At 67.5% G+C, this 57,671-nt stretch carries 47 protein-coding genes and 1 pseudogene (1 of these 48 running past the window's edge); 33 read left to right on the top strand and 15 right to left on the bottom strand.

The window, feature by feature from the left end; translation table 11 throughout:
• The 6 genes from CV103_RS21855 to CV103_RS21830 all read left to right on the top strand — a co-directional run.
• Positions 1-6,856, top strand: partial view of an autotransporter-associated beta strand repeat-containing protein gene (locus CV103_RS21855; protein ID WP_170112698.1) — the 3' portion only. 4,694 nt of this gene lie to the left of the window's left edge; the window shows 6,856 of its 11,550 coding nt (coding positions 4,695-11,550); its start codon lies beyond the left edge, outside the window; the stop codon is at positions 6,854-6,856.
• A 148-nt stretch (positions 6,857-7,004) separates the two neighbouring features.
• Entirely contained in the window at positions 7,005-7,352 is a 348-nt protein-coding gene (locus CV103_RS21850; RefSeq protein ID WP_245897012.1) for an ArsR/SmtB family transcription factor, read from the top strand.
• Complete coding sequence (locus CV103_RS21845) at positions 7,336-7,821, top strand: SRPBCC family protein (RefSeq protein WP_107396223.1); 486 nt, start codon at positions 7,336-7,338, stop codon at positions 7,819-7,821. The genes CV103_RS21850 and CV103_RS21845 overlap by 17 nt, the downstream gene beginning before the upstream one ends.
• Before the next feature lie 38 nt (positions 7,822-7,859).
• Positions 7,860-8,270, top strand: coding sequence for a VOC family protein (locus tag CV103_RS21840; RefSeq protein WP_070933931.1), 411 nt, complete (start codon positions 7,860-7,862; stop codon positions 8,268-8,270).
• A gap of 135 nt (positions 8,271-8,405) precedes the next feature.
• Positions 8,406-8,876, top strand: coding sequence for a carboxymuconolactone decarboxylase family protein (locus tag CV103_RS21835; protein ID WP_107396222.1), 471 nt, complete (start codon positions 8,406-8,408; stop codon positions 8,874-8,876).
• Positions 8,876-9,736, top strand: coding sequence for a sigma-70 family RNA polymerase sigma factor (locus tag CV103_RS21830; protein ID WP_107396229.1), 861 nt, complete (start codon positions 8,876-8,878; stop codon positions 9,734-9,736). Before CV103_RS21835 ends, CV103_RS21830 begins: the two co-directional genes overlap by 1 nt.
• A gap of 69 nt (positions 9,737-9,805) precedes the next feature.
• Here the strand turns inward: CV103_RS21830 and CV103_RS21825 are convergent, their stop codons facing one another.
• From CV103_RS21825 to CV103_RS21815, 3 genes are read right to left on the bottom strand one after another with little or no spacing between them, the layout of a single operon-like run.
• The gene (locus CV103_RS21825; RefSeq protein WP_107396221.1) at positions 9,806-11,596 is read right to left on the bottom strand and encodes an acyl-CoA dehydrogenase C-terminal domain-containing protein; all 1,791 of its coding nucleotides are present in this window, start codon (positions 11,594-11,596) and stop codon (positions 9,806-9,808) included.
• A 58-nt stretch (positions 11,597-11,654) separates the two neighbouring features.
• The gene (locus CV103_RS21820; protein ID WP_107396220.1) at positions 11,655-13,979 is read right to left on the bottom strand and encodes a 3-hydroxyacyl-CoA dehydrogenase/enoyl-CoA hydratase family protein; all 2,325 of its coding nucleotides are present in this window, start codon (positions 13,977-13,979) and stop codon (positions 11,655-11,657) included.
• Positions 13,976-15,112 (bottom strand): thiolase family protein, encoded by a 1,137-nt coding sequence (locus CV103_RS21815; RefSeq protein ID WP_015456950.1) that lies wholly within the window; start codon positions 15,110-15,112, stop codon positions 13,976-13,978. Before CV103_RS21815 ends, CV103_RS21820 begins: the two co-directional genes overlap by 4 nt.
• A gap of 181 nt (positions 15,113-15,293) precedes the next feature.
• On the opposite strand from CV103_RS21815, the gene CV103_RS21810 reads away from it, so the two are divergent.
• From CV103_RS21810 to CV103_RS21760, 12 genes are all read left to right on the top strand, one after another.
• The gene (locus CV103_RS21810) at positions 15,294-15,698 is read left to right on the top strand and encodes a DUF2147 domain-containing protein (protein WP_015456951.1); all 405 of its coding nucleotides are present in this window, start codon (positions 15,294-15,296) and stop codon (positions 15,696-15,698) included.
• Positions 15,699-15,746: 48 nt separating this feature from the next.
• Positions 15,747-17,045 carry an OmpP1/FadL family transporter gene (locus tag CV103_RS21805; protein ID WP_015456952.1) on the top strand — a complete coding sequence of 433 codons (1,299 nt, stop codon included), beginning with the start codon at positions 15,747-15,749 and terminating at the stop codon, positions 17,043-17,045.
• Positions 17,045-18,730 carry a long-chain-fatty-acid--CoA ligase gene (locus tag CV103_RS21800; RefSeq protein WP_425443930.1) on the top strand — a complete coding sequence of 562 codons (1,686 nt, stop codon included), beginning with the start codon at positions 17,045-17,047 and terminating at the stop codon, positions 18,728-18,730. The genes CV103_RS21805 and CV103_RS21800 overlap by 1 nt, the downstream gene beginning before the upstream one ends.
• 69 nt (positions 18,731-18,799) lie before the next feature.
• Positions 18,800-19,213, top strand: a complete 414-nt coding sequence (locus tag CV103_RS21795) for a MerR family transcriptional regulator (RefSeq protein WP_015456954.1) — start codon at positions 18,800-18,802, stop codon at positions 19,211-19,213.
• Positions 19,214-19,349: 136 nt separating this feature from the next.
• Positions 19,350-20,198, top strand: a complete 849-nt coding sequence (locus CV103_RS21790; RefSeq protein ID WP_107396217.1) for an SDR family NAD(P)-dependent oxidoreductase — start codon at positions 19,350-19,352, stop codon at positions 20,196-20,198.
• Entirely contained in the window at positions 20,195-21,043 is an 849-nt protein-coding gene (locus CV103_RS21785; protein WP_107396216.1) for an SDR family NAD(P)-dependent oxidoreductase, read from the top strand. The genes CV103_RS21790 and CV103_RS21785 overlap by 4 nt, the downstream gene beginning before the upstream one ends.
• 208 nt (positions 21,044-21,251) lie before the next feature.
• The gene (locus CV103_RS21780; protein WP_107396215.1) at positions 21,252-24,605 is read left to right on the top strand and encodes a glycosyltransferase; all 3,354 of its coding nucleotides are present in this window, start codon (positions 21,252-21,254) and stop codon (positions 24,603-24,605) included.
• A 105-nt stretch (positions 24,606-24,710) separates the two neighbouring features.
• Positions 24,711-25,460 (top strand): AcvB/VirJ family lysyl-phosphatidylglycerol hydrolase, encoded by a 750-nt coding sequence (locus CV103_RS21775; RefSeq protein WP_107396228.1) that lies wholly within the window; start codon positions 24,711-24,713, stop codon positions 25,458-25,460.
• Positions 25,457-25,879, top strand: a complete 423-nt coding sequence (locus tag CV103_RS21770; protein WP_107396214.1) for a DUF2147 domain-containing protein — start codon at positions 25,457-25,459, stop codon at positions 25,877-25,879. Before CV103_RS21775 ends, CV103_RS21770 begins: the two co-directional genes overlap by 4 nt.
• Complete coding sequence (locus tag CV103_RS23015) at positions 25,849-26,487, top strand: lysylphosphatidylglycerol synthase transmembrane domain-containing protein (protein WP_245897011.1); 639 nt, start codon at positions 25,849-25,851, stop codon at positions 26,485-26,487. The genes CV103_RS21770 and CV103_RS23015 overlap by 31 nt, the downstream gene beginning before the upstream one ends.
• 11 nt (positions 26,488-26,498) lie before the next feature.
• Positions 26,499-28,541, top strand: coding sequence for a bifunctional lysylphosphatidylglycerol flippase/synthetase MprF (gene mprF / locus CV103_RS21765; protein WP_245897010.1), 2,043 nt, complete (start codon positions 26,499-26,501; stop codon positions 28,539-28,541).
• Between the two features lie 107 nt (positions 28,542-28,648).
• Positions 28,649-28,867, top strand: a complete 219-nt coding sequence (locus CV103_RS21760) for a hypothetical protein (protein ID WP_107396213.1) — start codon at positions 28,649-28,651, stop codon at positions 28,865-28,867.
• A 108-nt stretch (positions 28,868-28,975) separates the two neighbouring features.
• Here the strand turns inward: CV103_RS21760 and CV103_RS21755 are convergent, their stop codons facing one another.
• Together CV103_RS21755 and CV103_RS21750 are read right to left on the bottom strand one after the other, a co-directional pair.
• Positions 28,976-29,215 (bottom strand): hypothetical protein, encoded by a 240-nt coding sequence (locus CV103_RS21755; RefSeq protein WP_107396212.1) that lies wholly within the window; start codon positions 29,213-29,215, stop codon positions 28,976-28,978.
• Between the two features lie 162 nt (positions 29,216-29,377).
• On the bottom strand, positions 29,378-29,905 hold the full coding sequence (locus tag CV103_RS21750; RefSeq protein ID WP_015456963.1) for a hypothetical protein: 528 nt from the start codon (positions 29,903-29,905) through the stop codon (positions 29,378-29,380).
• 152 nt (positions 29,906-30,057) lie between these two features.
• Between CV103_RS21750 and CV103_RS21745 the strand changes: the two genes are divergently transcribed.
• Entirely contained in the window at positions 30,058-30,984 is a 927-nt protein-coding gene (locus tag CV103_RS21745) for a cation diffusion facilitator family transporter (protein ID WP_070933945.1), read from the top strand.
• Between the two features lie 111 nt (positions 30,985-31,095).
• On the opposite strand, the gene CV103_RS21740 is transcribed toward CV103_RS21745, so the two are convergent.
• Positions 31,096-31,335 carry a hypothetical protein gene (locus CV103_RS21740; RefSeq protein WP_015456965.1) on the bottom strand — a complete coding sequence of 80 codons (240 nt, stop codon included), beginning with the start codon at positions 31,333-31,335 and terminating at the stop codon, positions 31,096-31,098.
• 154 nt (positions 31,336-31,489) lie between these two features.
• On the bottom strand, positions 31,490-32,863 hold the full coding sequence (locus CV103_RS21735; protein ID WP_015456966.1) for a M28 family peptidase: 1,374 nt from the start codon (positions 32,861-32,863) through the stop codon (positions 31,490-31,492).
• A 375-nt stretch (positions 32,864-33,238) separates the two neighbouring features.
• Here CV103_RS21735 and ettA point away from each other — a divergent pair, with 375 nt between their 5' ends.
• Positions 33,239-34,918 carry an energy-dependent translational throttle protein EttA gene (ettA, locus tag CV103_RS21730; RefSeq protein ID WP_015456967.1) on the top strand — a complete coding sequence of 560 codons (1,680 nt, stop codon included), beginning with the start codon at positions 33,239-33,241 and terminating at the stop codon, positions 34,916-34,918.
• A gap of 91 nt (positions 34,919-35,009) precedes the next feature.
• Here ettA and CV103_RS21725 read toward each other — a convergent pair whose 3' ends face one another.
• A complete protein-coding gene (locus CV103_RS21725; RefSeq protein WP_107396211.1) occupies positions 35,010-35,408 on the bottom strand; it encodes a hypothetical protein in 399 nt (132 codons plus the stop codon).
• Between the two features lie 79 nt (positions 35,409-35,487).
• Positions 35,488-36,123 carry a carbonic anhydrase gene (locus CV103_RS21720; RefSeq protein ID WP_015456969.1) on the bottom strand — a complete coding sequence of 212 codons (636 nt, stop codon included), beginning with the start codon at positions 36,121-36,123 and terminating at the stop codon, positions 35,488-35,490.
• 66 nt (positions 36,124-36,189) lie between these two features.
• On the opposite strand from CV103_RS21720, the gene lipA reads away from it, so the two are divergent.
• Both lipA and CV103_RS21710 read left to right on the top strand, forming a co-directional pair.
• Positions 36,190-37,110 (top strand): lipoyl synthase, encoded by a 921-nt coding sequence (gene lipA / locus CV103_RS21715; protein WP_015456970.1) that lies wholly within the window; start codon positions 36,190-36,192, stop codon positions 37,108-37,110.
• Positions 37,097-37,573 (top strand): type II toxin-antitoxin system RatA family toxin, encoded by a 477-nt coding sequence (locus CV103_RS21710; RefSeq protein WP_015456971.1) that lies wholly within the window; start codon positions 37,097-37,099, stop codon positions 37,571-37,573. Before lipA ends, CV103_RS21710 begins: the two co-directional genes overlap by 14 nt.
• Here the strand turns inward: CV103_RS21710 and CV103_RS21705 are convergent.
• Genes CV103_RS21705 through CV103_RS21695 form a run of 3 tightly spaced genes read right to left on the bottom strand, consistent with a single transcriptional unit; the run spans position 37,519 to position 39,780 of the window.
• A complete protein-coding gene (locus CV103_RS21705) occupies positions 37,519-38,037 on the bottom strand; it encodes a CinA family protein (protein WP_015456972.1) in 519 nt (172 codons plus the stop codon). The genes CV103_RS21710 and CV103_RS21705 overlap by 55 nt on opposite strands.
• Position 38,038: 1 nt before the next feature.
• A complete protein-coding gene (locus tag CV103_RS21700; protein WP_245897009.1) occupies positions 38,039-38,581 on the bottom strand; it encodes a hypothetical protein in 543 nt (180 codons plus the stop codon).
• A gap of 23 nt (positions 38,582-38,604) precedes the next feature.
• Positions 38,605-39,780 (bottom strand): bifunctional 2-C-methyl-D-erythritol 4-phosphate cytidylyltransferase/2-C-methyl-D-erythritol 2,4-cyclodiphosphate synthase, encoded by a 1,176-nt coding sequence (locus CV103_RS21695; RefSeq protein ID WP_107396209.1) that lies wholly within the window; start codon positions 39,778-39,780, stop codon positions 38,605-38,607.
• A gap of 84 nt (positions 39,781-39,864) precedes the next feature.
• Here CV103_RS21695 and dusB point away from each other — a divergent pair, with 84 nt between their 5' ends.
• The 7 genes and pseudogenes from dusB to hflX all read left to right on the top strand — a co-directional run bounded on the left by dusB (position 39,865) and on the right by hflX (position 49,038).
• Positions 39,865-40,863 (top strand): tRNA dihydrouridine synthase DusB, encoded by a 999-nt coding sequence (gene dusB / locus CV103_RS21690; protein WP_107396208.1) that lies wholly within the window; start codon positions 39,865-39,867, stop codon positions 40,861-40,863.
• On the top strand, positions 40,839-41,963 hold the full coding sequence (locus CV103_RS21685) for a two-component system sensor histidine kinase NtrB (protein ID WP_107396207.1): 1,125 nt from the start codon (positions 40,839-40,841) through the stop codon (positions 41,961-41,963). The genes dusB and CV103_RS21685 overlap by 25 nt, the downstream gene beginning before the upstream one ends.
• Positions 41,960-43,414 carry a nitrogen regulation protein NR(I) gene (ntrC, locus tag CV103_RS21680; protein WP_015456977.1) on the top strand — a complete coding sequence of 485 codons (1,455 nt, stop codon included), beginning with the start codon at positions 41,960-41,962 and terminating at the stop codon, positions 43,412-43,414. Before CV103_RS21685 ends, ntrC begins: the two co-directional genes overlap by 4 nt.
• A gap of 73 nt (positions 43,415-43,487) precedes the next feature.
• Positions 43,488-45,743 carry a sensor histidine kinase gene (locus CV103_RS21675; RefSeq protein WP_107396206.1) on the top strand — a complete coding sequence of 752 codons (2,256 nt, stop codon included), beginning with the start codon at positions 43,488-43,490 and terminating at the stop codon, positions 45,741-45,743.
• Positions 45,744-47,129 (top strand): nitrogen assimilation response regulator NtrX, encoded by a 1,386-nt coding sequence (gene ntrX, locus CV103_RS21670; protein WP_015456979.1) that lies wholly within the window; start codon positions 45,744-45,746, stop codon positions 47,127-47,129.
• 62 nt (positions 47,130-47,191) lie between these two features.
• Positions 47,192-47,743: pseudogene (hfq, locus tag CV103_RS21665) on the top strand (RNA chaperone Hfq); the annotation flags it as partial.
• The gene (hflX, locus tag CV103_RS21660) at positions 47,740-49,038 is read left to right on the top strand and encodes a GTPase HflX (RefSeq protein WP_107396205.1); all 1,299 of its coding nucleotides are present in this window, start codon (positions 47,740-47,742) and stop codon (positions 49,036-49,038) included. The pseudogene hfq and the gene hflX, both read left to right, overlap by 4 nt.
• Here the strand turns inward: hflX and mazG are convergent.
• Positions 49,001-49,777 carry a nucleoside triphosphate pyrophosphohydrolase gene (gene mazG, locus CV103_RS21655; RefSeq protein WP_107396204.1) on the bottom strand — a complete coding sequence of 259 codons (777 nt, stop codon included), beginning with the start codon at positions 49,775-49,777 and terminating at the stop codon, positions 49,001-49,003. The two genes, hflX and mazG, sit on opposite strands and share 38 nt — an antisense overlap.
• Before the next feature lie 234 nt (positions 49,778-50,011).
• On the opposite strand from mazG, the gene CV103_RS21650 reads away from it, so the two are divergent.
• Entirely contained in the window at positions 50,012-51,073 is a 1,062-nt protein-coding gene (locus CV103_RS21650; RefSeq protein ID WP_015456983.1) for an NAD(P)-dependent alcohol dehydrogenase, read from the top strand.
• A gap of 95 nt (positions 51,074-51,168) precedes the next feature.
• Complete coding sequence (purB, locus tag CV103_RS21645) at positions 51,169-52,470, top strand: adenylosuccinate lyase (RefSeq protein ID WP_015456984.1); 1,302 nt, start codon at positions 51,169-51,171, stop codon at positions 52,468-52,470.
• Between the two features lie 49 nt (positions 52,471-52,519).
• Here the strand turns inward: purB and CV103_RS21640 are convergent, their stop codons facing one another.
• On the bottom strand, positions 52,520-54,235 hold the full coding sequence (locus CV103_RS21640; protein ID WP_107396203.1) for an acyl-CoA dehydrogenase family protein: 1,716 nt from the start codon (positions 54,233-54,235) through the stop codon (positions 52,520-52,522).
• A 50-nt stretch (positions 54,236-54,285) separates the two neighbouring features.
• Between CV103_RS21640 and CV103_RS21635 the strand changes: the two genes are divergently transcribed.
• A complete protein-coding gene (locus CV103_RS21635) occupies positions 54,286-55,251 on the top strand; it encodes an L-threonylcarbamoyladenylate synthase (RefSeq protein ID WP_015456986.1) in 966 nt (321 codons plus the stop codon).
• A 10-nt stretch (positions 55,252-55,261) separates the two neighbouring features.
• Here CV103_RS21635 and msrA read toward each other — a convergent pair whose 3' ends face one another.
• Positions 55,262-55,804: a peptide-methionine (S)-S-oxide reductase MsrA gene (msrA, locus tag CV103_RS21630; RefSeq protein WP_015456987.1), complete on the bottom strand. Its 543-nt coding sequence runs from the start codon at positions 55,802-55,804 to the stop codon at positions 55,262-55,264.
• 147 nt (positions 55,805-55,951) lie between these two features.
• Between msrA and CV103_RS21625 the strand changes: the two genes are divergently transcribed.
• A complete protein-coding gene (locus CV103_RS21625) occupies positions 55,952-57,652 on the top strand; it encodes a PAS domain-containing protein (RefSeq protein ID WP_245897008.1) in 1,701 nt (566 codons plus the stop codon).
• The last annotated feature ends 19 nt before the right edge of the window (positions 57,653-57,671 follow it).

Here is a 57,671-nt window from a genome sequence, read left to right as displayed (position 1 = left end):
CGCGGGCGACACCACCGACCGGCTGTTCACCCTGTCGGCCGGCACCACCTTCCTCGAATCCTCCGGCACCGGGGCGATCGTCTTCACCGATACCGGGCCGGTGACGCTGGCGGGCAACAACCAGGCGCGGACCATCGCGCTGGGCGGCACCAACGCCGACACCAACATCCTGGCGGGGTCGATCGGCGACGCCGGCAGTGGCGTGACGACGCTCGCCAAGAACGATGCCGGCACCTGGGCGCTGACCGGCAGCAACAGCTATAGCGGCCTTACCAACATCAATGCCGGCATGCTGTTCATCGGCGCGGGCGGCACCACCGGGTCGATCGCCAGCGCGACGGTCAACAATTCCGGCACGCTGGGCTTCAACCGCAGCGACAGCCTGACCTATGCGGGCCTGATCCAGGGGACGGGCCGGCTGGTGCAGGCGGGCGGCGGCACCACGACCCTGTCCGGCGCGAACGCCTATACCGGGGCCACCGACGTGATGGCCGGCCGGCTGCTCATCAACGGCAACCAGATGGCGGCCACCGGCCTCACCACCGTCCATTCGGGCGGCACGTTGGGCGGATCGGGCATCATCGGCGGCAATGTGTTCGTGGCCGATGGCGGCCATCTCGCCCCCGGCAACAGCCCCGGCACGCTCACCATCGCCGGCGATCTGGTGCTCGACAGCGGCGCCTTCCTCGATTTCGAGCTGGGGCAGGCCAATGTCGTGGGCGGGCCGCTCAACGATCTGGTCGAGGTGCAGGGCAACCTCACCCTCGACGGCACGCTCACCGTCTCGGCCCCGGCGGGCGGCAGCTTCGGCCTCGGCCTCTATCGCCTGTTCAACTATTCCGGCACGCTGACCGACAACGGCCTGGACGTGGGCAGCGGCCTCACCGTCCAGACGGCGGTGGCGGGGCAGGTGAACCTCCTCAACACCGGCGGGCTGGAGCTGCGCTTCTGGGATGGTGCCGCGGGCGGGCGCTTCGACGAGGTGGTCAGCGGCGGCAGCGGCATCTGGCAGAACAATGACGGCAACGACAACTGGACCGTGGAGAACGGGCTGGTCAATGCCGCCTATAGCGACGGCGCCTTCGCGGTGTTCGGCGGCGCGGCCGGCACGGTGGCGGTGGACGCGAGCCTGGGCGCGGTGCGCGCTTCTGGCATGCAGTTCCTGACCGACGGCTATCGGATCGAGGGCGATGCCGTGGCGCTGGCCGGCCCGCAGGCGGTGATCCGCGTGGGCGACGGCACGTCGGCCGGCGCCGGCATGACGGCGACCATCGCCTCCGGGCTTACCGGTGCGGCCCAATTGCTCAAGACCGACGCGGGCACGCTCGTGCTGACCGGGGCCAACAGCTATGCGGGCGGCACCGCCATCCAGGGCGGCATCCTCCAGATCGCGAGCGATGCCAATCTGGGCGATGCGGCGGGCGGCATCAGCTTCACGGGCGGCGCGCTCCAGACCACGGCCAACATGGTCACGGCCCGCGCGATCACGCTGGACGGCGCGGGCACGCTGCTGGTCGATCCGGCCACCAGCCTCACCGTCAACGGCGCGATCGGTGGCGTGGGCGGGCTGACCAAGGCCGGCGCCGGCACGCTGATCCTCGTTGGCGCCAATGATTATGCCGGCGGAACCACCATCGCGGCCGGCACGCTCCAGATCGGCAATGGCGGCACGAGCGGCAGCATCATCGGCGATGTGGCGAACGGCGGCGCGCTGGTCTTCAACCGCAGCGACAACGCCGCTTTTGCGGGCGCGATCTCCGGCAGCGGGACGCTGACCAAACAGGGCGCGGGCACGCTGACGCTGACCGGCGCCAGCAGCTATGCCGGCGCCACCGCCATCAATGCCGGCACGCTCCTGTCGCAGGCCGGCGGCGAGATCGAGGGCACGGCGAGCCTGACCGTCAATGGCGGCGGCGAGATGATCGTCGATGCGGGCGGGCGGCTCGTGGCGGGGCCAGCCAACTCCGTCATCGCCGCCGGCAACGCCAATACCGGCACGCTCACCGTGCGCAACGGGGGGACCGCGGCCTTTGCCGGGCTGGATCTGGCGAACGGCAATAACAGCAGTGCCACCCTGACCATCACCGGCGCGGGTTCGGAAGTCACCCAGTCGGGGATCGTCAACCTGGGGAGGATCGGCACCGCCGCCGTCCATATCCTTGGCGGCGGCAGCATGGTCTCGTCCGGCCTCGTCTATGTCGGCGGCCAGCTGCCCACGAACAGCCGGGGCGAGGTGACGGTTGCCGGTGCCGGCTCCGAATGGACGGTCGGGGGGACGCTCACCGTCCGCCGGGGTGCGATCACCATTGCCGATGGCGGCGTGGTGACGGCGGGATCGTCCGTGATCGGTTTCCATGGCGGCGTCGGCGTCAACAACCCGACGGCGGACATGATCGTCACCGGGGCGGGCTCCCGCTTCGAGACGATCGGCGCGCTGGCCCTCACCAACTCCGCCGCCAATGGCAGCCGGGCGACCCTCACCATCGCCGATGGCGGCACGGTGAAGGCCGGCGGCGGCACGCTGGCGATGGGGCCGGGGCAGTCCGTGCTCAACATCGGCGGCGTGGAGGGCGGCCCCGCGACCCATGCGGGCACGCTCGACGCGGCCGATGTGACGACCACGGCGGCGAGCCGGATCGCCTTCAACCATGACGACGCGGATTATCTGTTCGCGGCGCGGATCAGCGGGGCGGGCGCGGTCAGCCACAATGGTCCGGGCACGACGATCCTGACGGCGGACAACGGCTATTCGGGCCAGACGAGCATCAACGCCGGCGGCCTGTTCGTGAACGGCGACCAGTCGGCCGCGACCGGCCTGACGCAGGTGAATGCCGGCGGCACGCTGGGCGGCACCGGCCGGATCGGCGGCGATGTCGCCGTGGCGGCGGGCGGCGGGATCAGCCCCGGCGGTGCCGGCGGCGCGCCGGGCACGCTCACCATCGCCGGCGGGCTGGATCTCGCAGCGGGCGCCGGCCTGGAATATAGCTTCGGCCAGGCCAATATGGCGGGCGGCGCGCTCAACGACCTGATCGTGGTGGAAGGCGACCTCGTCCTCGACGGCACGCTGAACGTGCGGACGGCGGCGGGCGGCAGCTTCGATCCCGGCGCCTATCGCGTCATCAGCTATGGCGGCGGGCTGACCGACAACGGGCTGGCCATCGGCACCATCCCCTCGCCCGATTTCTATGTGCAGACGTCGATCGCGGGGCAGGTGAACCTCGTCAACAAGGCGGGCCTGCAATTCCGCTACTGGGACGGCAACGGCGCCAAGAATGACGGCATCCTCGATGGCGGCGACGGGGTGTGGCAGCGTTCCACCGGCAACGACAATTGGGTGGACGACGGCAGCATTCCCAACGCCAATTTCGCCGACGGGGCCTTCGCCGTGTTCGCGGGCGCCACGGGCACGGTGACGGTGGACGCCGGCCTGGGGCCGGTGAATGCGGCGGGCATGCAGTTCATGACCGACGGCTACCGGATCGAGGGCGATGCGCTGACGCTGGTGGGCGCATCCGGCGCGGTGATCCGGGTGGGCGACGGCACGGCGGCCGGCGCGGACCTGACGGCGACCATCGCCTCCGAACTGACCGGCGCGGCCGGGCTGGTGAAGAGCGACCTCGGCACGCTGATCCTGACCGGCGCCAACAGCTATACAGGCGGCACCACGATCAACGGCGGCACGCTGCGGATCGCGGCCGACGCCAATCTCGGCGCGGCGGCGGGCGGTCTGTCGTTCGATGGCGGCACGCTGAACACCACCGCCGATATCGCCATCAGCCGCGACGTGACGCTGGCCGGAAGCGGCACCTTTCGCACGGACGCGGGCACGCTGCTGACGCTGGACGGCGCGATCGCGGGCGCGGGCGGGCTCGTCAAGGATGGCGCGGGCACGTTGCTGCTGCTGAGCGACGCGGGCCATGCCGGCGGCACGGTGATCGCAGGCGGCACGCTGCGGATCGGCGATGGCGGGACGAGCGGATCGATCCTCGGCGATGTCGCCAATGACGGCGCGCTCGTCTTCGACCGCGCCGACCGGCTGGTCTTTGCCGGCGCCATCACCGGCGCGGGCAGCGTGGAACAGGCCGGGGCGGACACGCTCGTCCTGACCGGGGCCAACGCTTATGGCGGGGCGAGCCATGTCACGGCCGGCACCCTGCTGGTCAATGGCGACCAGTCGGGCGCGGTGGGCCTCACCTCGGTCGCGAACGGGGCCGCGCTGGGCGGGCAGGGCGTGATCGGCGGCGACGTGGCGATCGCCGACGGCGCGACGCTGGCGCCGGGCGACGGCGTCGGCACGCTGACCATCAAAGGCGGGCTGGCGCTCGGCGCCGGATCGCGCCTCTCGGTCGAGCTGGGCCAGGCCAATGCGGTGGGCGGATCGCTCAACGACCTGCTGGTCGTGGACGGCGATCTGGTGCTGGACGGCACGCTCGACGTGGCCGTGCCGGCGGGCGGCAGCTTCGGCGGCGGCATCTATCGCGTCATCAGCTATGGCGGCGCGCTGACCGACAACGGGCTGGCGCTGGGCGTCCTGCCGGGCGGCAGCGCGGGCTTCCTCCAGACCTCGGTGGCGGGGCAGGTCAATCTGGTCAACAGTGCCGGCCTCACCCTCAATTTCTGGGATGGCGGCGCGGGACCGGGCTTCGACGGCCTGATCCAGGGCGGCGACGGCGTGTGGCAGAACGGCCGGGGCAACCATAATTGGACCGAGGCGGGCGGCGATCTGAACGCGGCCTTCGCCGACGACGCCTTCGCCATCTTCTCCGGCGCGACCGGCACGGTGACGGTGGACGCCAGCCTCGGCGCGGTCGGCGTCACCGGCATGCAGTTCCTGACCGACGGCTACCGGATCGAGGGCGACGCGGTGACGCTGAACGGCCCGCAGGCGGCGGTCCGCGTCGGCGACGGCACGGCGGCGGGGGCCGATATCAGCGTGACCATCGCGTCCGAGCTGACCGGCGCGGCCGGGCTGCTGAAGAGCGACCTCGGCACGCTGATCCTGACCGGCGCCAACAGCTATGCCGGCGGCACGACGATCAACGGCGGCACGCTGCGGATCGCGGCCGACGCCAATCTCGGCGCGGCGGCGGGCGGGGTTCGCCTCGACGGCGGCACGCTCCACACCACCGCCGATATCGTCAGCAGCCGTGCTTTCGATATCGCGGCCACGGGCGGGCTGATCGTCGATGACGGGACGACCCTGGCGCTGGACGGGGCGATCACCGGCGCGGGCACGCTCACCAAGCAGGGCACGGGCACGCTGCGGCTCGACGGCGACGGCGCGGCCTTTGCGGGCGGCATGCGCATCGCCGCCGGCAGCCTGCGGGTGGACGGCCGGATCGGCGGCGCGTTGGAGGTGCTGGACGGGGCGCGGCTGGAAGGCATCGGCACGGTGGGCGCCACCACCAACCGGGCGGGCGGCGTGATCGCCCCCGGCGGAGACGGCATCGGCCGGCTGACGATCGCGGGCGACTATGCCGGCGACGGCGGCCGGCTGGAGATCGACGCCGTGCTGGGCGACGACGGATCGGCCGCCGACCGGCTGGTGGTGACGGGGGCGACCTCCGGCACGACCATCGTGACCGTCGCCAACCGGGGCGGGCCGGGCGCGCAGACCGCGAACGGCATCAAGATCGTCGAGGTGGGCGGCGCGTCCGACGGCCGGTTCCAGTTGCAGGGCGATTATCTGTTCCAGGGCCAGCAGGCGGTGGTGATCGGGGCCTATGGCTACCGGCTCTACCAGAACGGCATCACCGATCCGGCCGATGGCGACTGGTATCTGCGCTCGGCGCTGACCAACCCGGTCGATCCCGTCGACCCCGTCGATCCGGTGGACCCCGTCGATCCGGTGGACCCTGTCGATCCGGTGGACCCGGTCGATCCGGGCGTGCCGACCCAGCCGATCTACCAGCCCGGCGTGCCGGTCTATGAAGGCTATGCCCAGACCTTGCAGGCGCTGAACGGCCTGCCGACCTTGCAGCAGCGCGTCGGCAATCGCAGCTGGTCCGGCGCGTCGATCGCGGGCCATGCCATCTGGGGCCGGATGGAAAGCGCGCGGCACCGGCCGGACGCGGCCTCCTCGACCAGCGCCACCGACCTCGATGTCGATAGCTGGAAGATGCAGATGGGCGTGGACGCCACGCTGGCCGAGCGGGCGGATGGCGCGGCGCTGGTCGCCGGGCTGACCGTGCATTATGGCGAGGCGAAGGGCCATGCCGCGTCCCTCTTCGGCCGTGGCACGATCGACACCGATGCGCGCGGCCTGGGCGCGACGTTGAGCTGGTATGGTCCGCGCGGCTTTTATGTCGATGGCCAGGCGCAGTGGAACTGGTTCGACAGCGACCTGAAGTCGGACACGCTCGGCCGCCTCGTCAGCGGCAATGACGGCCGGGGCCAGGCGTTCAGCCTCGAAATCGGCAAGCGTTCGATCGTGGGCGGCGGGTTCACTCTCACCCCGCAGGCGCAGATGGTCTACGCCCATGTCGGCTTCGATCGCTTCACCGATCCGGTGGGCGCGGAGATCGCCGACGGCAAGGGCGCCAGCCTCAAGACGCGCTGGGGCCTGTCGATCGACCATCAGGCAAGCCGGGACGCCGGTGGCACCGCGCGGCGCAGCCATGTCTACGGGCTGCTCAACCTCTCCTATGAGTGGCTGGACGGCACGGACGTCGCCGTTTCGGGCACGCGCATCGGCCGCCGCGACGATCGGCTGTGGAGCGAGATCGGGCTGGGTGGCAGCTATGGCTGGAACGATCGCGTGACGATCTTCGGCGAGGTCACCGGCAATACGCCGCTGGCGAATTTCGGCGACGGCTACACGCTGAAGGCCAATGCCGGCGTGCGCCTGCGGTTCTGAGGGAGAAGGGAGGCGGCCCTTCGATAGGTCGCCGGGCATGGCGGCTGTTTCGGCCGGAATGCCCATGCGGGGAGGGACATTCCGGTCCCTCGCCTTGACAAGGCGCGGTCCTTATTTAATCATCTTGTTAAATAAGGACCGCGCCTCCGTGACAGACGACATGCTCTCCGCCCAGTTCGCCGCGCTTGCGGACCCCACGCGCCGGGCCATCCTGGCGCGGCTCAGCCAGGGCGAGGCGTCCGTGAACGATCTCGCCGCCCCCTTTGCCGTGAGCCTTCCTGCGATTTCCCGCCACCTCAAGGTTCTGGAAAATGCGGGGCTCATCTGCCGCAGCCGCACCGCGCAGCGCCGTCCCGCCTGCCTGGACCCCCATGCGTTGAGGGGGATCGCCGACTGGATCGAGCAGTATCGTCCTTTCTGGGAAGCAGGCTTCGACCGGCTCGACGGCTATCTCGAGCAGCTTCAGGCAGGCGACGGCGATGGCCCGCGCCACTGAGGGCGAAGGTGCAGGCTCGCCGGGCCGGCTTTGCATTACGCGGATCTTCGATGCGCCCCGCGAACTGGTGTGGCGGGCATGGACGCGCCCGGAGATGCTGATCGCCTGGTACGGGCCGCCCGACTGGCCCGCCGTTCATATCGAGCAGGATTTGAGCCCCGGCGGCCGCTGGCGGGCCTGCTTGAGGTCGCCCGCCGACGGCCGCGTCCTGTGGCAGGGCGGACGCTATTGCGAGGTCGTTCCGCCCGAGAAACTGGTGTTCACGTTCAAATGGGAAAGCGACGATCACGAAGACGGCGCGCCCGTGGATACCCTCGTCACCGTTCTGCTGCGTGAGCTTCCCGGCGGGCGCACGCGGATGGATTTCCTGCAGACGGGACTGAAATCGGAAACCAGCGTCGGCGGACATCACCATGGCTGGACGACGAGCTTCGACCGCCTCGAACATTGGCTGCACGCGGACGGATAAACGCAAGGCAAATTCCACGTCACTGGGAAGGAGAGGCCATGACCAGGATGATCTTCATCAACCTGCCGGTCAGCGATCTGGCGCGGTCCACCCGCTTCTACGAGGCGATCGGCTGCACGAGGAACGCGCAGTTCAGCAATGACGAGGCGTCCTCGATGGTCTGGTCCGATCAGATTTTCTTCCACCTGCTGACGCGCGATTATTTCGCGACATTCACCTCCAAGCAAATCCCGGATGCACAGGCCACATGCCAGGTGCTGCTCTGCATTTCCCAGGACAGCCGCGAGGCTGTCGACGGCATGGTGGCCGCCGCTGTCGCCGCCGGTGGCAAAGCCGATCCCCGCGAGCCGATGGACCTGGATTTCATGTATAATCGCGCGCTCGAAGACCCGGATGGACATGTTTTCGAACTGGTATGGATGAACCCGGACGCCGCCCCGGCTGAATGAACGGGCCCCGCATATCGTCTGACCAAGGGGCTCGGCTCGAAAAGCGAGGGGCCGCCAGCGGATTTTTTTCGCGTCTATGTCACACGCATCGACGCTCGCTCGTCATGCACCGGAACCAATGAAAGGAACCGGAACATGACTGCCAAGCTCAATCCCTATGCCGTGGCGCCTCAGCTGATGAAGAACTGGATGGGCACGTCGATGGCGGTGGCCGCCAGCCTCGAATCCAGCCTGATCGAGCTGGTGAAGATCCGCGCCTCGCAGATCAACGGCTGCGCCAACTGCATCAACATGCACACGGCAGAAGCGCGCGCAAAGGGCGAGACCGAACAGCGCATCTATCTCCTCTCGGCCTGGCGGGAGGCGCCCTGCTATACCGACCGGGAACGGGCGGCGCTCGGCTGGACGGATGCGCTGACCCGGCTTTCCGAAGGGCACGCGCACGAGGGCGCCTATGAAGCGCTGCGGGCGCAGTTCACGGAGGAGGAGCAGGTGAACCTTACCCTGATGATCAATGTCATCAACGGCTGGAACCGCCTGGCCGTGGGCTTCGGCCTGTGGATCGAGCCGGAAGCCGCCAAGGCGCTGCAGAAGGCGGCCGCCTGATGGCCGATGCGGCCGTATATGGGGATGCGGCGGCGAGCTTCGATCCGCTGCGCCCCCGGCTGCTGCGTGTTGCCTACCGCATGCTCGGCTCGGTCGCCGATGCCGAGGATGCGGTGCAGGAGGCGTTCATCCGCTGGATGGGGGCCGACCGCGCCGAGGTGCGCGAGCCCGAAGCCTTCCTCCGCCGCACGGTGACGCGCCTCTGCCTCGATCAGCTCAAGTCCGCGCGGCATAACCGCGAAACCTATGTCGGCCCCTGGCTTCCCGATCCGATCGTGGAGGAGGAGGAAGGGGAGGATGTTACCCTGCCGCTGATGCTGGCGCTCGAGCGGCTCTCCCCGTTGGAGCGCGCGGCCTTCCTGCTCCACGACGTGTTCGGGCAGGGCTTCGATGAGGTGGCGGCGACGATCGGCCGCGATCCCGCCGCCTGCCGCCAGCTTGCCGCCCGCGCCCGCGTCCATGTGCGGGAAGCGCGGCCCCGCTTCCATGTGGAGAAGGAGCGCGGGCTGGAGATCGCCACCGCCTTCTTCGCGGCATCGCGCAGCGGCGACATGGCAGGGCTGGGGGCGATGCTGGCGGCGGACGTCAGCCTCCACGCGGATGGCGGCGGCAAGCGGCCGGCGGCGGCGGCACCGATCTTCGGCTTCGACCTGGTGATGAAGGTGCAGAAATCGCTGGCGGTGCTGTTCGGGAAACATGGATCGGAACTGATCCGCACCTGCTTCGTCAACGGCCTTCCCGGTTTCGTCACGCGCGAGGCCGACGGCGAATTGCAGACCACGGCGCTGGAGATCGAGGACGGCAAGATCGTCGCCATCTATGTGATGCGGAACCCGGACAAGCTCCGCCATCTGCATTGAGGTGGCCGCCATTTCCCTGCCGTTGCGGCGGCCTTAGCGGGATTGCCCGCCACGGCCGCCGCAACGCGATCAGAAGGCGGCTTCGTCCAGCCCCATCATCGATTTCTTGCCGGCCTTGATCGCCAGGAAGCAGGCGGAGGTCTGCGGCAGGATGCGATCGAAGAAGAAGGCCGCCGTCGCGATCTTCGCCTGGTAGAAGGCGGCGTCGTTACCGCCCTCGGCAAGCTTCGCGGCGGCGATCTTGGCTGCCTTGGCGAAGCAGTAGCCCATGGCCACGAGGCCCAGCAGGCGGAGATAGTCGGTCGCCGCGGCGGCCGCTTCCTCCGGGTCCTTCATGCCCTTTTCCGCGATCTTGGCGGTCGAAAGCTGCAGCGCGCCGAACGCCTGCTGCAGGCCTTCCACCATCCGCTTCAGCGGGCCTTCGCCGCCATTCTCCTCGATGAAGGCCGAAACGGGGTGGAAGAAGGTGCGCAGCAGCCGGCCCATATTGGCGGGCAGCTTGCGGCCGACGAGGTCCAGCGCCTGGATGCCGTTGGTGCCTTCGTAGATCATGGTGATCCGCGCATCGCGGGCATATTGCTCCACGCCGCTCTCGCGGATGTAGCCATGGCCGCCATAGGTCTGCACGGCGAGGTTCGCGGTTTCGAAGCCGTAATCGGTGAACAGCGCCTTCACCACCGGGGTCATCAGCGCCACGAAGTCCGCGGCATGCTGGCGCACCTCGGCGTCCTCGGAATGGCGCTCCGCATCGATCGCGCGGGAAACCCAGTTGCCCACGGCGCGGCAGCCCTCGTTATAGGCCCGCATCGTCATCAGCATCCGGCGCACGTCCGGGTGCACGATGATCGGATCGGCCGCCAGGTCCGGGCGCTTCGGGCCGGAAAGCGAACGGCCCTGGATGCGCTCCCGGGCATACCATACCGCCGCCTGATAGGCCGCTTCGCCCACGCCAAGGCCCTGCACGCCCACGGAGACGCGCTCCGTGTTCATCATCGTGAACATCGCTTCCATGCCCTTGTTGGGCGCGCCCACCAGCCAGCCGGTCGAATCCTCGAAGTTCATCTGGCAGGTCGCCGATGCCTTCAGGCCCATCTTGTGCTCGATATTGGCGCAGGAAACGCCGTTGGCCTGGCCCGGCGTGCCATCCGCCCTGGGCAGATATTTCGGCACCAGGAACAGGCTGATCCCCTTAACGCCCCTGGGCGCATCGGGCAGGCGGGCCAGCACGAGGTGGATGATGTTCTCGGTCAGGTCATGGTCGCCCGCCGAAATGAAGATCTTGGAACCCGTTATCCTGTAGCTGCCGTCCGCCTGCGGCACCGCCTTGGTGCGCAGCAGGCCCAGATCGGTGCCGCAATGCGCCTCCGTCAGGCACATGGTGCCGGTCCATTCGCCGCTCACCATCTTCGGTAGATAGGCCTGCTTCAGCTCGTCGGCGGCGTGGCTTTCGATCGCGGTGGTCGCGCCGTGGGTCAGGCCCGGATAGAGGCCGAAGGAGATGTTGGCCCCGCAGATCATCTCCTCGACCAGCTTGTTCACCGTTTCCGGCAGGCCCTGGCCGCCCCATTCCGGGTCGGCGGCCAGCGCCGTCCAGCCGCCTTCGCGGAAGGCACTATAGGCTTCGCGGAAACCGGCCGGCGTGCGGACGACGCCATTGTCGATATGGCAGCCTTCCTCGTCGCCCGAACGGTTGATCGGCAGCAGCACCTCGCGGGCGAAGCGGGCGGCTTCCTCCAGCACCGCATCGGTCAGGTCCGGCGTGAATTCGGCCAGCGCCGGCAGATCGCCGAAGCCGTCATCCTGGTGCAGTTCGTTGAGGACGAAGCGCATGTCGCGCAGCGGAGCGTCATAGACTTGCATCTGTATCTTCCCAGTGGCCGGGGCGGCCGGCTTCGGCCTCCGCCCCGGCAGGCATCCATCAGTTACGCAGCGGCTTTCCGGTCGAAAGCATGTGATCGACGCGGGCCTGCGTGCGCTTGTCGCGGACGCGGGCCATGAAGGCCTTGCGCTCCAGCGCCAGCAGGTCGCCTTCGGTAACGGTATCGACCAGATCGGCGTCGCCGCCGGTAAGCACCTCTGCCAGCGTGTCGGAAACCACCATGTCGTAATCGGTGGCCATGCCCCGCTTGTGGAAGCTTTCCACCGCCAGCTTCATCCCCGCCCGGCCCGCGGCACCCGGCAGGCGGAAGGTCGGCTGTTCCGGCGCGCGATAGCCATCGACCAGCGAAAGCGCCTTGGCCTTGGCATCGGCCAGCAGGCGATCGCGGTTCATGGTGATGCCGTCCTCGGCCCGCAGGAAGCCATATTCCCTGGCCTCGGCCGCCGATTTGGAAACGGTGGCGGTCGATACGATCTCGAACACCTTGGCCGCCGCCGGCATCGGCCCCTTCGGGAACTTGGGGTTGCTCTGCCAGCGGTGCAGCATCTCGCCGCAGCCGCCCCAGCCGGGGATGAGGCCGACGCCGCATTCGACCAGGCCGATATAGCTTTCGGCATGGGCCTGCACCGCATCGCTGTGGAGCAGGATCTCGCAACCGCCGCCCAGCGCCATGCCGGCCGGCGCGCTCACCACGGGGAAGGGGGCGTATTTCAACGTCTTATAGGCAAGCTGCCCACCGGCGACGAGCTTCTCGATCTCGCCCCAGGCCGCGATGTTCACCGCGAACATGGCGAGGCCCAGATTGGCGCCGGCCGAAAAATTGCTGCCTTCGTTATAGACGACCAGCGCCTTGAAGCGTTGCTGCACCAGCAGCACCGCCTGGCCGATCAGCTTCATGATCTCGCCGTCCAGCGCGTTCATCTTGCTGGTGAATTCCAGGCAGGCCACGCCATCGCCAATATCCCACAAGGCGGCGGAGGCATTGCGCAGCACCGGTTCGGAATTGCGCTTCACATCCTCCAGCAGCAGCACGCCTTCGGCCTGCGGCACGTCATGATAGGCGCCGTCCAGCCCCAGATACTGGCGCCGGCCGCCTTCCACGCGGTAGAAGCTGCGGTCGCCGGCCAAGGTCAGGATCGCGGGCACGGGCCGGCCCTCGGCGGCCAGCCGCTCGGCAAGCTTCGCCGCGCCGATCCGGTCGATCAGCTCGAACGGGCCGTATTTCCAGTTGTAGCCCAGCTTCATCGCCACATCGACGGCAACGATGTCGTCGGCAGCCTCGGGCACCAGGCTCGCGGCATAGGCCAGCGTCTCGCCCAGGATCGCCCAGGCATATTCGCCCGCCTTGCCCGGCGTGGCGATCAGGGCGGCCAGATCGCCCCTGGCGGCGGGGCCGCGCAGCTCGGGCGCCTTCGCCTGCGGGCGATATTCGCCGGTCGCAAGGTCGATCGCTTCCTTGCGCTTATTCTCCGCGCGGTTGATGCGGTAGAAACCGCCCTTGCCCTTGCGGCCGGTATAGCCGTCCGCGATCATCGTCTCGATCAGCGGGAAGGAACGGGCGATCTGCTGGTAACGGTCGTCGGCCGGCAGGGTGGAGGTCAGGCTCTTCTGCAGGTGCGGCATCAGATCGATGCCGACCAGATCGACCAGGCCGAAGATGCCGGTCTTGGGCACGCCCATCGGCTTGCCGGCGATCGCGTCCGCTTCCTCCACGGTCATGCCCAGGTCGAAGGCGGCGTTCAGGCCCACCTGGATCCAGAAGGTGCCGACGCGGTTGGCGATGAAGCCCGGCGTGTCCTTGGCGCGCACGATCGTCTTGCCCATCCGCCGATCGGCGAAGTCGGCGATGCGGTCCACCAGCGCGGCGTCGCTCGCCGGGCCGGCCACGATTTCCAGCAGGCGCATGTAGCGCGGCGGGTTGAAGAAGTGGGTGATCAGGAAGTCGCGCTTGAACGCGTCCGATCGCCCTTCGACCAGATGGTCGAGCGGGATGGTGGAGGTGTTGGAGGACACCGCCGTGCCGGGCGTGCGCACTTCTTCCAGCTTCGCGTAAAGCTGCTGCTTCAGGTCCAGCCGTTCGATGATCGCTTCCACGATCCAGTCGCACTCGGCCACCCTGGCGAGGTGATCCTCGATATTGCCGGTTTCGACCAGCTTTGCCGCCGCCTTCGACATGAAGGGGGCGGGATCGGTCTTCAGCATCTTCGCCACCGCGCCTTCGGCCACCGCGTTGCGGTTGGCGGGATCGCGAACGATGTCGAGCAGCAGCACCGGCACGCCGGCATTGGCGACCTGGGCGGCGATGCCGGCGCCCATGGTGCCGGCGCCGATCACGCAGACCTTGCGAATCGTCGCTTCGCTCATTCCGCGGCCTCCAGCAGGGTGGCGATGCCCTGGCCGCCGCCGATGCACTGGGTGGCGAGCGCGAACTTGCCGCCCTCGCGCTTCAGCAGCGATGCCGCCTTGCCGACGATGCGCGCGCCGGTCGCGCCCAGCGGGTGGCCGATGGCGATCGCGCCGCCGTCGATGTTCACCTTGTCCTTGTCGAGGCCGAGATCGCGGATGCAGGCCAGCGCCTGGCTGGCGAAAGCCTCGTTCAGCTCGACCACGTCGAGCTGGCCGGCCTCGACGCCGCCGCGGGCCAGCGCCTTGCGGCTCGCCTCGACCGGGCCGATGCCCATGATCTCCGGCGCGCAGCCCGACACCGCGACCGAACGGATGCGGGCGAGGATCGGCAGGTTGTGCGCGCGGGCATATTCCTCGCTCGCCACCAGCACGGCGCTGGCGCCGTCGGTGAGCGGGGAGGAGGTGCCGGCGGTGACGGTGCCGTTCTGGTCGAAGGCGGGCTTCAGCGCGGCAAGGCCCTCGGCCGAGGTATCGGGGCGCAGCGTGCCGTCCTTGTCGACGGTGCCGGCCTTGGTCACGATCGGCACGATCTCGGCTTCCAGCTTGCCGGCCGACTGGGCGGCGGCGGCCTTCTGCTGGCTGGAGACCGCGAAGGCTTCCTGCTCGGCGCGGGTGATCTGGTACTTGCCGGCGACGTTCTCGGCCGTGTCGCCCATGCCCATATAGGCGGCGCTGCGGGCGGCGAGGGCGGGGTTGGGCAGGGGGTTGAAGCCCTGCATCGGCACGCGGCTCATCGATTCGACGCCGGCGCAGATGAACACCTCGCCCGCGCCGAGCTGGATCTGGCCGGCGGCGATGTGGACGGAGCTCATCGAGGATCCGCAGAAGCGGTTGACGGTCATGCCCCCCACCGAAAGCGGCAGATCGGCGAGCAGGCCGATCAGGCGCGCCACGTTCAGGCCCTGCTCGCCCTCGGGGAAGGCGCAGCCGAGGACGATGTCCTCGATATCCTGCGGCGCGACGCCGGTCCGCTCGATCAGGCCGCGCACCACGTCGGCGGCCAGATCGTCGGGGCGGACACGCGCCAGCGCGCCCTTGCCTGCGAGGTGGAAGGGCGAACGGGCGTAGCCCGCGATAACCACGTTACGCATGAATCGAGTCTCTCCGTAGTCGCAACATATGCGGAAATTTCTCTCCTAAGGGTGCGTAGATTTCCCTATACGTCAATCAAATTTTGTTGCAGAAGACGATTCTCGAACCGCCGGGGCCAGACGGCGTTGAGCAAGTGAGACCCGTGAAACGGGCAAAACGTTCCGGTGAGAGGTGCCGATAATGCTGTTTACCCTTGTGGCGCTGGCGGCCACGGCCAATGTCCAGCCCGATGTCGTCGTCGGACGATGGCAGACCGAAGTTCGACATGGCGTGGTGGAGATCACCCGCTGCGGCCAATCCATCTGCGGCCGGCTGGCCGATTCCGATGGCCTCAAAGCCAATCCCGCCCTGCTCGATGCGAACAACAAGGATGCGTCGCTCCGCGGCCGTCGCCTGCTGGGCGCGCAGATCCTGCAGGGGTTCAAATGGGGTGGCGGCGCCTGGGAAGGCGGCACCATCTACAATGCCGAGGATGGCGGCACCTACAAGGCCACGGTCACGCCCGTGGGGGCGGATCAGCTCCGCCTGAAAGGCTGCATCGTCTGGCCGCTGTGCAAGACACAGACCTGGACGCGCATCCGCTGAGCCGAGGCTCGGCATTCATTCCAGCTAAGATTACCAGGAGATTTGATGATGAAGGCTGTGTCTAAGGCAGCTCTGCTTTCCTCCCTTGCTGCCTTGGCGGTCATCGCCCCGGGAAGCGCTCAGGCGGGCGGCTTCTATCTGCAGGAACAGTCGGTGAAGGGCGCTGGCCGTGCCTTCTCGGGCGAAGTCGCCGATCAGGGCGCGGCCTCGCTGTGGTGGAACCCCGCCTCGATCGGCGGCCTCCAGGGCGGCAGCGCGCATATCGGGTTCAGCGCGATCCTGCCGAAGGGCGATCTCGACAATGTCGGCACCGCGATCGTGCGCCCCGGCCAGGCGCCGGCGCCGGTGGGCGGCGATCAGCGGTCGGAAGATCCGATCAACAAGGGCTATCTGCCGACGGGCGCCATCGCCTATGGCATCACCCCGGAAATCGCCGTGGGCCTGACGATCGCCTCGCCCTACAGCTTCACCACCAATTATGACGAGACGAGCTGGGCGCGCTACACCGCGGACAAGACGCGGCTGCGCACCTACGACATCCAGCCCTCGATCGCGGTGATGCCGCTGCCGGGCCTCAGCCTTGGCGCCGGCCTCAACATCGAATATGCCAAGGCCAACCTGGGCAATTACCTGCCGAACCTTTCGGCCGCGCTGCCCGATGGCCACCAGAACCTGAAGGGCGACGGCTGGGATCTCGGCTGGACGCTGGGCGCGCAATATGCCTACGGCCCGGCGACCTTCGGCGTCAGCTACAAGTCCAGCGTGAAGCACAAGCTGTCGGGCGAGATGATCACCAGCGGCCTGCTCGGCCCGCTTGCCGGCCAGAACGGCACGATCGCCACCCACGCCACCTTCCGCACCCCCTGGCAGCTCAACTTCGGCACGCGGGTGAAGGTGACGGAGGCGCTGACGCTGAACGGCCAGGTCTCGCGCTTCGGCTGGGGCAAGTTCGACGCCATCCGGCTCGGCGATCCCGTGAACGTCGCGATCCCCGAACATTATCGCGATACCTGGAGCTTCGCCGGCGGCGTGGATTACGATCTCTCGCCGAAGTGGACGATCCGCGGCGGCATCCAGCATGACCAGACGCCGACCCGCAATGGCGAGCGCGACGCCCGCGTGCCGGACAGCAACCGCTGGAACTTCGCGCTGGGCACCTCTTATGCGGTGACGCAGGCCTTCACGCTCGATGCCGCGGCCAACTACATCCACTTCAAGGATGCGAAGATCGATCGCACCACGGCCGCCTATGCCGGCAGCCCGGTGCAGACCCCGATCCTCGTGGATGGCGAGATCAACAACGCCCGCGCGATCGTGCTGTCGATCGGCGGCCGGTTGACCTTCTGATGACCGGGGCGGCAACCGTTGAGAGCCGCCCGGGCGCGGGGGCGGATGCAGGCGTGGGGCCTGTCATCCGTCCCCGGCTCCTTACCCAGTTGCTCGACGATGCCGTGGCGGCCTGGCCCGAACGGCGCGCGATCGACTTCCTCGGGCGCACCTGGCGCTATGACGAGATCGGCGCGCTGGTCAGTCGCGCCGCGCGGGGATTGCAGGATCTCGGGCTGAAGCCGGGCGACCGCTTCGGCCTCTGCCTGCCCAATACGCCTTATTACGTCATCCTCTATTTCGCGGCGCTGCGCGTCGGCGCGATCGTCGTCAACTTCAACCCGCTCTATGTGGAGCGCGAGCTGGATCACCAGATCCGCGATTCCGGCACGCGGATGATGGCCGTGCCGGACGTGAAGGTGGTGCACGAAAAGGTCGCCGCCGTCGCCGAGGGCACGGGGCTGGAAAAGATCATCGTCTGCCCGATGGCGGATATCCTGCCGCCGCTCCAGTCCTGGGGTTTCCGGCTGTTCAAGCGGCGCGACCATGCCGTCATCCCGGCGGACGGCCGCCATGTCGGCTTCCGCGCCCTCGTCGTGCGCGATGCCGCGCCCGATCCCGTGGCGCAGAGCCCCGATGACGTCGCCGTGCTGCAATATACCGGCGGCACCACCGGCGTGCCCAAGGGGGCGATGCTCACCCACGCCAACCTCACCGCCAACAGCGCGCAGATGCTGGCCCATGTCGGCGGCGTGCGGGCGGTGCAGGAACGCACGCTGGGCGTGCTGCCGATGTTCCACGTCTTCGCGCTCACCACCGTGCTCAACTTCTCGGTCGAGATCGCGGCCGAGATGATTCTGCTGCCCCGGTTCGAGATGGACCAGGTGCTCGCCACGATGAAGCGCACCAGGCCCACCCAGTTCTTCGGCGTGCCGACCATCTATGTCGCCATGAACGGCGTTCCAGACGGCAAGCTGCCGGACATGTCGGCGATCCGCGCCTGCATCTCGGGCGGGGCGCCGCTGCCGCTCGATGTGCGGGAAGCCTTCGAAAAGCGCACCGGCGTGCGCGTGGTTGAAGGCTATGGCCTGTCCGAAGCCTCGCCGATCATCGCCTGCAACCCGATCGAAGGGCTGGTGAAGGACAATAGCTGCGGCCCGCGCTTCCCTGGCACGGTGCTGGAGATCCGCGATCCGGCCGAGCCCTCGCGCCTCATGCCGCTCGGCGAACGGGGCGAGGTCTGCGCCCGCGGTCCGCAGGTGATGAAGGGCTATTGGCAGCGGCCCGACGAGACCGAGGCCTGCTTCGCGGACGGGGCGCTGCGCACCGGCGACATCGGCTATCTCGACGAGGACGGCTATCTCTTCCTGGTCGATCGCATCAAGGACGTGATCCTCGCCGGCGGCTATAACGTCTATCCGCGCGTGATCGAGGATGCGGCCTATCACCATCCCGCGATCAAGGAAGCGGTCGCGATCGGCGTCTTCGATAAATATCGCGGCCAATCGCCCAAGCTGTTCGTCGCCCTGCGCGAGGACATGACGGCGACGGAGGAGGAAATCCGGACATTCCTCGCCGATCGGATCAGCAAGATCGAAATGCCCAAATATATTGAGATACGCGATGCCTTGCCGAAGACGCTGATCGGCAAGCTTTCGAAAAAGGAACTCGTGGAGGAGGAAAAGGCGCGGCGATCCGTTTCATGACGGATCGCCGATGGCGGGTGGCGAATGCCCTGTGCAATCGCTAAGGGGCCTGCCGTTGGGGGAGGATGGATGAAAAACGGCGTAACCGTCCCGGATCGGGCCGATACCGGTCTGTGCGGCATACAGGCGGTGGCGGCCGAACTGGGCGTCACCCAGCGCACCTTGCGCTTTTATGAGGATAAGGGGCTGATCGCGCCGCAGCGCGTGGGCACCATGCGCATCTATACCCGCCGGGAAGTGGGGCGGATGCAGCTGATCCTGCGGGGCAAGCGGCTCGGCTTTTCCATCCGGGAGATCAAGGAGTTCCTCGATCTCTACGATGTCGATCCCGAACATGCCGAACAGATGCGGCGGCTGGCCGAGCGGGTGCGCGAGCGTCTGGCCGACCTGGAAAAGCAGCGCGTGGCGCTGGACGAGACGATCGTCGAGCTGCGGGAGATCGAGCGCGCGGCCATGGATCGCCTGGCCCGCCATCACGATTGAAGAACGGGTCGCTTTTCGCGAACTAGGGCGTTTTCACGGAAATGTCCCCAACCTCCCGGCGTTGCCATGGTGAATGTGATTCATCATGCTCGCGCCACATGATCGGCGGGCAGCCGGCATCCTTCGGGGAGGGGATATGGCTGGATTGCTTTCCGGGCGGGTTGCGCTGGTCACGGGGGGACGGCGCGGGATCGGCCGGGCGATAGCCCGCCGGCTGTCCGCCGCCGGCGCCGCGGTCCTCATCGCGGCCGAGCGCCTCGATGAGGATGGGGTGGGCGAAACCGTCGCCCTGCTCCGCGCCGGCGGCGGCAAGGCCGATGCGATCGCCTTCGACCTGGCCGATGCGGCAGACCGCGCGGATGCCGTAAGCCGCGCCGCCGCACCGTTCGGGCCGATCGATATCCTGGTCAACAACGCCGCCGCCAATAATTATGCGCCGGCCAGCAGGATGGACCTTGCCTATCGGCGGCGGATGTTCGACATCAACGTCCATGGCCCGATGGACCTGATCCAGCAGGCGCTGCCGCACATGAAGGCGCAGGGCTGGGGACGTGTCGTCAACATATCCAGCGCGTCCACCCGGCCGCCGGCCATTCCCTATCCCGGCCCTGCGCAGCATACGCACGGCATCGCCGTCTACGGCGCGTCAAAGCTCGCGCTCGAACGTTTCACCGTGGGCCTCGCGGCGGAACTGCACGGCACGGGCGTCACGATGAACGCGACCTATCCGGCCAGTGTCTGCGTTACCGAAGCCAATTCCGAAGTCGCGCTGGCCGCGCTGCGTGCCCATCCCGACTGGGGGGAGAGCACAGATATGATGGCGGAGGCCGCCCTGCTGCTGATCCAGGGGCCGATCACCGGTCTCGTGCTGCCCAGCCGGGAGATATTGTTTCTGCTGCAATCCCCGCTGCATGGGCCGGACGGCATGTCCGTGATCGGCGATGCGCACAGCCTGCCCGACCTGGAATTGGGGGCCGGGGCATGAGCGCGCATATGGACCGCCTCGACGGCCGCGTCGCCCTCGTCACCGGCGCGACGCAGGGCATCGGCCGCGCCATCGCCCGCCGGCTCGCCTCGCTCGGCGCGGACATCGTCGTCACCGCATCGGGCCGCGATCCGGATGGCCTCGCCGAAACCTGCCGGCTGGTCGCGGCCGCAGGCCGGCGCGCCCATGCCATCCAGGTCGACCTTACCGATGAGGACGCGCGCTCCACCCTGGTCGCCCGTGCGGCCGAGGCGCTGGGCGCGGTCGACATTCTCGTCAACAACGCCGCCGGCATCGCCGCCTACGCGCCGCCCGGCAAGATCGACCTGCCGGCGCGGCTGCGCACGTTCGAGCTCAACTTCCACGCCCCCCTCGATCTCATCCAGGCGGCACTGCCGGCGATGCGGGAAAAGGGGTGGGGGCGCATCCTCAACATCACCTCGGAAACCGCGCACCAGCCCCGCATTCCCTATATCGGGTCGACCAAGTTCATCCACGGCCTCGTCACCTATGGTGCATCGAAGGCGGCGCTCGATCGCGTCACGCTCGGCCTCGCGGCCGAGCTGCACGGCACCGGCATCCATGTGAACGCGGTGAAGCCCTACAAGATCTGCGCGTCCGAAAATGCGCTCCAGCTCGCGCGGATGACGGCGCCGCACAACCCGGACTGGATCGAAGGCGTCGAGATGATGGCCGAAGCGGCCGCCATCCTGGTCGCCTCGTCCTTGAGCGGGGTGGTTTCCAACAGCCGCGAGGTGCTGGCCATGACCCAGTCGCCGCTCCGATCGCTGGACGGCGCGGCCGTGATCGGCGACGCCCACACCATCCCCGATATCGGCGACTGAAAGGCCCGCGCCGATCCGCCGCCGCCGCACGGCCCATCTTACCGCGATTTAATCCGGCGCACATCTTGCTCCCACCCCGCCGCGCCTAGAACGAGCGGGTCGATCGGGATTCCCCCTCCCGTCATCGCGAAATTGGCGGCGTCCGGTCTTTCCCCCTGTGACCGGGCGCCGTCCGCTTCCTGGTGGGGAGAGGTTTCGGGGATCAGCGTTGGAAAAGCCCGTCTTCTACGATGCCAGCGGCCGCCGCGACCGGTGGACCAAGCGCGCCTTCCTGGCGCTGATCCTCACGATCGTTCTCGCCTCCATCGCCTTCGCCATGACGGTGGTGGCCGTTCCCGTGCCCGAGCCGCTGGCGCTGGCCATGGAGCACCCGCTGCCCCGTCCGCTGCGCCAGCAGGTCAACCATCTTCGCCACAGCGCCGCGCGCGGCATCGCCACCCTGCGTCATGACGTCGGCTCCTGGTTGCCGCGCAAGGCGCTGCCGGTGCGGGCCGATCCGATCGCCGTCGGCTTCTACGTGCCCTGGGACGATGCCAGCCGGGCCTCGCTGCGTGCCCATATCGGCCAGCTCGACTGGCTGGTTCCCGGCACGATGAGCGTGGTCGGCCCCGCCCATCGTCTCCAGATCACGCCCGACCCGCGCCTGGATACGCTGATCGCCGCGACACCCCATCGGCTGAAGATATTGCCGATGGTGCAGAATGCCGTGGACGGCCGCTGGGACGGCGCCGGCACCGCCGCGCTGCTCGCCAGGCCCGCGCTCCGCCGTGCGCTGCTGGAGCAGATCGACGGCGCGCTGCAGGCCCGCAAGGCGGACGGCCTGATGCTCGATTTCGAGGACCTGCCCGCCAGCGCCCAGCACGACTATCTCGCCTTTCTGAAGGAAGCGCGCGCCAGGCTCGCGGCCGAGGGGCGGCTGCTGGCCGTGGCGGTGCCGGTGGGCAATGCCGATTGGCAGCTCAAGGCCTATGCCGCCGCCGCCGACCGGCTGGTGCTGATGGCCTATGACGAACATTCGCCGGAAGGCGAGGCCGGGCCGATCGCCAGCCAGCGCTGGTTCGTGCGGCAGCTGGACGAGGCGCTCGCCATCGTTCCCGCCGGCAAGGCGATCGTCGCGGTGGGCAGCTATGCCTATGACTGGACGGCGCCGGGCCGGGCCGAACCCCGATCGGTGGAGGAGGCGTGGCTCACCGCGCATGACAGCGAGGCGCCGATCCAGTTCGACCGGCAGAGCGGCAACGCCACCTTCAGCTACGAGGAAAACGGCGTTCCCCATAATGTGTGGCTGCTGGACGCCGCCAGCGCCTGGAACCAGCTTCGCGCCGCCCGCGCCAAGGCGGTGGCCGGCGTGGCGCTCTGGCGGCTCGGCACCGAGGACCCCGGCTTCTGGCAGGCGCTCGGCGGCTTCCACGGCGCCACCGTCCCGGACATGCGCGCGCTCCACACCGTCGGCAATGTCGATGTCGAAGGCAATGGGGAGATCCTGCGGATCGAGCATGTGCCGGTGGCCGGCCGCCGGGCGATGGTGCCCGACGCGCGCGGCCTGATCGTCGACGAACATTATCAGGCGCTGCCCACGCCCTATGTCGTCCGCCGCACCGGCTATCGGCCCGGCCTCGTCGCGCTCAGCTTCGATGACGGTCCCGACGCGGAATGGACGCCCAAGATCCTCGACATCCTCCGCCGGGAGCATGTTCCCGCCACCTTCTTCCTGATCGGCGAGAATGCGATGGATCATCCGCTGCTGGTGAAGCGGATCATCGACCAGGGCAGCGAAGTCGGCAGCCACACCTTCACGCATCCCAACCTTGCCCAGGAATCCGCGCGCGGCACCCGGCTGGAGCTGAACGCCACGCAGCGCGTGGTCGAAGCCTATACCGGCCGATCGATCCGGCTGTTCCGCGCCCCTTATTTCGGCGACGCCGAGCCCACCACGGCGGACGAGCTCATTCCCGCCTTCGCCGCCCAGCAGGCCGGCTATACCAATGTCGGGCTGCACGTCGATCCCGACGACTGGAAGCGCCCCGGCGTCGACTGGATCGTCCGGTCGACGCTCGCGCAGGTGCAGCGCGGCAATGCCGAACGCTCGGGGCAGATCGTGCTGCTGCACGACGGCGGCGGCGATCGATCGCAGACGGTGGCGGCCCTGCCGCGGATCATCGATGCCCTGCAGGCACAGGGTTACAGCTTCGTCCCGGTATCCCGTCTGGCCGGCCTCACCCCCGATCAGGTGATGCCCCCGGTCACGGGCAGCGATCTGCTGTCGGTGCGGATGGATGTCGGCCTGTTCCTGTTCCTCGCGGGCTTCAACTACGCGCTGAAATGGCTGTTCTTCCTGGCGATCGCGCTCGGCATGGCGCGGGCCGTGCTGCTCGCCGTCCTGGCCGTCGACGGCAATCGCCGCCGCAAGCGGCCGGTTGCGCCCGCCATCGATCCCGCGCGCTTCGTATCGGTGCTGATCCCGGCCTTCAACGAGGCCCGCGTGATCGAAAATTCGATCCGCCGCGTGCTCGCCAGCCGCGACGTGCAGGTCGAGGTGATCGTGATCGACGACGGCTCGTCCGACGGAACGAGCGCGGTGGTGCGGGCGGCCTTCGCCGATGAGCCCCGCGTCCGGCTGCTCACGCTCGGCAATGGCGGCAAGGCGCGCGCGCTCAACCGCGGGCTGCAACTGGCGTGCGGCGAGATCATCATCGCGCTCGACGCCGATACCCAGTTCGAACCGGATACGATCGCGCTGCTGGCCCGCTGGTTCCGCGATCCCGCCATCGGCGCCGTCGCCGGCAATGCCAAGGTCGGCAACCGCATCAACCTCGTCACCCGCTGGCAGGCGGTGGAATATGTGACGGCGCAGAATCTGGAACGCCGGGCGCTGGCGCGCTTCGATGCGATCATGGTCGTGCCCGGCGCCGTCGGCGCGTGGCGCAGGGCGGCGCTGGAGGATGTCGGCGGCTACCCCGTCGATACGCTGGCCGAGGACCAGGATCTCACCATCGCCATCCAGCGGCATGGCTGGCGCGTCGGTTATGACGCCGATGCCGTGGCCTGGACGGAAGCGCCGGAAAGCTTCGCGGCATTGGTGAAGCAGCGCTTCCGCTGGGCTTTCGGGACCTTGCAATGCCTGTGGAAGCATCGGGCGGTGATGCGCGATCGCCGGCCCGCGGGGCTTGCCTTCGTCGGCATTCCGCAGGCGTGGATATTCCAGATCGGCTTCGCGATCATCTCCCCGCTGATCGACCTCGCCCTCCTGGCCAGCCTGGTTTCCACCGCGATCCGCATCCACCAGCATGGCTGGGCGCAGACGCAGAGCGACGTGCTGCGCATGGCGATCTACTGGATCGTCTTCGTCGCGATCGACGTGGCGTGCGGGTGGATCGCCTATCGGCTGGAACGCCGCGAAAGCCGCTATCCGGCGCTGCTGCTGGTGGCGCAGCGCTTCGTCTACCGGCAGCTCATGTATTCGGTGGTGATCCGGGCGGTGGCCAATGCGCTGCGCGGCCCATGGATCGGCTGGGGCAAGCTGGAACGGAGCGGGCGGGTCGAGATGAAGGCCGCCGGCTGACCGATGCCGGTTTCCCGCATGGACGCATTGTCATGGTGGGGCCACCTCGCGGGCAGGGCGGCTTCCCTAGCATCGGCGGGCGATGGGACGAGCATGGAGGCCCGCATGCGTGGAAGGAAGGCAGGAATCGCGGTGGGCGCGCTGCTCGCGGCGCTGGCGGCCTTCGCCATATGGCTGGGCTATATCGGCTATTTCGGCGGTCCCGTCTTTTTCGAGCTGCCGGCGGAAAAGCCGTCGCCCCCCGAGCTTCGGGGAACGGTGGCGGTGATCCTGTCCGGCGACATGGGCTTCCGCATCGGCATGGGGCCTCGCATTGCGAAGCGCCTTGCCGCGGATGGCATTCCGGTGCTGGGGGTCAGCTCGCTCACCTATTTCCGCCACGAACGTTCGCCGGTGGAGGTCGCCGCGCTGCTGGACGCGGCCGCCGGACGCGCTTTGGCGTTCGGCCATGCCGATCGGCTGATCCTGATCGGCCAGTCCTTCGGCGCGGACATGCTGCACGTCGGGCTGGTCGACATGCCGCCCGCGCTGCGCGCGAAGGTCGCCATGGTGGGGCTGGTCGTGCCCACCGACAGCCTGATCTTCCGCGCTTCCCCGTCCGAGCTGTTCAACTGGACGCCGCCCGATGCGCCCGCATTGCCGACGGCCCGTGCGCTCGATTGGGTTCCGGCCGTCTGCATCCAGGGCCGGGAGGAGGAAGACAGCCTTTGCCCGCATCTCGACCAGCCGAACATGCGCAGGCTGGTCCTGCCGGGCGGGCATCCGCTCCATCGCGACGTCGACGCGCTCCACGCGGCCCTCTGGCGGGAAATCATGGCAACGGCACGGGCGCCCCGTGCGGGAGCGGTTTCGTGATCCGCCGGGCCTGGCTGCGGGCCGGGCTGGCGATCGCCGCCGCCCTGGCGCCGCTTTCGACCGGCGCGCATGCCGCATCCGGAATTGGCGACATCGCCGGCACCTGGATCAACCCGCATGGCAGCGTGAAGGTCGTTACCGGCGATTGCGGCGGCAGGCTGTGCGGCTGGATAAGCTGGGTGAATGCCGAGGCCATGGCCGATGCGCAGTCCAGCGGGGTCACGCGGCTGATCGGCACCGAGCTGCTGCGCAATTACCACGCCACCGATGCGGGGCGCTGGCAGGGCGAGGTCTATGTGCCCGATATGGGGCGCACTTTCTATTCCACCATCGATCTGCGCGGTCACGATCGCCTGCGGATAAGCGGCTGCATCCTCGGCGGCTTCATGTGCAAGTCGCAGATCTGGCAGCGGGCCTGAACCGGATGCTCGCCACAGCCCGCCGGTTCGCCCAGCGATACGGGCTGGCCCTGAAGATCGCGGCCATCGTCCTGCTCGCGGCGGCCGGGCTGGCGGCGTTGCACGGATTGCTGGCCGAGGTCCGCCCCCATCAGGTGATCGTCGCCTTCCGCGCGCTCGGGGCCGGGCAGATCGCGGCCTCCGTCCTGCTGACGGCGGCCAGCTATTTCATGCTGACGCTCTATGACGTGCTGGCGCTCAGGATCATCGGCCGGCCGCTTCCCTATCGCACCGCCGCGCTCGCCTCGCTCGCCAGCTATACGCTCAGCCACAATTTCGGCTTCGCGCTGCTCACCGGCGGATCGGCGCGATACCGGGTCTATCGCAGCGCGGGATTGGACGCGGGCGAGATCGTCCGCGTCATCGCAACCGCCAGCATCACCTTCTGGATGGGCGTGGTGGCGATGGCGGCGGTGGCGCTGGTCGCGCATCCGATGGCGCTCGACCTGGGGATATTCACCTTGTCCCCCTTCGCGCAGCGCTGCGCCGGCGCGACGATCATCGCCGCGGGGCTGGTTGTAGCGCGACGATTACGGAGTCCGGTCGGCGTCAATTTTGATGGCCGATAGGTGGCCNGCTGGTGCTGATCTGGAAGCTGCGCGGCGAAAGCCGGTCCGTCCGCCTGTTCCGCTGGAGCTTCCCCCATCCGAGCCCCGGCCAGGCGATCGCGCAGATCGCCATCGCCGCCCTCGATCTTGCGGCGGCGAGCGGGGCGCTGCTGGTCCTGGTCCCCGGCGCCGGCCTCCACCAGTTTCCGCTCTTCTTCCTCGCTTATACGGTGGCGATCATTGCCAGCCTGCTCAGCCACGTGCCGGGCGGGGTAGGGGTGTTCGAAGCCGTCATCCTCGCCGCGTTGCCCGAAATCGCGCCGCCGTCGCTGCTGGCGGCGCTCATCATGTATCGGATCATCTATTATCTGGCGCCGCTGATGGTCGCCGCCGCATTGCTGGTCGTCCACGAACGGCGCCAGATCGGCCGCCCCGTCGCCGCCGCGATGGGCGCGGTGCAGTTCGTCCTGCACGGCATCGCGCCCTCGCTTCTCGCCGCGATAACCTTCATCGGCGGCGTGGTGCTGCTGATCTCGGGAGCGCTGCCGGCGGTTCCGGCCCGCCTTCACGAGCTTCGGGCATTATTGCCGCTGCCCTTCGTCGAAGCCTCGCATATCGCCGCCAGCCTTGCCGGCACCGGCCTGCTGCTGATCGCGCCCGGCCTCTATCGCCAGCTGGACGGCGCCTTCCACCTTTGCCGCGCGCTGCTGCTGGCGGGGGCGGCCTTTTCCCTGGCGAAGGGGGTGGATTATGAGGAGGCCGTGATCCTCCTCGCGATCGCCGCGCTGCTCCAGCTATCGCGCAAGGCCTTCTACCGGCGCACCGCGCTCACGACCGCGATCGCCTCGCCCCGCGCGATCATCGCCATCCTGCTGGCGGTCGGGCTTTCCACCTGGATCGGATTCTTTTCCTACAAGCATGTCGCCTATCAGAGCGATCTCTGGTGGCAGTTCGCCTGGAACGGGGATGCCTCGCGCTTCCTCCGGGCGAGCTTCGCCGTCGCCGTCGTGCTGGCGGCGGCGGCGGTGCTCCAGCTCTTCCAATATGTCCATCCGCCGGCCGATCGGCGGTCCGACGGCGCCGATGCCGCGCTCGCCATTTCCGCCAGCGCCCGCACCGAGGCGATGCTGGCCTTCACCGGGGACAAGCGCTTCCTGTTTTCCGCCACGGGACAGGCGCTGCTGATGTATCAGGTGCAGGGGCAGAGCTGGATCGTCATGGGCGATCCCGTCGGCCCGCAAGGCGAATGGCCCGAGCTGGTGTGGCGGATCCGCGAGATGGCGGACGCCGCGCAGGGGCGCCTCATGCTCTATCAGATATCGATGGATTGCGTGCCGCTCGCCATCGATCTCGGCCTCCAGCTCGTCAAATATGGCGAGGAGGCGCGCGTGTTCCTGCCGGATTTCGCGCTGGACGGGCCCGACATGAAGGGCCTGCGCCATGCCGAGCGCCGGGCCGCGCGGGAAGGCGCCGAATTCGCCATCCTCCCGGCGGCCGAAGTGCCCGCCGCGATGGCGGAGCTGCGCGCGGTTTCCGATGCCTGGCTTGCCGAGAAGGGGAATATGGAGAAAGCCTTCTCGGTCGGCCGCTTCGATCCGGCCTATCTCGCCCGCTTCGATTGCGCCGTCGTCCGCCATGCCGGCCGCATCGTCGCCTTCGCCAATATCTGGGCCACATCCAACCGGGAGGAGCTTTCCGTTGATCTGATGCGGCATGTGGCGACGATGCCCTACGGGACGATGGATTTCCTGTTCGTCCAGCTGATGAAATGGGGGCGGGATCGGGGTTATCGCTGGTTCAGCCTGGGCCTTGCCCCCCTTGCCGGGATAGAGGCGCGGCGGCTGGCCCCGATGTGGGCCCGCGCCGGCACCTTCCTCTACCGCCATGGCGATGCCTTCTACGGGTTCGAAGGGCTGCGATCCTACAAGGACAAGTTCGCCCCGCGCTGGGAGCCGCGCTATATCGCGAGCGCCCATGGCGTGGGGCTGGCCCGCGCCCTGATCGACCTGCAGACCCTTGTCGGCGGCAGCTCGAGAAGCGCCGCGCGCCGTGCCAGCCTCGCCTTGGTCGCCTGACCGGGCGTGCCGCGACGCATTACCAAAGCTTCATTCCGGCGCCATCGGCCGGTCCGGCACCGGAGCGCATCCTCTGCGATGGGGGGATGTAACCGAGGGAGTATCCGATGAAGGCATATCATCTTCTCGCGGCGGGCCTCGTGCTCGGCCTTTCGGGCGCGGCCGCGGATGCGGCTTCCTGCCGGGATGCGCACGGCAAGTTCATAACCTGCCCCAAGCCCGCGGCGGCGGCCAAGCAAAGCTGCCATGATGCCAGGGGCAAGTTCGTCAAATGCCCGGCCTCCGCCGCGCACGGCGCTGCCGGATCGGCCACGAAAGGCCGATAATCTCATAAGGGAAAGCGCATTTTGGCCCGAGGGCCATCCGCTCGACCGCTGAACATGACCGGGGGGCCATCGCCATGGGCGACGGCCCCCCGGTCACGAGTTCCGTCCTTACTTCTTCTTGGCCGCCGTTTTCTTCGCCTTGCCATGCGTGGCCTTGTGGTGCCGGGCCTCCGAAGGGTTCATGCACTTGTCCCGCACGGTTCGGGAACATAGCGGCACATTGGCGTCCGCCGTGGCGGCCGGTGCGGCGGCGGCATCCGCCGGGGGGGCATCCGTGGTCTGCGGGGCCGCATAGGCCGCGCCGGCGCCGAATAGAGACAAGGTCGCGACAAACAGAAGCGTCTTCATGATGTCATCCCTTCTCGATCGAAATGAATGAACCGGTGCCTCGCACCCATGGCTTCTAGCGTTTCATTTCCATCACGACGGCGGATCACAGCCGAGTCGTGCGGCAGTCGAACGCCTTAGCTGGCGGAAATATCCATCATCCTTTTCGCGACCTTGCTGCGATCAGGGGAGGGCCGGCTTGCAGTTGCGCGCCGTATAGAGGCCGCGAAGGAAACCGCGCCGCGCCAGCCCGGCATCGACCGCGACCGCATAGCGCCGCTCGGCCGGCGCCGCCCCCGATATCTCCCGCACCAGGCCCCGGAAGGGGATGAAGGCGTTCACCACCGTCTTGCCGCCGGCTTCGGCCAGCTTGCCGGCCTTGTTCTCGCGCTTGGGCTCGCCGCCCTTGAAATCGGGGCCGAGATGCTCGGTAAGCGCGCCGATCGCGGTGGATATCTGCTTGCAGGTCTTGAGGCCGCCCATCGCATAAGGGGCCAGCACCGCATCGGCGAGCGCGGGCGGAATATCCTTCTTGTCCACGCCCACGTCGCGCACCGGCTGGGTGGCGATCTGCCCGGCCTTCTTGGCGGTTTCCTCCACATCGTTGCCGCCATCCTGCTGGGCCGGCCGCGCATCGGCCTGCCAGGCGGATGCCAGGGCGGCCAGAAGGATCGGATAGCCGACAGGCCTGACGATATCTGCGATCTTCATTCCAAGCTCCTCGCCGCGCCGATCGGGCCGATACTATCCGACATCAAAATGTCGGCAATAGGGCCGGGGTTCCACCCGCCGGGGAACATGCGGCCCGCCGCGAGGGTTGGGCCTTCCGGGAACGGACCGGCAGGCAGCGATCGGGTGGGCGGATGGCGAGCGGCGGCAAAAAGGTCATCTACGCGGCTCTTGCCGGCAATCTCGGCATCGCGATCGCCAAATTCATCGCCGCCACCTTTACCGGCAGCTCCTCCATGTTGACGGAAGGCGTGCACTCGCTGGTCGATACCGGCAACCAGTGGCTGCTGCTCTACGGGATCAGGCAATCGAAGCGCGAGCCCGATATCATCCACCCCTTCGGCTATGGGCGGGAGCTTTATTTCTGGAGCTTCATCGTCGCGCTGCTGATCTTCGCGGGCGGCGCGGGGGTATCGATCTATGAAGGGCTGATCCACATCCGCCGGCCGGAAACCATGTCCTCCCCGGTGATCAACTATATCGTGCTGGCGATCGCATTCGTCTTCGAAGCGTCGTCCTGGACGGTCGCGATGCGCGAATTTTCCCGGACCAAGGGCGGCGACGGCTGGTGGGCGGCGATCCGCCGCAGCAAGGACCCTTCCACCTTCGCGGTCCTGTTCGAGGACAGCGCGGCGATGATCGGCATCGTGATCGCCGCCATCTTCATCACGCTCGCCCTGGTGACGGGCGATCCCCGGCTGGACGGCGTTGGATCCATCCTGATCGGCGGCGTGCTGGCGGTGGTGGCGCTGCTCCTGGCGCGCGAGAGCAAGGGGCTGCTGATCGGCGAGCGGGCAAGCCCGGCGCTCAGCGGATCGATCGCCGCCCTGGCCAAGGCCCAGCCCGGCGTCTGCGCGGTCAATGAAGTGCTGACGCTGCACATGGCGCCCGATCAGGTGACGGCCGCGATCAGCCTCGATTTCGACGACGACCTCACCACGCGGGAGATCGAGCGCGCCGTGGCGGAGATCGAGGCGCGAACCGCCGCCGCGCATCCCGAAGTCACCCACGTCTTCATCCGGCCGCAAGCCCGCCGGGAAAGCGGATCGCCCGCCAGCTGAAGGGAGAGGGAGGCAATGGCGCCGGAGGCCGGGCGCCGAATGCAAAACGGGCGCCCCCGGAAGGAGGCGCCCGCTCTTGCCACACGCCCGGCGAGCCGGGCGCGGCGCGAATTACATCGCGTTCGTGGCGTTCTCGACAACAGCCGAAGCGTTGTCGGCAGCGTTCTCGACAGCCGCCGCAGCGTTGTCGCTGGTGTTCTCGATCGCCGCGGTCGCGTTGTCGGCGGTCGCCTCGATGGCTTCGACAGCGTTATCCGCGACATTCTCGACCGCCGTTTCAGTCGGCGACTTGTTGCACGCGGCCAGGGCAATCAGGCCGGTGGCAGCGAGAACAAAGCTAAGCTTCTTCATTCGAGCAGCTCCCATAGTTCTTTATCAGAGGCCGGCCCGAACGCCGTCCCGGCGGCCCCCATAGCGTCGCCCCCGTCGTCGTCAACGCCAAATTCAGCGAGGGTCGCGTGTTTTCTGCCGTCTTGCGCCGCATCGCACAAGTCATTTTGATGATTTACTCTCCTTCGGTGGGCGCCACCGGCCCCAGTTCCGTGGGGTCATTCGCCACCGTCGCGATCATCGCGGTCCATGCCGCCACGTTCTGCGAAAGCTGGATTCGGTCGATCTTGTCGAGCGTATCGTCGGGCGTGTGGTGCAGGTCGAAATAGCGGCTGCCGTCCTGGCTCAGCGAGATCACGGGCACGCCCGTGGCCGCCAGCGGGGCGATATCCGATCCGCCGCGCGCCGTGTTGCTTCCCTTGGCCACGCCGATCGGCTCCAGCGCCTGCGCCAGCCTGGCGACCACCGGCATGGCCGCCTGGTTCACGTAGGTCTGGAAGCGGTAGATGCGATCGGCGCCGAAATCGGATTCGGCCAGAACCGCATGCTTTTCATTGATATGCGCGTTCCGATAGGCGGTCCCGCCCAGCAGCCCGACCTCCTCGGCGCCGAACCATACCACCCGAATCGTCCGCAGCGGCGTGCCGGCATCCATCACGCGCTTGGCGGCGGCGGTCACGATGCCGCAGCCGGAGGCGTCGTCGATGGCGCCGGTGCCGAGATCCCAGCTATCGAGATGGCATCCGACCAGCACGATCCCGGCCTTGGGATCGCGGCCGGGCACTTCGGCCATCACATTGCCGGATTCGCGCGGGCCGATATTCTTCGGGGTCAGCACCAGTTTCATCGTCACCGGCTTGCCGCGCGCAAGGATGCGCTTGAGCTGTTCGGCATCGGGCAGCGTGAGGGCGGCGGCCGGGATCGGCTTGACGCCATCCGTCCAGCTCTGGACGCCGGTATGCGGATTGCGGTGGAAATCGGTGCCGATCGACCGGATGATGATCGCGGCCGCCCCCTTCCTGCTGGCGATCGAGGGGCCCTTGCGCCGGGTGACGCCGAACGCGCCATAGCTCGATCCGTCCTGCGTCGCGCCCATGGCGTGATCGACGAACACGATCTTGCCGCGGACCTGGGCCTCCGGCGCGGCTTCGAGCGCGGCGAGGGTAGGGAAGGCCGCGATTTCGGCGGTGATACCGCCGGCGGGCGTGGCGCCGCTATTGCCCAGCGCGGCCAGCACCAGCTTCTGGGGGAAGGGGGAGACGATCTCCGCGCTTTCCTCGCCGCGCACCCAGACCGGCATCTGGAACGGCTCGATCCGCGGATTGCTGAAGCCCAGGGCGTTGAGACGGACGACCGCCCAATTCCGCGCGCGCGCTTCCGCCTCGGTGCCGGCAAGCCGCTGGCCGACCTCGGTGGTAAGGCCCTCGGTGATCGACCAGGCGATATCGTCCTTGAGGGCGGCGTCGCGGAGGGCCGCGACATCCATGGTCTGCGCAAGGGCTGGGGTGGCAAGGAAGGTTGCGGCAAGGATCGCTGCTGGCAGGCGCATGAAGGTGGATGCTCCCCTGGAGATGCTGATCCTGCCCAAGTGGCGGAACATCCGCCGCAAAACAATAGGGGCCTCGGCTCGCCCCCCGATGCCGAGGCCCCTACCGGGCCTTGCTGCGATCCTGCGTGAAGCAGCCGCGCCATGCCTTCGCGTCCCCAAAGGACCGGCCAACCGGAAAGCAACTCTCATGCCACTGGCTCTGCGGCTTGATACCGGCCACCCCGCCTCCCATATCCTGTAAAATATCCCGACATGCCGAGGGATTGCCCCAAGGGTGACGCCGGGCTGTCGCACCGGTTTGCCAAGTGCCCGGCGCTGGGCTAGGTGCGGCGGGATTTTTTCAGCCTCGACCGTTTTTTCCGGAGATCACAGCCGATGGCCGTGCAGTACAGCTACGTCATGAAGGGTCTCACCAAGACCTTCCCCGGCGCGAACAAGCCGATTTTCAATAACATCCACCTGCAGTTCCTCCCCGGCACGAAGATCGCGATCATCGGCGTCAACGGCGCCGGCAAATCGACGCTGATGAAGGTGATGGCCGGCATCGACACCGATTTCTCGGGCGAGGCCTGGGCGGCCGAAGGCATCCGCGTCGGCTATCTGCCGCAGGAGCCGCAGCTCGACCCGGCCAAGACGGTCAAGGAAAACGTCATGGACGGCGTGCGCCCCGTCGCCGACATGATCGACCGGTTCAACGAAATCTCGAACCTGATGGGCGATCCGCCCGAGGATGCCGATTTCGATGCCCTGCTCGCCGAGATGGGCGAGTTGCAGGAGAAGATCGACGCGGTGGACGGCTGGACGCTCGACAACCAGCTCGAAATCGCGATGGAAGCGCTGCGTTGCCCGCCGGGCGACTGGGCGGTGGACAGCCTTTCCGGTGGCGAGAAGCGCCGCATCGCGCTTTGCCGCCTGCTGCTCGAAAAGCCCGATATCCTGCTGCTCGACGAACCGACCAACCACCTGGACGCGGAAAGCGTGCAGTGGCTGGAACAGCATCTGATCGAATATCCGGGCAACGTCATCCTCGTCACCCACGATCGCTACTTCCTCGACAATGTCGTGGGCTGGGTGCTGGAGCTCGATCGCGGCCGGGGCCTCCCGTTCGAGGGCAATTATTCCGCCTGGCTGGAAGCCAAGGCCAAGCGGATGGAGCAGGAAGAGCGCGAGGAAGCCGGCCGCCAGAAGGCGATCAAGGAAGAGCTGGAGTGGATCCGGCAGACGCCCAAGGCGCGCCAGTCCAAGTCCAAGGCCCGTATCCGCGCGTTCGACGAGCTCGTCGAGAAGCAGAATGCCCGCGCGCCGGGCAAGGCCCAGATCGTCATCCAGACGCCGGAACGCCTCGGCGGCAAGGTGATCGAGGCGAAGAACCTCACCAAGGCCTATGGCGACAAGCTGCTGTTCGAGGATCTCAGCTTCACGCTGCCGCCGGGCGGCATCGTCGGCGTGATCGGCCCCAACGGCGCCGGCAAATCCACCCTGTTCCGCCTCATCACCGGGCAGGAAAAGCCCGATTCGGGCGAGATCGACGTCGGCCCCACCGTGAAGCTCGGCTATGTCGACCAGTCACGCGACGCGCTCGACGCCAACAAGAATGTCTGGGAGGAAGTGTCCGGCGGGCATGACCTGATGACGGTCGGCAAGTTCGAGATGTCGACGCGCGCCTATGTCGGCGCCTTCAACTTCAAGGGGCCGGACCAGCAAAAGAAGGTCGGCCAGCTTTCGGGCGGTGAGCGCAACCGCGTCCACATGGCCAAGATGCTGAAGCAGGGCGGCAACGTGCTGCTGCTCGACGAACCGACCAACGACCTCGACGTCGAGACGCTGCGCGCGCTGGAAGAGGCACTGGAGAATTTCGCCGGCTGCGCCGTGGTCATCAGCCACGACCGCTTCTTCCTCGATCGCCTGGCGACCCATATCCTGGCGTTCGAGGGCGACAGCCACGTCGAATGGTTCGAAGGCAATTTCGAAGCCTATGAGGAGGATAAACGCCGCCGCCTGGGCGACGCCGCCGATCGTCCGACCCGGCTCGCCTACAAGAAGCTGACGCGCTGAAGAACGGCAGGCGCGGCTCGGACGATTCGGCCAAAGGGGCCGGAACGGACGGCCGCGCCATCCCTCCTCGACGGGCGGGACCGAGAAATCCTCAATAGAAATCGGAGGGATTCGGCGTCGGCTTCTTGCAGGCCTTCAGCACGCCGCGATCGCAATCCCGCTTCTGCTCGCGCCAGGCCGCCATGGCATCGGCATAGGCGCGCTGCTGCTGGGCGAAGCGGGCCTCGTCCTGGGCCACGGCCTGCGCATGAGCCTGCACCGACGTGCGATAGGCGGCCATGTCCGCCTCATATTGCGCCTGGACGGCCTCGGAAGCCGCCTGCTGGGCCGACGCTTCGCTGTCCTCCCGGGCATTGAGCCCGCGCGTTACCGGCACCTCCTGCGCATCGGCGGCGCTTTCCACGGCGGTTTGCGGGGCAGGGGCGGTCTGCGCGACGGCGGCACCGCCCGCGAACGCCAGCAGGGCGGCGATGGGAATCCTCAAATGCATCCTCGTTCCTCCTTCCCCTGTCGAAAGGAAGGAACGTCGCGGTCGCCGATCCCGTTCCGGGTGTGAGCCCGGCCGGATGTCAGGCCGGGTGGAACTCGCCGCTGCCGGGGTCCATCACATGCAGCACGCCGTCCGCAATAGCGAAATAGGCGCCGTGCAGCCGCAGCCGCCCCTCGCGCTCGCGTTCCACGATGCACGGGAAGGTGCGCAGATTGTCGAGGCTGACCTTCACGGCGGCCTCTTCCATCGCCCGGTGCGCCGCCGGTCCATCGGTGCCGTGCACGGCCACCACCGCATCGCGCGCCGGGCGCAGCATATCGATCCAGTCGGCGATGAAGCCGCCCTCGCCGGGGCGCATATCCTTGAATTTCTGGCTCAGCGATGCCGAGCAGCCGCCGCAGGCGCCGTGGCCCATCACCACGATCTCCGACACCTCGAGCTGGGTGACGGCGAATTCCAGCGCCGCCGACACGCCATGATGGCCGCCGCCCGTTTCCATGGGCGGCACCAGATTGGCGACATTGCGGACGACGAACATCTCGCCCGGCGAGGTATCGAAGATTCGAGTCGGATCGACGCGGCTGTCGGAGCAGGCGATCACCAGCACCTTGGGGCTTTGCCCTTCGGCCAGTTCCGCCCAGCGGGCGCGCTCGCGGGACCATTCGCCGGCCTTGAAGCGGCGATAGCCTTCGATCATGTTCTGGAAGTCGCTCATGCCCGTGCCGTAGCGGCAGGATGTCGGGGCTGGCAAGTCGCGCTTCGCATCGCTATCTGGCCAATCATGACCGAGCCGCTCGCTTCCCCCGCCTCGCCCCGCACCCGCAAGCCGGACTGGATCCGCGTCCGCGCGCCGATCGGCGAGGCTTTCTCCCAGACCCGCCAGCTCATGCGGCGGCTGAACCTCGCCACCGTGTGCGAGGAGGCGGCCTGCCCCAATATCGGCGAATGCTGGACGAAGAAGCATGCGACGGTGATGATCCTGGGCGATACCTGCACCCGCGCCTGCGCCTTCTGCAACGTGAAGACGGGCATGCCCCGCGCGGTCGACCCGCTGGAGCCGCAGCACGTGGCGGACGCGGCGGCCGAGCTTGGGCTCGAACATATCGTCATCACCTCGGTGGATCGCGACGACCTGCCCGATGGCGGCGCATCGCAGTTCGTGAAGGTGATCGAGGCGCTTCGCCGCACCACGCCGTCCACGACGATCGAAATCCTGACGCCGGATTTCCGCAACAAGGCGGATGCCGCGCTCGAATCGATCATCGCCGCGCGGCCGGACGTCTATAACCACAATCTCGAAACCGTCCCCAGGCTCTATCCGACGATCCGCCCCGGCGCGCGTTATTATGCGTCGCTGCGCCTGCTGGAGACGGTGAAGCGGCTCGATCCGTCGATCTTCACCAAGTCCGGCGTGATGGTCGGCCTGGGCGAGGAGCGGATGGAAATCCATCAGGTGATGGACGACATGCGTTCCGCCAACATCGATTTCCTCACCATCGGCCAGTATCTGCAGCCCACGCCGCGCCACGCCAAGGTGGCCGAATTCGTGACGCCGCAGACTTTCTCGGCCTATGCGGCGATCGCGCGGGCCAAGGGCTTCCTGCTGGTCGCCTCCAGCCCGCTCACCCGGTCGAGCTACCATGCCGGGGACGATTTCGCGAAGCTCCGCGCCGCCCGCGAGGCCCAGCTTGCCAAAGCATAGCGAAACCCGGCACCTGCCTTATTCGCCCGAGCAGCTTTTCGAGCTGGTGGCCGATGTGCCGCGCTATCAGGAATTCCTGCCCTGGGTGGCCGCCGTCCGTGTCCGTTCGGACAGCGAAGCGGAAATGGTCGCGGACCTCGTGGTCGGCTTCAAGGGCCTGCGGGAGAATTTCACCTCGCTGGTCCACAAGAAGCGGCCCGAATCGATCCGCGTCGAATATGTCGATGGCCCGCTGAAATATCTGCACAACGACTGGACGTTCCGGCCGGACGGGCAGGGCGGCACGATGCTGGATTTCTCGGTGGATTTCGCCTTCCGCTCGGCGATCTTCGAGATGCTGGCCGGCCAGGTCTTCGATCGCGCGCTGCGCAAGATGATCGGCGCGTTCGAACAGCGCGCCGCAGAGCTTTACGGCACCGACGCATCCGGCATCAGCAGGTCGAGCGCGACCAGCGCCGCCTGAAGGCGGATGCCGCCCCGGCCCAGATCGCCGAACTCATGCGCATCGGCGGTCACGTCATTGGCGTCGCCGCCCTTTTCGGCGCGGGCGAAAACCACGGTCCCCACCGGTTTCTTCTCGCTGCCGCCATCGGGGCCGGCAATGCCGGTGATGGCGACGGCGACGTCGGCTTCCGCCCGTTCCAGCGCGCCGCGCGCCATGCCCCAGGCCACCGCGATCGAAACCGCGCCGAACGTCTCCAGCACGTCCAGGCTCACGCCCAGCATCCGGATCTTCGCCTCGTTCGAATAGGTCACGTAGCCGGCCAGGAACACGTCGGACGATCCGGGTATCTCGGTCAGCGCGGCGGAAACGAGGCCGCCCGTGCAGCTTTCGGCCACCGCGATCGTCTTGCCGGCCGCGCGGTTGGCATCGATCACGCGGCGCGCGGCGTCCACCAGCTCGCGGGGCAGGGTGGTGTCCACCATGTCAGCGGTCTCCCTTGGCGGCCGGGCAGATGGCGAAGGGGCTTTCCCCCGGCGCGCTGTCCTTCGATCCCAATATCATCAGCATCGCCGTCAGCCGGCCGAGATTCTCGGCGGGCAGGGGGCTCAGCAATTCGACCGCTTCGTTCACGTCGCCACAATCCTTGGGTTTGATCGTCTCGGCTATGGCGACGCCCACGATGCTCGTCATCATCGCCTTTTCCGTCGTATCGCCCAGCCCGGTCATATCCTGCCCCATCAGCGAGGTCATCGCGGTGCGCGCGACCGGCCAATGCCGCTCGCTTTCCGCGCGATAACGCTCTGCGAGCGCCGGGCCGGACTGGCGCAGAAAGGCATTCGGCGCCAGCGTGCCCGAACATCTGTTGCCCATGCCCTCCAGCACGGAAGGCAGGGCGTAGGTCATCAGCGCCTCCAGCTGCGGGCGCGTGATGCAGGATGCCGGATCGTTCTGCTTCGCCATGGTCGCGGCTGCCGCCGGAGAGGCAAGCGTCGCCAGCAGGGATAGCAGGGATGGGATGGTGCGCACGTCGATAGCCTTCCGGTTCGGATTCATCGATCTTCCGGCACGCGCACCGTCACGATCGCCTGCGCGGCTATGCCTTCGCCCCGGCCGGTGAAGCCCAGCCGTTCGGTGGTGGTGGCCTTGATGCTAACCCCGCGTTCGGGCAGCCGCAACAGCGCGGCGACACGGGCGCGCATGGCATCCCGATGCGGGCCGATCTTCGGCGCCTCGCAGATGATCGTCAGGTCGACATGGTCGATCACGCCGCCCGCGGCCTCGATCAGCCCACGCGCATGCTCGACGAAGCGGTCCGATGCGGCCCCGCGCCATTGCGGATCGGACGGCGGGAAATGGCTGCCGATATCGCCGTCGCCGATCGCGCCCAGCATCGCATCGGTGATCGCATGCAGGGCCACGTCCGCATCGCTGTGGCCGGCCAGCCCCCGGCTGTGGGGAATGGAGATCCCCGCAAGCCACAGGTCGGTATCATCCGCAAAGGCATGGACGTCGAAGCCCATGCCCACGCGCGTCACCATGCGCGCGCCCAGCCTTTGCTCCGCCGTCATGACGTCCTCCTGGAAGGTGATCTTCTCCAGCGCCGGATCGCCCGCCACGATCGCCACGGCATGGCCGGCAGCGCGCAGGATCTGGGCATCGTCGGTCGCCTCCCGTTCCCCCGGCCAGGCGCGGTGGGCCGCCAATATGGCGTCGAAGACGAAGCTCTGCGGCGTCTGGACGCGCACAAGCCCGTCCCGCGGGACGACCTCGCCCAATTCCGGGCCGCCACGCGCCAGCGTGTCGGCGACGGGAATGGCGGGCACCGCGCCCTCCGCCCCGCCGAGGGAGGCGACCAGCCGGTCGATCACCGCGGCGGGCAGGAAAGGGCGCGCCGCATCATGGATCATCACCAGCCGGGCTTTCCCGATCGCCTCCAGCCCGCGCATCACCGATTCGCGGCGGGTGGCTCCGCCCGTCACCGACGGAAGGAAGAGGGCCGGCGGCGCTCCGCTCGCGGCCATCGCCTCCGCGCAAAGCGTTTCCTGTCCCGCCCCGATCACCAGCTGGATGCGGTCGATCGCCGGATGCCGGCTGAAAGCCTGGATGGCGTGAGCCAGCATCGGCTTGCCCCCGATCGGCCGATATTGCTTGGGCAGGCCGCCGCCCGCGCGCTCGCCTTTTCCGGCGGCGACGATCAGCGCCACAATGTCGAAGCCTCCGGCCATCGCGGTCCGTTAGCCGACAGCGGCCTTGCCCGCCAGCGCCTTTCCGAGTAGGGCGATTGCCGGTTTTTTAGGCAGATCGACAGAATGTCCCGGCTCGCACCTATCCAGATTGGTGGCGTCACCATCGCCACGCCCGTCATCCTGGCGCCGATGACCGGCGTCAGCGACCTGCCGTTCCGCAAGATGGTGCGGGAATATGGGTCGGGCCTGAACGTTACCGAGATGATCGCCAGCCAGGCCGCGATCCGGGAAACGCGGCAGTCGATCCAGAAGGCAGCGTGGGACCCGATCGAGGAGCCGGTTTCGATGCAGCTCGTCGGCTGCACGCCGGCGGAGATGGCGGAAGCCGCCAAGCTTTCGGAGGATCGCGGCGCCGCGATCATCGACATCAACATGGGCTGCCCGGTCCGCAAGGTGGTGAACGGCGATGCCGGGTCGGCGCTGATGCGCGTGCCGGACCTTGCCGTCGCGATCATCAAGGCGGTGGCCGGTGCCGTATCGGTGCCCGTCACGCTCAAGATGCGGATGGGCTGGGATCATGACAGCCTGAACGCGCCGGAACTGGCCCGCATCGCCGAGGATGTCGGGATCAAGATGGTCACGATCCATGGCCGCACCCGCTGCCAGATGTATCGGGGTTCCGCCGACTGGGCCTTCATCCGCAAGGTGAAGGATGCCGTTTCCATCCCGGTGATCGCCAATGGCGACATCTGCTCGATCGAGGATGCCGATCAGGCGCTCGCCCAGTCCGGCGCGGACGGCGTCATGATCGGGCGCGGGGCCTATGGCCGGCCCTGGCTGCTCCATCAGGTGATGCGCTGGCTGGAAACGGGCGAGCGCGTGCCCGATCCTTCGATCGACGAGCAGTATCGCCTGATAACAAGGCATTACAGGCTGATGCTGGAACATTATGGCGAGTTCACCGGCATGAACATGGCACGCAAGCATATCGGCTGGTATACCAAGGGCCTTCCCGGCTCGGCCGAATTCCGCAACCGCGTGAACCAGGAAGCCAGCGCCGCCACGGTGCTTTCCATGCTCGAGCAATTCTATTCGCCATGGCTCTGCCGGGCAGCGGCCTGATCCGGATCGGGCGATCGGCCGCGGGGGTGCCCCGTTTGCCCGATCCCGATTGTCCGGGCCTGGCCGAACAGATCGCAGCGCTCCCCACGCCGATGCTGGTGATCGACGGGGACGGCATCGTCCGCGACGTCAACAATGCCGGGGAGGCGATGCTCAACCTCGGTCGCGGCGCCATCGTCGGCCGCGATATCGCGGGAATGATCGGCCATCCGCTCACCTCCATGGCATCCGACGCGCCGTTCGCGGCCTATGATCTGGAGATCGTCCTTCCCGGCGGCCGGCACCAGCGGGTCGACCTGATGATCGGCCCGATGGCCGATCGCGCGGGATGGCGCGTCGTCACCCTCCACGGCCTGCCGCCGGCTCACCTGCTCGGTCGGCGCGGCGATCGGGATGGCGGTGCGCTTTCCGCCGTCGGCGCGGCGGCGGTGCTGGCGCATGAGATCAAGAATCCGCTGTCGGGGATCCGCGGCGCCGCGCAGCTGCTCGAGGCTTCGGTCGACGATCAGGCCCGCGATCTCACCCGTCTGATCTGCGACGAGGTGGACCGGGTGGCCGCGCTGATCGATCGGATGGAAGGCTTCACCGATACCAGGCGGCTGGAGCTCGGCCCCCAGAATATCCACCTCCTCCTCGGCCATGCCCGTGAGGTGGCGTTGCAGGGTTTCGCCAGCGGCTTCACGATCCGCGAAATCTACGATCCGTCGCTGCCACCCGTGCTGGGCCATCGGGATTCGCTGATCCAGATCCTCATAAATCTTATCAAGAATGCCGTTGAGGCAATGCAGAACAATGGGAATATCGTGACGCTTCATACGGCTTATCGCCACGGTGTATCGGTTCGGCTGCGGGGAGGGGACGTCAAGCGCTCGCTCCCGATCGAAGTCTGCGTGATCGACGAAGGCCCCGGCGCGCCGGTGGAGATCGAGGATCATCTGTTCGAACCGTTCGTCACCGGCAAGCCCACGGGAAGCGGGCTGGGCTTGGCGCTCGTCGCCAAGCTCGTGGCCGACCAGGGCGGCATCATCGAATATGCGCGCGAAGGCACCCCGCCGCGCACCGTCTTCCGCCTCCTCCTGCCGCGCGCGGGGCAGGCATGAGCGTGGGGCGCATTCTCGTCGTCGATGACGATGCCGCCATCCGCACCGTCGTGCGCGAGGCGCTCCGCCGGGACGGGCATGTCGTGGAAACGGCCGCCAGCGTTGCCGAGCAGCGCCGCAAGATGACGGAATTTCAGCCGCAGGTGCTGGTGACGGACGTCATCCTGCCCGACGGCAACGGCCTCGATCTCGTGCCCGAGATGCTGGCGGATCACCCCCGCATGCCGGTGATCGTGCTTTCGGCGCAGAACACCCTGGCTACTGCCGTCCGCGCGACCGAGCAGGGGGCGTTCGAATATCTGCCCAAGCCGTTCGATCTGGGCGAATTGTCCCGCGCGGTCGCCGATGCCCTTACCGCGCGGGGGGCCGGGCTGGATGATCTGGCGGATGCGGGATCGGGCGAGGATCTGCCGCTGATCGGCCGTTCCCCTCCCATGCAGGAGGTCTATCGCACCATCGCACGGGTCGTGGCCAACGACCTCACCGTGCTGGTGCTTGGGGAATCCGGGACCGGCAAGGAACTGGTCGCGCGCGCCATCCACGACATGGGATCGCGGGCGAACAAGCCCTTCGTCGCGATCAACATGGCCGCGATCCCCCGCGAATTGATCGAAAGCGAGCTGTTCGGCCATGAACGGGGGGCCTTTACGGGCGCGGCGATGCGCACCGCGGGCAGGTTCGAGCAGGCGCAGGGCGGCACGCTGTTCCTGGACGAGATCGGCGACATGCCGTTCGAGGCCCAGACCAGGCTGCTGCGCGTGCTGCAGACCGGGGAGTTCAATCCCGTCGGCAGCGCGCGATCGATCCGCACGGATGTCCGCATCATCGCGGCCACGCACAAGGATCTGCAAAAACTGATTGCGGACAATGCGTTCCGCGAGGATCTTTATTATCGCCTCAATGTCGTTCCCGTCCGCCTGCCGTCGCTGCGCCAGCGCACCGAGGATATCGGGGAACTGGCCCTGCACTTCCTGGAAAAGGCGGCCGCCGACGGCCTGCCCCGCAAGCGGCTGGAGCGCGCGGCGATCGAGCGGCTTTCGCGCCACAGCTGGCCGGGCAATGTGCGCGAGCTTGAAAACCTGATGCGGCGCCTTGCGGCCCTGAGCCGCGAGGAGTGGATCACCGTATCGATCGTCGACCAGCAATTGAGCGGCGATATGGTCGCGTCCGAAGGCGGCGCACCCGCCATCGCTTCGGGCGGCGGGCTGGCGGATGCGGTCGAGCACCATGTCGCCCGCTATTTCGCCACGTTCGGACGCGACCTGCCGCCCGACGGCCTGTTCGAGCGGATCCTTGCCGAGGTGGAGCGTCCCTTGCTGAAGCTCACTCTGGCGGCGGTGAAGGGCAACCAGCTCAAGGCCGCCAAACTGCTGGGAATAAACCGCAACACGCTGCGCAAGAAGCTTACGGAGCGCGGCATCGATCCTTCCGACGTGCGGCGCATGGGCTGAATATCCACGATATTCCGCGCTGCCTGTCGCAACTGTGTTTTGCATGCAACGGGATCGTGGTAGGGATGCCACGATGTCCGTGGCCCCGTCTCGCAGCGAAGGTTCCGCCTGGCTTCGCCGGCTGACATTATTGTCGCGCCGGCGGCTGATGCCGGCGTTCGAGATCGGCGCGTTCGCTGCCACCATCGCGATCGCGGCGGCGACCTATTTCATCATCACCGGCGGAGGAACCCCGGCGCGCCTGCTGACGCCGCCGCTGGTCGCCCTGCTGCTGGTCGCCAACCTCGTCCCGATCATGGTGCTGCTGGTGCTGCTGGCCCGCCGGGTGGCGCGGGGCAGGGCGGCGCGATCGCCGGTGGGCGGCAACGGCCGGCTGCACGTCCGGCTCGTCGCGCTTTTCTCGGTCATCGCCAGCGTGCCGACGCTGCTGGTCGTGATCTTCGCATCGCTGCTGTTCCAATATGGCGTGGAATTCTGGTTCTCCGATCGCGCGCGCACGGTGCTCGAAAATGCCGACAGCGTCGCCCAGGCCTATGTCGAGGAGAACAAGCAGCGCATCGTCGCCGATATCGTCGCGATGGGCGGCGACGTTAACGGCTATGCCGCCGAATTCGGCGTCAATTCGCCGCGTTTCGCCGAGGGGCTGGCCTGGCAGGTCTCCGCCCGCAATCTATCGGAAGCGGCCGTCATCACCATCGGCGGGGACGGCACGCGCCGCCTGATCGCCGGCGCCAATCTCGACGATCGCCCGCTGGAGCTTCGCCTGCCCGCCGCCTCGATCGCCGAGCTTCGGCAGGGTCGCGCCCGTGTCGTCACCGATGCCGGCGACCGCGTGGAAACCGTCGTCCGCCTCGATCCCGAAGCGGAAGTCTATCTCTATGCCTCGCGCGGCGTCGATCCGATGGTGCTGCAATCCGTCGCAAGAGCGAAGAGCGCGCGCGGCGATTACGCCCAGCTGCTGGCGCGTTCGCGCTCGCTCCAGCTCCAGTTCAACGCCGCGCTGCTGGTCGTCTCGCTGCTGATCGTCGCCACGGCGATCCTGATCGCGCTCAAGATGGCCGACCGCATCGTCCGCCCCGTGGCCGATCTGGTCGGCGCGGCACGGCAGGTCGCCTCGGGCAATCTCTCCGCACGGGTGGCATTGCCCCGTTCGCATGACGAGATCGGCACGCTCGCAGCCGCCTTCAATCGCATGACGCGGAAGCTGGAGGAGCAGACCGGCGCGCTGCTGACGGCGAACCAGCAGCTCGACAGCCGACGCGCCCTGATCGAGGCCGTTCTGTCGGGCGTGAGCGCCGGTGTTATCTCGGTCGATTCCGATGGAATTATACGTCTTATCAATCCATCAGCAGCCGAACTTCTCAAGACGAATGAAAGCCCGGTCGGCCGTTCGATAACGGAGGTGGCGCCGGAGCTGGGCGCGCTTCTGGATGCGACGGACAGGGAAGCCGTCATCCAGTTTTCGAGCGCGGGCGAGCCGCGCACATTGGCGGTCACCCTGGTGCGGACCGGCAATGGCGAGGTGCTCACCTTCGATGACATCACCCAGCAACTGCTTGATCAGCGGCGCGCCGCCTGGTCGGATGTCGCACGCCGCATCGCCCACGAGATCAAGAATCCGCTGACGCCGATCCAGCTCGCCGCCGAACGGCTGCAGCGTCGCTACGGCCAGGAGGTTCAGTCAGATAAGGGCGTGTTCGAGCGGCTGACCGGCACGATCGTGCGCCAGGTCGGCGATCTTCGCCGCATGGTCGACGAATTCTCGTCCTTCGCCCGCATGCCCAAGCCGATTTTCCGGGCGGAGTCGCTGGTCGATATCGCCCGCCAGGCGCTGTTCCTGCACGAGGTCGCCCATCCCGCCATCGCGTTCAGGCTGGTGGCGCCCGATCCGTCGCCAATCATGGTCTGCGACAGGCGCCAGCTTGGCCAGGCGCTGACCAACATCGTCAAGAATGCGGTGGAAGCCATTGATGCAAAGGGCGAGGGCAGCCCCGGTTCGATCGACATGACGGTCGCGATGGAGGGGGAACGGCTGCTCATCATGGTGGCGGACGACGGCATCGGCCTTCCGCCGGAGCGCGAGCGCATTACCGAACCCTATATGACCACCCGTGCCCGCGGCACCGGCCTCGGCCTCGCGATTGTCCGCAAGATCGTCGAGGAACATTTTGGAACTATTGTATTTTCTGATCGTCCCGGCGGCGGCACCATCGTGACGCTCGGTTTCGATGTCGCGACGCTCGCCTCGCTCGACCTCGAACAGGATGCCGATGCCACGGACGATGCCGCACCACTTCCCGTCCTTACCCGCCAGAAGAGTGATGGATAGATGAGCCTGGACGTTTTGATCGTCGACGATGAGCAGGATATTCGCGAGCTTGTCGCCGGGGTTCTGGAGGATGAGGGCTATGAGGCCCGGACGGCGGGTGACAGCGACAGCGCCCTGGCCGCGCTGGCGGAGCGCCGGCCGTCGCTGGTGCTGCTCGATGTCTGGCTGCAGGGATCGCGGCTCGACGGGCTGGACCTGCTGGAGGAGATCAAGCGGCGCGACCCCTCGATCCCGGTGCTGGTCATCTCCGGCCACGGCAATATCGACACCGCTGTTGCCGCCGTCCGCCGCGGCGCCACCGACTTCATCGAAAAGCCGTTCGAGGCCGAACGCCTGCTGCTGCTGGTCGGCCGGGCGACCGAGACGGAACGGCTGCGCCGCGAGGTCGCTTCGCTCAAGGCCCAGATCGGCCAGGAGGACGAGCTCACCGGCAATTCCGCCGCGATCAATGCCGTTCGCGCGACGCTGAAGCGAGTCGCCGCCACCGGCAGCCGCGTGCTCATCAGCGGCCCCGCCGGGGTCGGCAAGGAAGTGGCGGCGCGGCTGCTGCACCTGTGGAGCCCGCGGGTTTCCGCCCCGTTCATCGTCGTATCCGCCGCGCGGATGACGCCGGAGCGGGTGGAGGAGGAGCTTTTCGGGGTGGAGGAGGGGGGGGAGCTCGTCCGCCCCGGCCTGCTCGAACAGGCCCATGGCGGCACACTGTTCCTCGACGAGATAGCGGACATGCCCACGACCACCCAGGGCCGCATCCTCCGCGTCCTCACGGACCAGAGCTTCACCAGGATCGGCGGCACGCGCACCGTCAAGGTGGACGTGCGGGTCGTCTCGGCCTCCGCGCGCGATCTCGCCGTCGAGATCGCCGAAGGACGCTTCCGCGAGGATCTCTATTACCGGCTGAACGTCGTGCCGGTGCATCTGCCGGCCCTTTCGGAGCGGCGGGAGGATATTCCGGCGCTGGTGGATCATTTCGTCGCGCGCTTCGCCTCCGAGCGGCGGGTGAGCACGCCGGCCGTGTCGCCGGAGGCCGTGGCGGCGCTCCAGACCTATGAATGGCCCGGCAATGTCCGCCAGCTCCGCAACGTCGTCGAGCGCACCATCATCCTCGCGCCGGGGGACCGGTTGCAGGTGATCGATGTCGACATGCTGCCCCCCGAGGTGCTGAGCGACCAGGAAAGGATCGTGCCGGGCAACGCCGCCCGCTCCATCATGGGGACGCCGCTGCGCGAGGCGCGGGAAACCTTCGAGCGGGAATATCTGCGGGTCCAGATCCGCCGCTTTTCCGGCAACATCTCCCGCACCGCGACCTTCATCGGCATGGAGCGCTCCGCCCTCCACCGCAAGCTCAAGACGCTTGGCCTTGCCGATCCCAAGGATGGCGAGGAATGATAGGCATGGACCTCTCTTCGCGGCTGCGGTAAGCCAAGAGGGTCCCGCACTCGGCGGGACGAGCACGACGCCGGCCAAGGCGCTCATGCGGGCAATGTCCCGCCACGAATCCGGAGACCGGACTTATGGCCGACAAGGTCAACAACCTTCAGGATATTTTCCTCAACACGCTTCGCAAATCCAAGACCCCCGTCACGATGTTCCTCGTGAAGGGCGTGAAGTTGCAGGGCATCATCACCTGGTTCGACAATTTCTCGGTGCTGCTGCGCCGCGATGGCCAGTCGCAGCTCATCTACAAGCATGCGATCTCCACGGTGATGCCGGCGCATCCGCTCGACCTTTCGGAGATCGACAAGAATTTCGCGGAAGAGCGCAAGGCGACCCTGCTGCAGGAAATCTTCCTGAGCGCGGTCCGCAAGGCGCGGGAGCCCGTCACCATGTTCCTGGTGAACGGCGTCATGCTCCAGGGCGAGATCGCGGCCTATGACCTGTTCTGCATGCTGCTGCGCCGCGATGGCATGAGCCAGCTGGTCTACAAGCACGCCATATCGACGGTCCAGCCCGCCAATCCGCTCAACCTGAGCGGCGTGGACAACGACGCGGACGACGATTGAGCGTTTTCAACCGTGCGGATGACGACGGGCTGAGCCGCGGCGCGAAAGCGATCGTGGCTTTGCCTGATCGTGGCAGCGGATCGGGCAGGGATACCGACGCGCGTCTGGCCGAAGCGGCCGGGCTTGCCGCGGCGATCGGCGTGGATGTGGTCGAAAAGCTCGCCTTCCGTCTGCGCGATCCCAAACCGGCCACCCTGTTCGGATCGGGGCAGGTGGATGCGATCGCCACGGCCGCGCGCATGGCGGAGGCGGAGCTCGTCATCGTCGACGGCGCGCTTTCCCCCATCCAGCAGCGCAATCTGGAAAAGGCGCTCGATACCAAGGTAATCGATCGCACCGGCCTGATCCTGGAGATTTTCGGCGAGCGGGCCGCGACGGCCGAGGGGCGGCTCCAGGTGGAACTGGCCCATCTCGATTATCAGGCGGGTCGGCTGGTGCGGAGCTGGACCCACCTCGAACGCCAGCGGGGCGGCTTCGGCTTTCTGGGCGGTCCCGGCGAAACCCAGATCGAGGCCGACCGGCGACTGATCCGCGATCGCATGGCCAAGCTGCGGCGCGAGCTGGAGAATGTTACCCGCACGCGCGGCCTCCATCGGGCGCGCCGCCAGCGGGCGCCCTGGCCGGTGATCGCGCTGGTCGGCTATACCAATGCCGGGAAATCCACCTTGTTCAATCGGATGACCGGCGCCACCGTAATGGCGGAGAATTTGCTCTTCGCCACGCTCGATCCGACGATGCGGCAGATCTCGCTGCCCGGCATCGACAAGGCGATCCTGTCCGATACGGTGGGCTTCGTATCCGATCTGCCCACACAGCTCGTGGCGGCCTTCCGCGCGACGCTGGAGGAGGTGACGGCTGCGGACCTTATCATCCATGTTCGCGATATTTCCCACCCCGATAGCGAGCCGCAGGCGCGGGATGTCGAAGCCGTGCTCGCCGAAATCGGCATCGTCGGCGGGGAAGGGGGCACGCCGATATTCGAGGCGTGGAACAAGATCGATGCCCTGCCGCCCGAGGAGGCCGATCGCGTGCTGGCCGAGGCCGCCCGGCGGGACGATGTGGTCGCCATCAGCGCGTTCACGGGGGAGGGCGTCGATGCATTGCAGCGCGCCGTGGCCGAACGGCTCACCCATGGCAGCCGGCGCTACAGCCTGCGTGTCGATCCCGCCGACGGGGGCGCCATCGCCTGGCTGCACGCCCATGGCGAGGTGCTGAGCCAGGAGATGGATGGCGACAGGCTGGCGATCGAAGTGAAGCTCAGCGAGGCGGGCTGGGCGCGCTATCAGGCGCGCTGACCGGCGATTTCTCCGCGGCCTTCGCCCGATCCCACAGCCTGTCCTGGGCGGCGAGGTCGAGCGTCGCGAAGCCGCCGTCCGCCAGGGCCTCCATGGAACGGAAACGCCGTTCGAACTTCGCATTGGCGCTCCGCAACGCGGCTTCCGCGTCGACATGGTGATGCCGTGCCCAGTTGACGACCGCGAACAGCAGGTCACCGATCTCCTCGGCCCGCGCCTCCGCATCGGGGGCATCTTCCACTTCGGCGAGCTCCTCGATGATCTTGGCGCGCGGACCGTCCGCATCGGGCCAGTCGAACCCGACCCGCGCCGCCCGCTTCTGGAGCTTTTCCGCGCGCAGCAGCGCCGGCAGGCCCAGCGCGACGCCGGCTAGGGCGGATGCATCGGCATGCCCGCGGCGTTCCTCCGCCTTCAGCGCCTCCCAGCCGGGAGACCGGCCGTCGCCGAAGACATGGGGATGGCGCCGGATCATCTTGTCGCAGATCGCGGTGACGACGTCGCCGATCGCAAAGGCGCCGCGTTCCTCGGCCATGCGGGAATGGTAAACGACCTGGAGCAGCAGGTCGCCAAGCTCGTCCTTCAGCGCCGCCATATCATCGCGCGCGCAGGCGTCGGCGACCTCATAGGCTTCCTCGATCGTGTAGGGAGCAATGCTCGCAAACGTCTGCTCGCGATCCCATGGACAGCCATTTTCCGGGTCGCGCAACCGCTCCATGATGAGAACCAGACGATCGAGCATGAAAATTCACCTTGGAGAGCGTTGAGAGAGGGGTTGGAAGCGACGGGGGCCCGTGCGGTTGGGATCAGCCTATGTCTGATAATATACATTATGTAAAATATTGACGCCTTGGCACCGATGGTTTCTATGCCCCCGTTGGCGGCCAACGCAAAAGAGATCGTGCCAAATCGCGGTTCCTGTGGCCATATGCCCGTGCCGGCGTGATACGCCCGTTGTCCTGTCCAGCGAGGAACCATGACCAGCCAAGCCCGCGCCTATGCCACGCAGTCGAGTGAGACGCCGTTCGCGCCCTTCAGCTTTGATCGCCGCGATGTCGGCCCGAAGGACGTTTCGATCGAGATCCTCTTTTGCGGCGTGTGCCATTCGGATCTCCACACAGCGCGCAGCGAATGGGGTGGCACGCTCTATCCCTGCGTTCCCGGCCACGAGATCGTCGGGCGCGTGACGGCCGTCGGCGCCGAGGTCACCCGCTTCGCGGTCGGCGATATCGCCGGCGTCGGCTGCATGGTCGACAGTTGCCGGCACTGCCCGTCCTGCGAGGCCGGCGAGGAGCAATATTGCGAGACGACGGGCTTCGTCGGCACCTATGGCGGGGTCGATCCGATATTGGGCGGCCCAAGCTTCGGAGGCTATTCCGACCATATCGTGGTGACGGAGGATTTCGTGCTGAAGATCAGGCACGACATGGCCGATCTGGCGGCCGTCGCGCCGCTGCTCTGCGCCGGGATCACCACCTATTCGCCGCTCCACCACTGGAACACCGGCCCCGGCAAGAAGGTGGGCGTGGTCGGCCTCGGCGGGCTTGGCCATATGGGCGTGAAGATCGCGGCGGCGATGGGTGCGCATGTGGTGGCCTTCACCACGTCGCCGGCAAAGCGGGAGGACGCGCTTCGCCTGGGCGCCCACGAAGTCGTCGTGTCGCGCGATGCGGCCGAGATGAACGCCCATGTCAGCAGCTTCGATTTCATCCTCAACACCGTCGCGGCACCGCATGATCTCGATGCCTTCACCCGGCTGCTGAAACGCGACGGCACGATGACGCTGGTGGGGGTGCCCGGCACGCCGCACCCCTCCCCCTCCGTCGCCAACCTCATCTTCCGGCGGCGCGCCATCGCGGGATCGCTGATCGGCGGGATCGCTGAAACCCAGGAAATGCTGGATTTCTGCCACGAACATAACCTCACCGCCGATATAGAGCTGATTCCGATCCAATATATCGACAAGGCCTATGACCGGATGGTCGGCAGCGACGTCAAATATCGCTTCGTCATCGACATGGCCTCGCTCAAGGGCTGAGGATGGCGCACGCAAGCGGGGCCGGCCGGGGATTTGATGCGGCCGGCCCGCTCTGCTAGGTCGCGCGCGATTTCTCTCAACGCAGGACGCCCGGCATGATCCCCCGCTATTCGCGGCCCGAAATGGTCGCCATCTGGACCCCCGAATCCAAGTTCCGCATCTGGTTCGAGATCGAGGCGCACGCCACCGACGCGCTCGCCGAACTGGGCGTCGTGCCGAAGGAAGCGGCCAAGGCGATCTGGGAAAAAGGCGCGTTCGAGGTCGATCGCATCGACGCGATCGAGGCCGAGGTGAAGCACGACGTCATCGCCTTCCTCACCAATGTCGCCGAGCATGTCGGCGAGCCCGCCCGCTTCATGCACCAGGGCATGACCTCGTCGGACGTGCTCGATACCTGCCTCGCCGTCCAGCTCGCGCGGGCGACCGATATCCTGCTCGCCGATCTCGACCGGCTGCTCGATGTGCTGAAGCGCCGCGCCTATGAATATAAGCTCACGCCCACGATCGGCCGCAGCCACGGCATCCATGCCGAGCCCGTCACCTTCGGCCTGAAGCTGGCTCAGGCCTATGCCGAATTCGATCGCAACCGCACCCGCCTGCGCGCGGCGCGGGCCGATATCGCCACTTGCGCGATTTCCGGCGCGGTCGGCACCTTCGCCAATATCGATCCGCGCGTCGAAGCCCATGTCGCGGAGAAGATGGGCCTTTCCGTGGAGCCCACCTCCACGCAGGTGATCCCGCGCGATCGCCACGCCATGTATTTCGCCACGCTGGGCGTGATCGCATCGTCGATCGAGCGCGTGGCCACCGAAATCCGCCACCTCCAGCGCACCGAAGTGCTGGAAGCGGAGGAATATTTCTCGCCGGGCCAGAAGGGCTCGTCGGCCATGCCGCACAAGCGCAACCCGGTGCTGACCGAAAACCTGACCGGCCTCGCCCGCATGGTGCGCGGCTACGTCACCCCGGCCCTGGAGAATGTCGCGCTGTGGCATGAACGCGACATCAGCCACTCCTCGGTCGAACGCTATATCGGCCCGGATGCCACCATCACGCTCGATTTCGCGCTCAACCGCCTGACCGGCGTGATCGACAAGCTGCTCGTCTATCCGGAGCGGATGGAGAAGAATCTCAACAAGATGGGCGGGCTTGTTCACTCCCAGCGCGTGCTGCTGGCGCTTACCCAGGCCGGCATCAGCCGCGAGGACGCCTATCGCCTCGTCCAGAAGAACGCGATGAAGGTGTGGGAATCGGACGGCCAGCTTTCGCTGCTCGAACTGCTGAAGGCCGACCCGGACGTCAGCGCCAAGCTATCGGCCGAGGAACTGGAAGAGAAGTTCGACCTCGCCTACCATCTGAAGCACGTCGACACGATCTTCGCCCGCGTCTTCGGCGAATGAGGAGAAGGGCCGCCATCTCCATCGGGATGGCGGCCCTTCCTTCCCCGGATCAGGCCGAAAAGGCTTCCGCGCTGATCCCGTAAAGCCCCTCCGCGCCGGCGGTCGCCGCAGCGGCAAGCCCCGCGGCCTCGGGCACGATCCGATCCAGATAGAAGCGCGCGGCCGCCTGCTTGAGCGCGAGGAAATCGGCGTCCATCCCCTGCTTCGTCCGCGCCGCCCGCTCCTGCCGGGCCATCAGCCAGCCCGATACGGCGACCGACAGCATCGTCAGGAAGGGATAGCTTCCGGCCAGCCGATCATCCGCACCGGCGGCCAGCAGCCGCGCGCCCACCAGTTCGCAGGCATCGACCAGTGCCATCAGCGCGCCTTCGTCCGCTGCTTCCGCGCGAATATCGGCGAGAAGTGCTGAGAAAACCGCGCCATTTTCCATCGACAGCTTGCGGCCCACCAGATCGGCCGCCTGGATGCCGTTCGTGCCTTCGTAGATCGGCGCGATCCGGGCGTCGCGATAATGCTGGGCAGCGCCGGTCTCCTCGATGAAGCCCATGCCGCCATGCACCTGCACGCCGAGGCTGGAAACCTCGCAGCCGACGTCGGTGCCATATGCCTTGGCGAGCGGCGTCAGCAGATCGACGCGCGCCTGCGCGGCCTCGTCGCCGGCATGGGCGCGGTCGACCTGGCCGGCCGCGTAATAGATCAGGGCGCGGGCCGCCATCGTCTGCGCCTTCATGCGCAGCAGCATGCGGCGGACGTCCGGATGCTCGATGATCGCCACGGAATCGCGCGATGCGGCCCCTGCCCGTGCGGACTGTATCCGCTCGCGGGCATAAGCCACCGCCTGCTGGGTCGCCCGCTCCGCGATCGACACGCCCTGCAGGCCGACATTGAGGCGGGCATTGTTCATCATCGTGAACATCGCCCGCATCCCGCCATTTTCCGGGCCGATCAGCCAGCCATGGCAATCGTCGCCGTCGCCAAAGGAAAGCACGCAGGTGGGCGAGGCATGGATACCCATCTTGTGCTCGATCGAAACGCAGCGGACGTCGTTGGGCGTGCCGTCCAGCCGGAATTTGGGGACGAGAAACAACGATATGCCGCGCGTGCCGGCAGGCGCACCCGGCGTGCGGGCCAGGACGAGATGGACGATATTGTCGGTCAGGTCATGGTCGCCGAAGGTGATGAAGATCTTCGTGCCCTTGATCCGCCAGCTTCCGTCGCCGGCCGGCGTCGCCATGCTGCGCAGCGCCCCCACGTCGGACCCCGCCTGCGGCTCGGTGAGGTTCATCGTGCCGTTCCATTCGCCGGTCACCAGCCTGGGCAGCCAGGTGGCCTGCTGCTCCGGCGATCCATGGGAGGTCAGCGCCTCGACCGCGCCGGGGGTCAGCATCATGATGAGCGAGAAGCCCATATTGGCCGTTCCCAGATCCTCGAGCACGGCGGTGGCCAGCGCAAAGGGCAGCCCCTGCCCGCCATGTTCGGGATCGGCGGCCAGCGTTCCCCAGCCGCCTTCCACATAAGCGCGATAGGCTTCGTGGAAGCCGGCCGGCATCTTCACGCCCTCTGGCGTCCATTTGGCGCCGGTCACGTCGCCGGGCCGGTTGAGCGGCGCGAATTCGCCGGCCGCGAATTCGCCCGCGCCTTCCAGGATCGCATCGACGACATCGGGCGTCGCGGCCGCGAAGCGATCCTTCGCCTGCAATTCCTCGATCCCGACGATATGGCGCATGAGGAAGCGCTGTTCGCTGACAACAGGTATGAAGGTCATCGGTCTCGCCTGGTCTTGTATATGAAGCCGTGCGGCTATAGCGCCGGGGCGTGAACGCGCAAAACCCAACCTGGCAGACGGAAATCCGCCCCTACGGCACGGCCGCCATCGCCGAGGCGGCCGAATGGATAGGCAGGGGCCAGCCCGTCGCGATCGCCACGGAGACGGTTTACGGCCTTGCCGGCGACGCCACATCCGATTCGGCGGTGGCGCGCATCTATGCGGCCAAGGGGCGTCCCAGCTTCAATCCGCTCATCGTGCATCTGCCCTCGGCCGAAGCCGCGGCCGAAGTCGCCGATTTCCCGCCGGCGGCGCGGCTGCTCGCCAAAGCCTTCTGGCCCGGCCCGTTGACGATGGTGCTCCCGCTCCTCCCCGGCGCGAAGATCGCGCCCATCGTGACGGCGGGGCTGCCGACCGTGGCGATCCGCGTGCCCGCCCATCCCGCCATGCAGGCTTTACTCGCGGAAGTCGGCCGGCCACTTGCCGCGCCCTCCGCCAATGCCAGCGGATCGATCAGCCCCACCACGGCGCAGCATGTGCTGGCGTCGCTGGACGGCCGCATCCCGATGGTGATCGATTCCGGCCCAACCCGGCAGGGGATCGAATCCACCATTGTCGCGATCGATACCGATGGCGGCGCCCGCCTGCTACGCCCCGGCCCGATCACGCCGGACCAGATCGCCGCCGTGACGGGTCAGGCGGTTTATCCCGCGGGATCGGGAAAAATCGAGGCGCCGGGCCAGCTTGCCAGCCATTATGCGCCGTCGCGGCCTCTCCGCCTCGATGCCGTCGATCGCCGCGATGGCGAATGGCTGATCGGCTTCGGACCGGTCGCCGGCGATGCCACCCTTTCGGATAGGGGCGATCTCGTCGAGGCGGCAGCGCGGCTGTTCGCGGCGCTGCACGAGGCGGACCTTTCGGACTGCGCGGGGATCGCGGTCGCCCCGATCCCGGCCGACGGGTTGGGGCTGGCGATCAACGATCGCCTGCGCCGCGCCGCCGCGCCGAAATCGTGACACGGGCCGGTCAGGCCTCCTGCCGCTTCAGCCGCGCGGCATAGCTTTTACGGAATTTCTGCAGCTTCGGCGCGACCACGGCCATGCAATAGGGATTGCTGTTCCCTTCCCGCTCGAAATATTCCTGATGATAGTCCTCGGCCACATACCAGGGCGCCAGCGGCTCGATGGTCGTCACCACCGGCTGCTCATGATCCGCCTGCGCGCGCGCGATGGCGGCGCGGGCCTCGGCCTCCTGCTCCGGCGAATGCGGGAAGATCGCCGAGCGATACTGGGTGCCGATATCATTGCCCTGGCGGTTGAGCTGCGTCGGATCGTGGATGTGGAAGAAGATGTCCAGCAGGTCGGCATAACCGATCACCGCGGGATCGAAATGTATCCGCACCGCTTCCGCATGGCCGGTATCGCCGCCGCATACCTGCTTGTAGGTCGGGTTCGCGACGGTGCCGCCCGTATAGCCGCTTTCCACCGAGCTTACGCCCAGCACGTCGTCAAACACCGCTTCCACGCACCAGAAGCAACCTCCGGCCAGTGTCGCAACCTCTTCAGCCACCTGTAATTCCTTTCGACTTTGTGCGGACGGAGATAATCATCGACGCGCTCTGTTCAATCCAATTGCGGAAACTGGCTCTCTGCATTTAAGGTGCGGCCAGATGTGTGCATATGCGCAACTTGGCCGAAACTGGCCTGGGCGGGTGCCATGAGCGGCCTGGGGGGACATCGGCTCGACGAAAGCGAGACCGCGCGGCTGGTGCGCGCTTTCGACTGGGGCGCCACGCCGCTTGGCCCGATGGATGAATGGCCGGCGGAACTGCGCATCGCCGTCGATATGGCGCTGGCTTCCCCGATAGCGATGGCGATCACCTGGGGCTCGGATTTCCGCATGGTCTACAATCAGGCCTATGCCCAGATCGCCGGCCCCCGCCATCCCGCCGCCATGGGCAGGCCTGCGCGGGAGGTATGGCCCGAAGTCTGGGAGGAATGGAACCGGCCCGTCCTCGCCCGCGTCCGCGCCGGCGAATCCATCGCCGCGCGGGACCAGCGGATGCTGCTGGGCAAGGATCCGGCGACGGAGGAACGCTGGTTCGATGCCTTCTATTCCCCCTTGCGCGGCCCGGACGTCGGCGAAGGCGGCACGCTGTGCATCGCGATCGAATGCACCGGGCGCAAGCGGGCCGAGGGCGCCCTGAAAGCCAGCGAACATCAGCTGCGCACCGTCGCCGCCGCCGTTCCCCACCAGATATGGGTCACCGACGCGGATGGCCATTTCCGCTGGTTCAACACACGGGTCTACGACTTCGTCGGCGAGGAACCCGATGTCGAACTCAACGATCAATGGATGGATTTCGTCCATCCCGACGACATCGGGGATCTGACCGCGGCCTGGCAAAAATCGCTGACCACGGAAACCCGGTTCGAACATTCTTATCGCCTGCGCTCTCCTAACAGCGGCTATCGCTGGCACCTGGCCCGCGCCGTGCCGACGCGGGAAGCGGATGGCGAGGTGCGCTGGATCGGCACCAACACCGATATTCACGACCAGCGCGGCGAGGCCGATGCCCTGCTCGCCCGCAATGCCGCGCTGGAGCATCGGGTCGCGCTGCGCACCCAGGAACGGGACAGGATCTGGAACGTCTCGCGCGATCTGCTGCTGGTGGCCGATCAGGACGGGCTGTGGCTTGCGATCAACCCGGCATGGACGGCGACGCTGGGCTGGGACGAAGCCCAGTTGCTGGGCCGCGAGGCGATCGATCTCGTGCATCCCGACGACAGGCCGGCCACGCGGGACGAGCTCAAGCGCCTGGCGCGGGGCGAGGCGACCGGCCGTTTCGAGAACCGCCTGCGCGCCCGGGACGGCAGCTATCGGGTGATCTCCTGGACGGCGGCGGCCGTCGACGATCTTCTATATTGCGTGGCGCGGGACATCACGGCGGAGCGCGAGGCCGCGCAGGCATTGGCGGAGGCGGAGGCAGCGCTGCGCCAGGCCCAGAAGATGGAGATGATCGGCCAGCTTACCGGCGGCATCGCCCATGATTTCAACAATCTGATCCAGGGGATCAGCGGATCGCTCGATATCGTCCGGCGCAGGCTGGCCGAAGGCCGCCTCGACGATATCGAACGCTTCCTCGTCGGCGCCGTGGAATCCGCCGAGCGTGCCGGCGCCCTCACCCACCGGCTGCTCGCCTTCGCCCGGCGCCAGCCGCTCGATCCCCGCCCCACCCGCGCCAACGGGCTGATCGAATCCATGCGCGACCTGCTGGGGCGGACGCTGGGGGAAAGGATCAGCCTGGAATATGATCTCGCGCCCGGATTGTGGCGGGTGCGGTGCGATCCCAACCAGGCCCAGTCGGCCCGAAGCTGCGATTTTGGCCAGGTTGAAGAACGAACACTGAACGCTTGATTGATTCTACCAGGACCGT

Origin of the sequence: Edaphosphingomonas fennica (assembly GCF_003034225.1) — a bacterium.
GTDB lineage: Bacteria > Pseudomonadota > Alphaproteobacteria > Sphingomonadales > Sphingomonadaceae > Sphingomonas_E > Sphingomonas_E fennica.
Note: the sequence above shows the minus strand (reverse complement) of the source record. Positions and strands in the feature narration are given on the sequence as shown.

Bases quoted from the DNA above. Each gene is read 5' to 3' on its own strand.
- CV103_RS21845 (WP_107396223.1), top strand. From the start codon at position 7,336: ATGGCCCGCGCCACTGAGGGCGAAGGTGCAGGCTCGCCGGGCCGGCTT.
- CV103_RS21840 (WP_070933931.1), top strand. From the start codon at position 7,860: ATGACCAGGATGATCTTCATCAACCTGCCGGTCAGCGATCTGGCGCGG.
- CV103_RS21835 (WP_107396222.1), top strand. From the start codon at position 8,406: ATGACTGCCAAGCTCAATCCCTATGCCGTGGCGCCTCAGCTGATGAAG.
- CV103_RS21830 (WP_107396229.1), top strand. From the start codon at position 8,876: ATGGCCGATGCGGCCGTATATGGGGATGCGGCGGCGAGCTTCGATCCG.
- CV103_RS21825 (WP_107396221.1), bottom strand. From the start codon at position 11,596: ATGCAAGTCTATGACGCTCCGCTGCGCGACATGCGCTTCGTCCTCAAC.
- CV103_RS21820 (WP_107396220.1), bottom strand. From the start codon at position 13,979: ATGAGCGAAGCGACGATTCGCAAGGTCTGCGTGATCGGCGCCGGCACC.
- CV103_RS21815 (WP_015456950.1), bottom strand. From the start codon at position 15,112: ATGCGTAACGTGGTTATCGCGGGCTACGCCCGTTCGCCCTTCCACCTC.
- CV103_RS21810 (WP_015456951.1), top strand. From the start codon at position 15,294: ATGCTGTTTACCCTTGTGGCGCTGGCGGCCACGGCCAATGTCCAGCCC.
- CV103_RS21805 (WP_015456952.1), top strand. From the start codon at position 15,747: ATGAAGGCTGTGTCTAAGGCAGCTCTGCTTTCCTCCCTTGCTGCCTTG.
- CV103_RS21800 (WP_425443930.1), top strand. From the start codon at position 17,045: ATGACCGGGGCGGCAACCGTTGAGAGCCGCCCGGGCGCGGGGGCGGAT.
- CV103_RS21795 (WP_015456954.1), top strand. From the start codon at position 18,800: ATGAAAAACGGCGTAACCGTCCCGGATCGGGCCGATACCGGTCTGTGC.
- CV103_RS21790 (WP_107396217.1), top strand. From the start codon at position 19,350: ATGGCTGGATTGCTTTCCGGGCGGGTTGCGCTGGTCACGGGGGGACGG.
- CV103_RS21785 (WP_107396216.1), top strand. From the start codon at position 20,195: ATGAGCGCGCATATGGACCGCCTCGACGGCCGCGTCGCCCTCGTCACC.
- CV103_RS21775 (WP_107396228.1), top strand. From the start codon at position 24,711: ATGCGTGGAAGGAAGGCAGGAATCGCGGTGGGCGCGCTGCTCGCGGCG.
- CV103_RS21760 (WP_107396213.1), top strand. From the start codon at position 28,649: ATGAAGGCATATCATCTTCTCGCGGCGGGCCTCGTGCTCGGCCTTTCG.
- CV103_RS21755 (WP_107396212.1), bottom strand. From the start codon at position 29,215: ATGAAGACGCTTCTGTTTGTCGCGACCTTGTCTCTATTCGGCGCCGGC.
- CV103_RS21750 (WP_015456963.1), bottom strand. From the start codon at position 29,905: ATGAAGATCGCAGATATCGTCAGGCCTGTCGGCTATCCGATCCTTCTG.
- CV103_RS21745 (WP_070933945.1), top strand. From the start codon at position 30,058: ATGGCGAGCGGCGGCAAAAAGGTCATCTACGCGGCTCTTGCCGGCAAT.
- CV103_RS21740 (WP_015456965.1), bottom strand. From the start codon at position 31,335: ATGAAGAAGCTTAGCTTTGTTCTCGCTGCCACCGGCCTGATTGCCCTG.
- CV103_RS21735 (WP_015456966.1), bottom strand. From the start codon at position 32,863: ATGCGCCTGCCAGCAGCGATCCTTGCCGCAACCTTCCTTGCCACCCCA.
- ettA (WP_015456967.1), top strand. From the start codon at position 33,239: ATGGCCGTGCAGTACAGCTACGTCATGAAGGGTCTCACCAAGACCTTC.
- CV103_RS21725 (WP_107396211.1), bottom strand. From the start codon at position 35,408: ATGCATTTGAGGATTCCCATCGCCGCCCTGCTGGCGTTCGCGGGCGGT.
- CV103_RS21720 (WP_015456969.1), bottom strand. From the start codon at position 36,123: ATGAGCGACTTCCAGAACATGATCGAAGGCTATCGCCGCTTCAAGGCC.
- lipA (WP_015456970.1), top strand. From the start codon at position 36,190: ATGACCGAGCCGCTCGCTTCCCCCGCCTCGCCCCGCACCCGCAAGCCG.
- CV103_RS21705 (WP_015456972.1), bottom strand. From the start codon at position 38,037: ATGGTGGACACCACCCTGCCCCGCGAGCTGGTGGACGCCGCGCGCCGC.
- CV103_RS21695 (WP_107396209.1), bottom strand. From the start codon at position 39,780: ATGGCCGGAGGCTTCGACATTGTGGCGCTGATCGTCGCCGCCGGAAAA.
- dusB (WP_107396208.1), top strand. From the start codon at position 39,865: ATGTCCCGGCTCGCACCTATCCAGATTGGTGGCGTCACCATCGCCACG.
- CV103_RS21685 (WP_107396207.1), top strand. From the start codon at position 40,839: ATGGCTCTGCCGGGCAGCGGCCTGATCCGGATCGGGCGATCGGCCGCG.
- ntrC (WP_015456977.1), top strand. From the start codon at position 41,960: ATGAGCGTGGGGCGCATTCTCGTCGTCGATGACGATGCCGCCATCCGC.
- CV103_RS21675 (WP_107396206.1), top strand. From the start codon at position 43,488: ATGTCCGTGGCCCCGTCTCGCAGCGAAGGTTCCGCCTGGCTTCGCCGG.
- ntrX (WP_015456979.1), top strand. From the start codon at position 45,744: ATGAGCCTGGACGTTTTGATCGTCGACGATGAGCAGGATATTCGCGAG.
- mazG (WP_107396204.1), bottom strand. From the start codon at position 49,777: ATGCTCGATCGTCTGGTTCTCATCATGGAGCGGTTGCGCGACCCGGAA.
- CV103_RS21650 (WP_015456983.1), top strand. From the start codon at position 50,012: ATGACCAGCCAAGCCCGCGCCTATGCCACGCAGTCGAGTGAGACGCCG.
- purB (WP_015456984.1), top strand. From the start codon at position 51,169: ATGATCCCCCGCTATTCGCGGCCCGAAATGGTCGCCATCTGGACCCCC.
- CV103_RS21640 (WP_107396203.1), bottom strand. From the start codon at position 54,235: ATGACCTTCATACCTGTTGTCAGCGAACAGCGCTTCCTCATGCGCCAT.
- CV103_RS21625 (WP_245897008.1), top strand. From the start codon at position 55,952: ATGAGCGGCCTGGGGGGACATCGGCTCGACGAAAGCGAGACCGCGCGG.